This is a genomic window from Aeromicrobium sp. Root344 (assembly GCF_001425755.1).
GTDB lineage: Bacteria > Actinomycetota > Actinomycetes > Propionibacteriales > Nocardioidaceae > Aeromicrobium.
On record NZ_LMDH01000001.1, the window covers coordinates 399,739 to 456,237 of the forward strand.

A 56,499-nucleotide genomic window follows, 5' to 3' on the forward strand; every position below is an offset into this window, starting at 1 on the left:
CCACTTGGTCTTCATGCGACGAATACTCCACCGGGGCACCGACACATCGAGGATGGGTTCCCACTTGGCGATGAGATCAGGAATGACCTGACGGAGCTGGCTGCGATACCAGTGGTCCAGCAGTTCGCGACGGCGCTCAGGCGACACGCCCTCGGGCGCATATAGAAGTAGCTTGTCGCCGTCAACCTCAAGATGGGCGCGGCCTGGTCGTTCGATGACCTTGAGACGAAGACGATTACCCCATACGTAGTGGGATTCCCCCGTGATCATTTCTCGCTCGGACTGACGTTCAGCCGCTTGCATTTGGGCCCGTTGGCGTTTGATCCAAGGCAATCGCTGAATCACAGCGAGACGCACGTTGTCGTCGTCGAGCTGCGTCGGTGCAGCGACACGCACTCGACCCATGGGCGGGTAGACACCGATGTGCAGGTTCTTGATGTCTTTGTAGATGACGTCGATGTCGATGCCACGGATCGTCATGTAGGCACTAGCGGTACTCATGGCGCGCCTTCACGAGTTCAAACAGATCATCGAGCCGGTCGAAGTCATCCGGCAATGTCGATTTGATGGCGTTCTTGACCTTGCGCTCCTTGATCCGGTTCCCGATCCACGAGTCCGGCTTCGTGTGGCGAACGATGGTGTCGACTTCAATAGCGAAGCCATCGTCGGGATGGAAGAAGTCAATGAGGGCCTTCTTCGCACCGTTGTCAGCCCACTCGGGGTATTGGGTGTCGGACTCCTTGGCACCAAGCTTGCGAGCGGCCTCGATCAGTTGCGCGAGGTATGCCTTGTAGTCGAGAGAACCCTTGCGACGCTGCTCGATTAGCGCGTCGAGGAGTTCCGACATCTTGTCGTAGTACTTGGGATTCATCGCACGTTCGTCGATGATCACCTTGCGCATGTTGTTGGTGATCGTCTCGGCGACGGCCTCCGGGTCCTTCTTGATTCCCTCCGGGAGCTTGTCGATCGCCCCGACGCCCATCTGAACGATGAGTTGAATTAGTCCCGTGTCTTCGAAGTCCGACAGCGTCTCCGAAGCGCCTGCCTGGATGTAGGTGTCTAGGAGGAACCGCATCCCAGCCTCGTACTGCTTGAAGTCAACATCCTCGCCAGCACCGAGTTTCACTTCGTCACGAACTGCGACGTAGTGAGCGATCTCCTTCTTGATCGCTGCGGCTTCTGCGTCGGTATATCCGGCGGCGGCCATCTCGTTGGCCAAGTTCGCGAAGGAGCGAGTGACTCCCGAGACGGCCTTGTAGAGCTCCACCCGCTTGGGCTCGTTCGCCTTCAATTGCTCAGCATTGCCCTGTTCCTTAGCGCAGAAGTACTGCTGGTACTGAAGTGTGTTCTTAGGCGGCTCGACAGGCTCACAGATGGCGCGGATGTTCTCCAGCGCATCCTCTAGATCTTCTTGGGCCTTGTCGATTCGGTTAGAGAGAAGACCTTCGATGTCATCCTTCTCGTAGCCGTCGAGAGCGCCGCCGGTGTAGTCGCCGATGGCAACCTCGAGCGAGTTGAAGAGGTCCTGGTAGTCGACGATGTAGCCGTAGTCTTTGTCGTCACCATCAAGGCGGTTGACCCGGCAAATGGCCTGAAACAGTCCGTGATCGCGCATCTTCTTATCGATGTAAAGGTACGTCGCCGAAGGTGCGTCGAAGCCAGTCAGGAGCTTGTCGACGACGATTAGGAGCCGCATCTGTCCAGGGTTCTTGATGAACTGCTCTTTCACCTCCTTTTCGAACTGCTCAACCTTGGTCATCGCGGAGTCTTCGGACTCTCGGAAGTGGTCGGCCAACATCTTTCGGTAGATGTCGTACTGGCGAATCTTCTCGGTCTTTCCTTCGCCGGAGTCTTCCTTGGAGATGTCGCCGGCTTGCGGTTCGTAGCTGGTGACGATGGCGCACTTGCCTTTGAACCCGGCGTTGACGAACAGTTCGTAGAACTTGCATGCCTGATAAATGCTGGCGCCAACGAGCATGGCGTTGCCACGCCCATCCATGAGTCGGGGCTTGATCTCCATGTCGAGCAGGATGTCGTTGACGATCTGCTTTGCTCTCGGCTCAGAGCTAACGACCTTTTGCATCGTGCCCCAGCGCTTCTTCAGCTCGGCCTTCGATAGATCGGTCATGCCCTTGGTCTTGACGTCGAACCACTTGTCGACCTGCTCCGGCGATGACAGATTCTGGTCGATGTTGCGTGCCTCGTAACGTAAGTCGAGCACGACACCATCGGAAACGGCTTCATCGAACTTGTAGGTGTGGATGAACGAGCCGAATGTCTCGATGCTGGTGGTCTTGTCGGCCTTGAGCAGAGGCGTACCGGTGAAGCCGATGAACATGGCTCCAGGAAGGAGCTGCTTCATGGCTGTGTGCATCTTGCCGGACTGCGTGCGGTGCGCCTCGTCGACGAACACGAACAGGTTCCCCTTGGCTGCAAAGTCCTTGGGAATTTTGGCGTTGAGATCTTTGATGAAGTCACTGCCGCCCGCGTCCCTCGACGCATCGTCGTCGACGCCGCGGAACTTGTGAACCAAGGACCCAATGAGCCATTCCTGGCTCTTGTTCAGAGTGTCGAGCAGATCCGAGCCACTGCTGGTGCGGTAAATCTGTTCGTTGACGCCGTTGAAGACTTTCTCGATTTGCTCGTCGAGGTCGGTTCGGTCGGTAATCAGCAGGACCCTCGCATCGTCCTGATGCTCCCGAATCCATTTCGCCAGCCACACCATCGTCAGCGACTTACCCGACCCCTGGGTGTGCCAGATGATGCCGCCCTCACGCTTGGCGATTCGCGCCTGCGCGGCCTTCACACCAAAGAACTGGTTGTGCCGGGCCGTCTTCTTGACACCCGAGTCGAAGACCATAAAGTCGTGAATGATTTCGAGCAGCCGGTCCTTTGAGCACATCTGGCTCAGGCCTCGGTCGAGTGGGTCCTCGATCTCTGACGGCTCGCGCCATTCAAGCCAATACTTCTCGGGGGTGTCGATCACGCCGTAGCGCAAGCCCTCGACATCGTTGCCAGCCATTACCAGTTGAACGGTGGTGAAGAACGGGCGGATGAACTCAGTTTTCTGATTGCCGATCGTCTGCCGAATACCCTCGCTCGCCGCCACCATGGATCGCTTGAGTTCAAGCGTGACAAGGGCAATGCCGTTTACGTACAGGACGATGTCAGGACGCTTGGTGTGATGTCCAAGAACCGTGACCTCTTCGACGATGACGAAGTGATTGGCGTCAGCGTTCGTCCAATCGATGAGCCAAACGGTCTCGGTGTGCTCACCCACTCCGGGCTTCACCTTCACGCCATATCTGAGCATGTCGTAGACGGCACGGTTGGCCGCGTAGAGGTCATGTCCGCCGCCAAGCGCAGCAGCTTTCGCGACCTGATCGCTCGCCTTGTTGATCAGGTTGTCGTCGTAGCCGCGCGCCTTCAGGTTCTGGGCGAGCAGGTCGACTTCGATGTTCGAGTTCCCGGCACGCGTCTCCCAGTTGCCCTGGTAGTCGTACCCGAGGGCATCCTTGAACAACTTGACCACACGGTCCTGAGCCTTGCGCTCGATCTGCCCAACATCGCTCATGAGATTGCCTCCACGACTGAGCCATCGACCCAACGTGCGAGCACGCTCAGCGCGGCCAGATACTCCAAAGCTTCCTGCTCCGAGAGTTCCTGGTCAGCCTCGTGGCTGAGGGGGTTTCGGATGCCTGCAAAGACACCCTCGGCAAATGTCATCGCTCCACGTTGCACCGACTTGTAAGTATCGCTGGAGTCCACTGCCATCCGGCGCAAGCGGGGCTTCCCTGCCGCAGGAGCGTCGAGGCTGAACGCCTGCTTGAAGAGATCGGTCTCGCTCACGTCCCGCCGACTGACCTTGTTCTGCGTTTCGGCGTTCAGCTTCTTGATTGCCCCCTCGACGGCTTCCCGATAGTGACCGGATTGCCAAAGGGACTTCGCGCCACTCCAGATCCAGTTGTGAAGTTCGGTAGCTGAGAGTTCCGGCGCGTTCTCGCCCAGGTTCTCCTTGACCTCTGTCTCGCGAATAAGTTCCTCGCGTGCCCGGATGGCAGCTTCGCGGTGACGGGTCCATCTGTTGTTCTTCGAGTTCGTGATATCCGTGCGCCATTTGGGAATCACTCGATCGAAGATCTTCTCGACCAGCTGTGCCTGCTTAGTGACGTCTGCGTCCGATGCTGCGGTGTAGTTGGTCGCCGTGATCACGACCGCGCCACCATGCGATCCGCTTCCGTTGCGCATGACGGTCTGCTGGATGAACTTGTCCAGCTCCGCGATGGCCCACTCGGTGTTCATGACGCCACCTCGACAGGGAGCCGGGTACGGCCGGTGAGAAGCTGCTGCATCATGCCGGTCTTGATCGAGCGTGTCTTGGTGAGACGGACTCGAAGCACTTCAATCTCGCTCTCCGCGTTGCGAAGCGCTTCGGCGATCGCCCTTTGCTCCGCAACGCTTGCAAGTGGCAACGTCACGCTAGAGATGTTCGACCGCGTGGTTGCGAGCACCTTGGTCCCCGCCGCGAGCCGAAGCAGCTGGTCACGGAAGGCCGGGATGAACTGCAAATAGGCTTTGAACCCATCCGCAAGGACCGTCTTATCGAAACGGGCCGCGATCGTGTGAAGACCAGGCACCGCACCTTCCGGTGGGACGGCGGTGATCTCCACCGACTTTCCCACACCGTCGGGATCTTCCGACGCGTCTGCGAACACCAGGTCGCCTGTCCGAAGCCGCCCTGCGCGTCCGGTCAAGTTGGCCGCCACGCGAGGCATGGGTTCATGAGCGGCATCGAGCGACACGGCGACGCGTGTGTGGATGTCGCCGTAGTGCAGGTATCGAAGCGGCGATGTCGTGTCGAGTTGAGCCCGGGACAGTGCAACTGTCTTCACGTATGTGACGTGATCTCCCAGGCGGACGTCCGTCCACGGCTCGGTGAAGCCGGGGAGGCGGGTCTCACCAGTGAGTAGTGTCTGCATCATGCCTTGCTTGATGGCGACCTTCTTCCCGATAAGGCGTACCAGGCTCGCAATCAGGCTGTCGACGTCAGCCAGTGCGGCCGCAATCCGCTTCTGCTCGGGCACTGGTGGGACGACGGTCGAAAGCGAAGAGACGGTGGTGAGGTTCATGCCGGCCTTCGCCCCGGTGTCGGTCGAGCCTACGAAGCGCCTCTGCGGTTCCCAACTCGAGAGGTAGTACGCAACAAAGCGACTGTCGGCGAGTTTCGGGTCAAGGCGCACTCGTGCAATGTGCTGGTTGATATACGCAGGTGACGGCACGCTTTCATCGACGTAACCGATGATGCCGATATCAGCCGTAATCGAGACGAGGAGGTCACCCGGCGCGAGTCGGGTTCGAGCCGCCTCCGCGTTCAGGGGGTCGATGCGAACGAATCGCGGGCTCGTTAGGTCGATGTGGATGTTGCTGCGATCGAGGTTGGTGATGCGGACGAACAAGCTCCCGTGATCCGAGTAGTACGAAGCCCATCCGCGCGATCCACTGGTAACCCTGCCGCCGAGTTCGGCCAGAGTCTTGATCGGCCACGGGGCCGCGAGACTCGTCATGGCTGCACTCCCATCGCCGCCAGATGGCCTGCGACCTTTGTATCAAGCACATGAAGTTCGGTATCAAGCTCTCCAACTGTCTCGTTGTAGCGGTCGCCAAGCAGTTGGATGCGAGCAACGAGCGCGAGCGTAAGAGCCTCAACCTCACCGGCAACACGACCGACGACTGTGGCCCGCCACTTATCGTCGATTACAAGGCTCTTCACATCGGCCTCGGTCAGATCCCCGTACTTTTCAAGTGTCGCGAGGTCCAAGGCGGCCTGAGCCGCTCTGACAAACTTGTTGGCGGTAGCCTCGGCGTCGTAGAGCCTGACGACTTGAAGTAGTGCGTTGATCTCTTCCTGGTCCGATCCATCCCGCTTCGCGACCCGCAGTCGCGCCGTGGCGAGTGCCCTAGTGATCTTGTCGTCATCCATGGCCTCGGCAAGAAGGCCGTCCTCGACGGCGTGCTCATCGACGTACTCCTCTACGGCGCGGGAGGCATCCTCTGCTGTCGAGACGAGCTCATCTAGCCTGGCTTGCTCCTCGGCGAAGTAGCGCTTAACAATCAGAGTCGGCGGAATGAGGTCCATCTTGTACTTTGTGCCTCCACGGCCTGATCCGATGACCAGGTCAGGCGCCTCTGCGAGCTTCCGATCCTTATCTTCGATGGTCAGTCGAGGCACAGCAGCATCTAGCCAGCCGTCATTCATGACGAGGAATACATCGTCGTGCATGGTGTCGTGCCAGTAATCCATGAGCTGCTCGTACACGTCGTACTCGTCGAGAACGGGCACCTGCGCGAAACGTGCGAGCAGATCGTCGCTGATCGTGGCAACAAGATCGTTCGGGCGAGTGTCCGCGTCGATCGTCGCGAGCAGGTCTCGGTGGGCTGTGCACCAGTCGCTGGTCAATGCGCGCGCCTCGTCGGCGAACTTCTGGAACTCGATCGAGTCGATGATGGCTTGCTGGACTTCACTCACGTCGATAGTGAGGTCGCTGTAGCCGGGGCGATTCGGCTTGAAGATCTGCCCACGCAGGCTTGGAAAGGCATCCCAGTAGTCGCTGAGCGCATCGAGGTCGCTGTTCGGCGTGCCGCCGTGAAGGTGAGCTTGAAGGTCCTGGATGTCCTCAGGCTCGGACGAGTCGACGTAGCGGGCGATATTCAGGTTGTGGTCATTCTTCGGGTCCGCGATCTCGCTCATCGGCACCATGCGCGAGTAGCGGGGTATCTCGATCTGCTTGTTGAACGTGTCGACGATCTTGTGGATGTCTTGGCTGCGGAGGCGGTTCTTATTGCCGTCCTTTAGAAAGCCCCTCGAAGCATCAATCATGAAGACACCAGTCCGGGCGACCGCGTTCTCCTTATCGAGAATGACAACGCATGCCGGGATGCCGGTGCCATAGAACAGGTTGGCGGGCAGGCCAATGACCCCCTTGATGAAGCCTTGCTTAAGAAGGCGGGTGCGGATCATGCCTTCGGCATTGCCCCGAAATAGGACGCCGAGCGGGAGGATGATCGCCGCCTTGCCGGTGCTCTTTAGCGACTTGAGCGCGTGCAGCAGGAATGCGTAGTCGCCGTTCTTCTCCGGTGGGCGGCCGTATTCGAAGCGGTCGTAGTCGTTCTCAAGGCCGTTGGCCCAGGACTTTGTAGAGAACGGCGGGTTCATGACGACGTAGTCGAACGTCTTGAGGAGCGCGCCAGCCGTGAACTGTGGGCTGGTGATCGTATCGCCCTTCTCGATCTCCGCGATCTCGTTGCCGTGCAAGATCATGTTCATCTTTGACAGTGCCCAGGTGGCGTTGTCTTTCTCCTGGCCATAGATCGTCATGCCGCGCGGAGCCTCGTTGGCCGCCTTCAGTAGCAGCGAACCCGAGCCACAGGCTGGGTCGTAGACGGTCTGGTCCTGCCGGGTTGATCCGTTAATGCCTACGACCTTCGCGAGGATCCGCGAGACCTCGGCTGGTGTGTAGAACTGTCCTTTACTTTTGCCTGACTCCGTTGCGAAGTGGCGCATCAAGTATTCGTAGGCATCGCCAAGTAGGTCGTCACCCTCGGCCCGAGAACCACGGAAATCAAGATCGTTGAAAATCGTGACGAGCTTTGAGAGGCGGTCCTGCATCTCCTTGCCCTTGCCGAGCTTCTCCTCATCGTTGAAGTCAGCCAGGTCAATCACGTTGCGCAGGTTGTTGGCTTCGGCGAGCTTGGCGATGATCTTGTTGAGTCGGTCACCGATCTCTTTGTCGCCCTTGGCGGCGAGCATGTCGTCGAAAGACCCGCCTGTTGGCACTTCGATGAGGCTGTTGATGTCGGCCTTCGCCTTGTCGGAGACATACTTAACGAAGAGCAGCGTCAGGATGTAGTCCTTGTATTGGCTAGCGTCCATTCCGCCGCGCAACTCATCGCAGGATTTCCACAGGGACGCGTACAGATCCGACTTCTTCAGAGCCATCGGAGGTCGATTCTGTTGTTGCTGTTCTGCCATATACTTAGGGCCAATTTTACCACGGATTGCAGTCCTTTTCGGCGATGTCGCTAGTCGTCTCGACGTCGATCGTGCGCGCAGGTCGTACCCGCCCCCGACGGTGCCTCATCCTCTCATTGTCTTGCCCTGCCATGGGCCGTTTGCCCTCGCCGCTCCAGATACACATCGCGCAACAACTAGTTGACACTTCAACTATATTGTGAGATAATCATTTCAGTTCCTATCTGAGGGATGCAACGCCCTGCCCGAGTCCAACGACTCTGTCAGCGCGTTTCACCCCTCACTCAAGATAGGAAGGCACCAACATGGACGAGCGCTCAGCGCCACAAGGGTCGAAGCTCGACGAGCACATGATCGCGCTCGGGTTCGATCCGGAACGCGACCGCTTCGAATACATCGGAGCATTCACGCTGCCACAGGCGTGGCGCAGCCTGAGTGAGACGCGTCGAAGCGTCTCAGTCGCTCTCGTGATTCGAAACAGGTTCGATGAGGAGGGCGACCCGATCATCTCTGTTGTCCTGGACAAGGCTCAGGCGCTTCACAAGTACCTGGACGTCGAGTTCAATCATGCTGAACAGAAGAACTTCGAAGTACCCGATTGGTACTTCGAAGGCTGGGTCCTTGCCCCGCGCGCGGCCCGCGACCAGCGGGTTCGCATCCACGTGAGCACCTTGTACGAAGAGTTCAATGAGGACGACATGTTCACCTGGCAGCTCTTCGATGCCGAGTAAGCACAGCCCGCACCAGAAGTAGAGCCCAGCTCCTTCCGGTGACGGGCTCTATTTCGTTCATAACCCGACATACTCGACTGCAGCCAATTTGACGTCTGTTACTCGTCCACTGGCCTAAAGACGACGAACGAGATCTGCGACTGACCGATCGAGTTGCTCGCCACGTAGTACGCATGAGATCTGAAATCGCTGACAAAGCGGTGTGCCATCCGTATCGACACCGGAACCGTGAATTGAATCTTGAGCACCGGCGCCTCGATGTTCCGAGCATCCTCGGGTGGCATGGGGATCCCCATCAGCTCGAGCCCGTATTCGTGCTCGGTCACACCCGACTCGCGATCGACCCTGACGATGTGATCGGACTGATCGATGTAGTCGACGTCGTTCACTTTGATGATCGGCTTGTCGAAGTCTCTGTTAGCCAATGGAACCTCAGCGATAAACGTCATCGCGAGGCCCTGCTCCTTGGTCGGATAACGAAGGAATGTCGTCTGCCTGGCGACTGGTCGGCCAGCGCCCGTGGAGTACAGGAGTTCGGCAGCAATTTCCTCCCACCCTCCCTTATCTGCCCAATCGCGGACAGTACGCTCCGCCGCGTGCATGAGTACCCCGGTGGACTTCAATCGGGCCTCGCACGAAACTTCTTCGATCAACAATGACCAGGCACCTGCTTGCTGACCTCGAGACGAGCTGACGGCTGCTCTTTGCAGCTCGCCTCGGAGTGTTTCGTAGGCGCGCTGAACGTCGCCGCGACCGAGCATTTCAGCAAGAATCGGCTGCTTACTCATCTTCGCTGGCGACAAGACTCCCTTCGTGCCGCGCAGCTTTTTGAGTGCTGCTGCCAGTTGCCTGATGTCACTATCGCCGCTCACTTTCTTAGGCTGCCATGCAACTTCCTCTCCTTTCACGACATCGCGTCGCGTTCCTACATTCGATTCATGATCTCGCCACAACGACGAGAGACATCAGATGGAAGGAATCAGCTCATGAACGAACTCGAGGGCTCCGCTCCCGACTCGATCGCGTACGTCGAGGTCGACACACCTTGGTTCAGCCGTGAGTGGCTTCTCGACCATCCTGATTTCCCGCTGAGCCCGAACGCCTAGGTCCGGCTCAACTCACCCGCTACAAGACCACAACCGGAGGAAGATCATGAACGAACTTCAACGCTGGGCGGCAGGAACGTCCAGCATTGTGCCGAGTAAGGATGAGCGGCAGCACAACCGCGCCGTCGCCAACCTCGTGCGAGAGACCAAGTTCGCCGGCCTCAAGGTAGACGCTGAAGCGGCACTCACCGGCCGCATCATGGAGCGGGCGGTCGACATCGACCAGTACCGCAAGAGCCTGGCCGGGAACGACGAGACGCTGAACATGGTACTGACCCGCATCGAGCTCGGCTTCGTCGAGAAGGCCCAGCGGGTGCAGAAGAACTTCGGCTCGGAGTTCCCGCTGTGACCGGCCTGATCCTCGCGCTCGTTGCTGGCAGCATCCTGGGCCAGGCGGTTACGGCCATCCTGCGCAGATTCCGTCGGGACAAGCTGGTAGCGGTCGTCAACGATCTGTTGGACGAGGATCGCGACCACATCGCGATCAACTTCGCGGCGCACCTCGATCACATGCGCTCGCAGGTCAGCAGTTTCGCTGACGAGCTGGCTGGTGATGACGTCTTGCTCCGCGAGCGGCTGCGCATGTTCGAGGGCGGCGATCGTTCATGACCGCGCTCTTCATTGTGTTGTTCTCGGCCGTTCTGGTCTTGGCCATCGCCGGATGCCTTGCCGCCGAGAGTGAGCAGCGGGGGAAGAATCTGCACTCTCGTCAGCAGAACGCTGCGCAGGCGATCGACGACGAGTATCGGCAGGCGAAGCGCTCCATGAACGACGCGGCGGATCAGTCGTGGCGAAACATCATCGAGTGATCATGTCCGATTCCAGCCGTGGCGTAGGCGAGCGCATCGTGAACTTCTGCATCGGTGCGCTCGTCTGCGCCATCTGCCTCACACTCGCTTCCAACCTCATCAAATCGCTCTGGCCGTGGCTCCTCATCCTGAGTATTGGAGCTGTCACAGTTGCTGTCTATCGATGGCGAATTCGGCGCTGGTAGTCCAGATGATTCGGCCTTCCGCTCCCTGCTGTACTTTTCACAATCTCCATTGACCGTTGCATGAATGCAGCGCATAGTCGTAGCAGACCGTTGCACAAATGCAACATGCGTCGCCAACACCAATTCACCCACTTCGAAAGGAGGTCTATTTCCTATGCCCAAAAACAAGTCACCCCGTCGAGGACGCGAGCGCCGACTGCGCATTCGCTCAGAGCTGCGCTCCCGACCCGACCTCCAGAAGATCGCGCTCACCGTCCAGGCACTCGCCGTCGCTCAAGCCGAAAAGGAAGCACAGGCACAAGCGGAAGCCGCCGAGAAGGAAGGTCAGTCATGAGTGCGTCAACTCCCTTCATCTGGACACGTCTTCTCATACCGTCACCAATTTCGATCGATGCAGCTCGTGCGGCACTGGCAGCACTCGCCGGTCTCAGCGGCCAGCCGCGACTGGTACTCGAAGCAACTGGTCGAGACAAGGTCGTCTCGTGGAAGCTCGGTGCCCAGGTCAGCGATACGCCTCGGGTGTTGCGAGCCTTGTCGTCGCAACTGCCCGACCTGCGTCACGAGCGCATGCCCTTCACGCTCGACGGCCTCCGCGTCGATACCGCCGCCAGGCTACGCGTTCGCGGCGACCGCGACGAACCGCTCAATCACGACGCGATCGAGGCGACGACGCGCGGGGTGCTCGGCGTCCTCGCTAGCACCCGCAAGGCCGAGTTGGTGTTCATGCAACTCATCCTCGGCCCTCGTCATCGCCCGTCGCGTCCGCTGCCCTCAACCCGCAAAGCCACGACTAAGCATCAGGAGCATGGCTTCGCCTGTGAGGTGCGCATCGGCGCATCGACCTCCGATCCGGCTCGCTCTCGAAGCCTGATCGAGGGCGTCGTCGGAGCACTGCGACAGCTCGAAGCACCGAGCCTCCGTCTGCAGGTCAGTCGCGCGTCCATTCATGGATTCTCTGAAGCGCGCAGCCCGCTCATGTGGTCAAACCGACTCAGCCTGAGCGACCTCGTCGCGCTGACCGGCTGGCCGGTTGCAGCGAAGACTGCGGACCAACTGCCCGGAGTTCCATCCCCTCACCCACGTCTGCTCTCACCCAGCAAACAGGTCGCGACGAGCGGCCGGATCATCGGGTTCACCCCAACCTCGCCACGTCGACCAATTGCGATCTCAGTGAACGCCTCCCTCGCGCATTTTCGAGCCCTGGGGCCGACAGGCTCAGGAAAATCTACGCTCGCAATAGGGCTTGCGCTTCAGGACATCGCCGCCAATCGCAGCACCGTGGTGATCGATCCGAAGGGTGACGCAATCGACGCCATCCTGGCGCGCGTCGACAATGCCAGCCTCGATCGGATCGTTGTCATCGACGCCCGTGATCAGATGCCGGTCGGACTCAACCCGCTCGCCAACCCGCACGATCCCGACCTCACTGCCGATGCTCTGCTGGCGATGTTCCGCTCGCTCTACGGCGACAACTGGCTCCCTCGTACCCATGAGCTTCTCCAGGCTTGCCTCATCGCCCTCGCGCGTCGCGGCGACGCCTCGATCGCCATGTTGCCGCTGATGCTTACGAACAACGGTTTCCGGCGTTCAATCGTCGGGCGGGTCAGTAAGGATGATCCGATCGGACTCGGCGCGTACTGGTCGTTCTTCAACGCCATCTCAGAAGCCGAGAGACAACAGACCATCACGCCGCTTCTCCGGCGACTTCGTCCCATCCTGATGCGACCAAGCATCCGTGGCATCTTCGGTCAGCGCCGTCCCAAGTTCGACATCGCCGATGTCTTCACCAAGCGCCGCGTGCTCCTCGTCAATCTCGCCAAAAGTTCGGTAGGGCCAGACGCAGCAGCTCTTCTGGGATCAATCGTCAATTCTGAGTTGTGGACGGCCGCCCAGAGTCGGAGCGAGCAGTCCGAAACCTCCCGCCATCCCGTCATGGTGCACATCGACGAAGTGCAGGATTACCTGCGTCTGCCAGGCGATCTTGGCGACGCTCTGGCCACTGCTCGAGGGAGGGGCATCGGCTACTCGCTCTACCATCAGCATCTCGACCAACTACCGTCTGCGCTGCATCACGCCATCATGGCGAACGCTCGATCACAGGCATTCTTTGCGCTGCCGCACGGTGATGCGCGCCAGATCGCCGCCACCACACGAGGTCAGCTGGTCGCCGAAGACTTCGAATCACTGCCGGCCTTCTCGGCCTACGCCAACATCCTGCACGGCAACCAGCACCCCGGCTGGGTCAGCGTTCGCACCGAGCCTCTGCCGCCTCCCGTCCGCGATCCAGAGTCAGTCCGGGCTCGATCTCGTGCCACCTACGGCCAGTCCCTCGACGACATCGAAGCCGACCTGCTCAACCTGATCGAACCGCCGACGTCCAGCAATGAATCGTTCGGTCGCAGCCGTCGTCGTCCGTCAGATGGAGAGCTGTCATGACGAACTACACACCAGGAACAGGCCTTCCGTTCGCCCTTCCGCTCGGCTCCGACGCTGACCCGGTATCCGCGCAGGTCGGACGCGAATTCCGAGGCCTTAACGGGCCGAATACTCCGGCGACTTCGTCCCCGGAGATGACTCCAAGCAGACGCCGCCGTCGTGTCGATGCCGACGTCTTGGCACGTATCGCCGACGCCATGCCGGAGCGTGATTGGGACGTGCTGCGCCGCATCTCTGAGCACCGCTACTTGACCACGCACCAAGTCCAAGCCTTCGTCTTCACCACCCACAGCAGTGCCGAGTCAGCTGCCCGAACAGCGCGGCACGTGCTTCAGCGATTGGAGCGCAATGCCCTCATACGGATGGTGACCCGGCGCATCGGCGGGGCTCGTTCAGGCAGTGCGGCACGCGTCTGGCAATTGGCTCCCGCCGGTGCCCGCTTGCTTCGTGATGACGGCGCAGCCCAGCGCACCCACGAACCGTCACTTCGCTTCCTCGCCCACTGCCTGGCCGTGGCGGACGTCCACCTCGGCGCGCTGGCACTCAGCGACCTCGACCAGGTTCAACAGGTTCGCGTGCAGACCGAGCCGGACTGTTGGCGACGCTACGTCGGCATCGGCGGCGAACCCAGATGGCTCCAACCAGATCTCGCAGCCGTGGTCGATCTGACTGACTTTTCCGACCGCTGGTTCATAGAGGTGGACTTGGGCAGCGAGTCCATCCCAACTTTGCTAAAAAAGGCAGGCCAGTACGAGGCTTATCGAGCCAGTGGAATTGAGCAGCAAGAGCACGGCGCATTCCCGCTAGTGCTCTGGATGTTCAGCCGACCAGACCGAGCCGACAAACTGCGCGCCGCCATTCTGCGCTCACCCCGCCTGACGCCGGAGCTGTACCGCTACGCCACAGCAGACACGTTCTTCGCCGCCATGAAGGAGCCGCTCTCATGAGTGCCTCCACCATTCCTCGCAACCAGATCCTTACCGGCGATGCACTCGACCGATTGCGCTCCCTGCCAGACAAATCGATCGACAGTGTGGTGACCAGCCCGCCGTACTTCCGACTTCGCAATTACGGCGTCAGCGGTCAGCTCGGCCTTGAGCCGCACATCACCGATTGGGTGGGCGAACTGCGCACGGTTATGAAAGAGATCGCCCGTGTCCTCGTACCAACTGGCAGTGTTTGGCTGAATCTCGGCGACAGCTTCAGCACTCGCGTCAAAGAGGGTGCCCCACGCAAGAGCCTCTTGTTCGGCCCCGAACGTCTGGCGCTGGCACTCATCGATGACGGCTGGACGATCCGCAACAAGATCGTCTGGGCGAAGACCACCAACGTGCCGTCGAGCGTTACCGATCGATTCAGCACCCACTACGAAGTCGTCTACCTGTTAACCCGATCAGTCAGGTACTACTTTGACCTCGACAGCCTGCGCCTTCCTCACACCAGCCGTCCGCCCAAGCCCCGCGACGTCGCCGCCACGAGATCGCGCCCCGCATGGCTCGGCCCCAACAGCGATGGTGACAGCGGTCTGGCGGCGCTGCACGCCCGAGGTATTCAAGGCCACCCCCTCGGCAAGAACCCTGGCGACGTCTGGCGATTGGGCGTCAGTCAGTTCCGAGGCGCGCACTTCGCCACGTTCCCCGAGACGCTAGCCAAACGAATGGTCGAAGCCGGAACACCACGCATGCGTTGCAGTCAGTGCCGCGCCCCGTGGACACGTCGACTCATTCGCGAAGGGGACACCGCTCGTCGCACTCCCCCGCGTCCAACCTGTACGTGCGACGCGAAAGCTGAGCCGGGTCTCGTTCTCGATCCCTTCATTGGATCAGGGACGACGGCCATCACCGCCGCCAGGCTTGGCCGCGACTGGCTCGGCGTCGAGCTCAACCCGGAGTTCGTCGACCTTGCGACCACCCGCATCCACGACGCACTACACCGCTGATGCAGATCAGCAGGCCTTGTCGGGGGCCTGCGACCGTCACCGTGAAGGCATCCAGCTTTCGCCGGTCGCACCACCCCGAGAAGGTGTCCGAGCATCCATTGCTCGGGCCAAACCTCAGGAAGGAGGACAGGCACATGAAAACCCTCGCTATCCGACTCGAGGACGAGCAGCACGCTCGTATCTCGATTCTGGCCAAGCTCGCCAACGTGTCGGTCACGGACGCCATCCGCGACGCCATCAACACGCACATCGAGAAGCTGGCCGCGGATCCCGAAGTCTCTGCCAAGGCGGAATCGCTGACCGCAGAGATCGAACGGGACGCCGCCGAACAGCGCAGCGCCATCGCTGCATTGTTTGGAGGCGACAAGCCGGCCTCCCGGGCCAGGCAGCAGAAGGGCTGACGTACGCACGTCGCCTGCTCCTCGTGGGGAGCCAGATCGAGCCACATGGTGACTCTCTGGCTCCCCACACGAACCTCTAAATAAGGCTGCCCTTCCAGACAATTTCACAACAATTTGGGTGATGCATTCATGCAACAAAGGGCGTAAAATAGGGATAGGAAAACGAACCAAATACTGGAGAACAAAATGGACAAGAAGCAAGCTCAGGCACTCGGGAAACTATTACGGCTATCGAGAGAGAAGGCCGGACTATCAGGCCGAGAACTCGCCGATCGGAGTGGCATGGCTGCCTCAAACGTCCTTCGCCTTGAACAAGGAACGATCGCCAACCCGCGACCTGAAACCTTGAAGTCCTTGGCCGACGTTCTCGACCTCGACTTGTCGGACCTCTACGCAGCAGCGGGTTACATCCAGCCAGAGGGCCTGCCGAGTTTCGCCCCCTATCTGCGGAGTAAGTACAGCGGTCTTCCCGCCAGCGCCCAGCGCGAACTCGAAACCAGCTTCGCCAAGATCGCCGCCAAACACGGATACGACCCGAATGGACCTCAGCCCGGCGAGGACGAAACCGAGTAATGACAACCAACTAATCAGCCACTGCGAAAGGAGGCTCCCATGACAACAACCACATCATCACCACTTACGAGCCTCCGAGCCTTAGTGCCGCACCGCATCGTCGAATTCGGCGAAGCGCTTCAAATCGCTGAACAACAGGCCCGACGACTCATCGACCTAATCGCAGACGTTGACGGCGTCAACGAACTGCACATCGCTCGCATGCCACGCATCAAGATCGTTCGCGAGGACTTGCCCGTCTCCGGCATGAGCTACTGGAACGGACAGCAGTGGGTCATCGCGCTCTCTCGAAACGAGAGTCAGACGCGGCAACGATTCACGCTCCTGCACGAGTTCAAACACATCGTCGATCACGGCTCAACAGCGCGCCTTTATCCAGGCAACAAACGCCAGTCCGGTGAACAACAGGCTGAAGCTGCCGCCGACTACTTCGCAGGCTGCGCGCTCGTTGGCAAACGTGAACTCAAATCCGCATGGGGCAATCGCATCCAGCGGGTTGAAGACCTAGCCCACCACTTCAATGTCAGTTTCGAAGCCATCCGCGTTCGCCTGGCTCAAACAGGCCTCGACGTCGTCGCAGACAAACTCCCAACACCACGATGTGCCCGACCAGTTTCGACCCCTCGCTATCAGGTGCAGCGCTTCCGCACTGCCCGCCCGCGCTACGCACAAAGGAGATACGCATGAACCTCGCCGTCTCGGCAGCCCCGGGCATCAAGCCCATGGCAGTGATCTACCTGCGCGTCAGTACGAAAGACCAAGCAGGGCGCGGCGGCGAGGCTGAGGGATTCTCGATTCCTGCCCAGCGCGAAGCCTGCCTCCGAAAAGCCGAGAGCATGGGCGCAGTTGTCGTCGCCGAATTCGTCGACGCTGGAGCAAGTGCCCGTTCCGCAAATCGTCCCGAACTCCAGAACATGCTGGGCTTCGTTGCCGAGCACAAGGTCGCTCACGTCATCGTGCACAAGGTCGACCGTTTGGCACGCAATCGCGCCGACGATGTGGACATCAACCTCCAGCTCACCGCCGCTGGCGCACAGCTGGTCTCTTGCACAGAGAACATCGACGAGACCCCTAGCGGATTGTTGCTTCACGGCATCATGAGCTCGATCGCTGAGTTCTACTCTCGCAATCTTGCGGCGGAATCGAAGAAGGGCATGCGCCAGAAGGCGAAGGGTGGCGGCACTACGGGCATGGCTCCGTTCGGATACATCAACTCACGTGAACGGATGGCGGATGGTCGAGAGATCAAGACCGTTGCGCTCGATCCAGAGCGCGCTTCCTGGGTGACCTGGCTGTATGAGAAATACGCCACTGGTGAGTGGACATCTGCGATGTTGCGCGACGAACTGAACAAGCAAGGCGTCATGACGCTTCAGCGCCCTAATCGTCCCAGCCGGCCGATCGCCGTGTCCCACGTCGATAGCATCCTCCGCAATCGGTACTACCTCGGACTCGTGAAGTTCGAGGGTGTCGAGTATCCGGGTCAGCACCCCGCACTCGTCTCCGAGAAGTTGTTCCAAGAAGTACAGCGAGTGCGCGCTGCGCGTCATCAGAGTGGTGAAAAGCCGCGCATGCGCAGCCACTACCTCAAGGGGTCGGTGTACTGCGGGCAGTGCGGCGAACCGCTGACTTTCGCGCAGTCACGGAACCGCACCGGAACGACATACGACTACTTTGTCTGCCTCGGACGGAACAGCCTCAAGAACGGTTGCACCTTCCGTGCCGTGCAAGCCCATCAGCTTGAGGAACTCGTCGCTGAGCACTGGGCAACCATCTCGCTTCGACCCGGACAGATCGCCAAGATTCGCGGGCTGGTTCTCGAACACTTGGGCATCGTTATGCCGTCGACTACGGCAGTGCGCGAAGCCCGCAAGAGCGAACTCGACAGTCTCGACCGCGACAGCCAGAAGGTGCTCGACGCGTTCTATGCCGACGCCATCGAGACTCACGAACTCAAGAAGGAACAGGTACGAATCGCGGCGCGGCGCGCGGCTATCCAAACGGAAGTGGCCAAGTTCGATCTCGATGAAGGCCTGATCACCAGTGCACTAGAACGCTGCCTTGATCTTCTGACGAACGCTCAATCTCACTACAACCAAACAGACGACCTCGGCCGTCGAGATCTGAACCAAGCAACATTCAGCCGCATCTACGTGCACGACGACGAGATCGTCGCGAGCGACCTAGAGCCCGCGTTCCGTCGGCTCATGTCGGACAGTCTTGAATCGGATTTGGCGAGCGAACGGAAGACCACCCAAAAACGGCTGGTTAGAACTAATGACCTCTATGTCGTCCCAGAGGTGGGAGATTCTGTCCACAGAGGTCGCGACACGTCGACCGACGACCTGCCCGCGAAATCCCAGAGAACGGCACCACAGGACCGTTTCGGGGCATTCCTGAACGTAGAACGGCCCAGAGGTCACCTGTTATGGGAAAAGAAAGAACCACGGCCCTCAAAGGACCGTGGTTCTAACGAATTACTTTTGGTAGCGGGGACAGGATTTGAACCTGTGACCTCTGGGTTATGAGCCCAGCGAGCTACCGAGCTGCTCCACCCCGCGTCGCCTGCTCCACTTTACGGGTCAGGGACCCGCGGATCAAATCCGGGGTCCCCTCCTCTACTTCTTCTTGGCGCTCTCGTCCTTGACCGCCTGCTGGGCTTGCTCGATCTTGTTGCCCATCTGGTTGATCTTGGACTGGTACGTCGCGAGGTCGCCGGCCTTGAGGGCCTTCTGGGCGTCGTCGTAGAGCTTCGCCGCGTCGTCGAGCAGTGCCGCAGCCGTCGTCGATCCCGGCGTGTTGTCCTCAGGCGTCGGGGTCGTGCCCGGGTCGTCAGGCGTCGAGCCCTCCTCAAGACCCAGCGCGACGCGCAAGGCCTCGTCGAGCGTCTTGCCGAAGCCGACATCGGTGCCGAACGACGCGAGGACGTACTGGAGCACCGGATAGGTGCCCTCGGCAGCCTGGCGCTTGATGTAGACGGGCTGGACGTAGAGCAACCCTCCGCCGACCGGGACGGTCAACAGGTTGCCGTACTGGATGTCGGTGCCGGCCTGCTTGAACGGCAGGAGGGCCTGGGTCACCCCGTTGTCGGTCTGCAGCTTGTTGGCGATCTGGCTGGGGCCGTCGATCTGGCTGCCGCTCGACAGCTGCAGGATCTGCATCTTGCCGTAGTTCTCGGTGTCGGTCGCCTCGGAGTTCACCGACACGAACGACGCCAGGTTCTGCCGGCTGTTGGGCAGGTAGACGCTGGTCACCGAGAACTTCGGGGTGTCCTCGCCGGGCCGCGCGGTCGACAGGTAGTAGGGCGGCTGCAGGGCGCTCGACCCGGTCGGCGCAGTCGGGTCCTCGGGGACCTTCCAGCGCTGGTCGTCGTTGTAGAACGCCTGCGGATCGGTCACGTGGTAGCGCTGCAGCACGTCGCGCTGCACCTTGAACAGGTCGACCGGGTAGCGAAGGTGCTCCAGCAACCCGTTGCTGATCTTGCTCTTGGGCTCCACGACGTCGGGGAAGACCTTCATCCACGTCTTGAGGACGGGGTCCTTGGTGTCCCACTGGTAGAGCTTGACCGAGCCGTCGTACGCGTCGACAACCGCCTTGACCGAGTTGCGCATGTAGTTGACCTGGTCGGTCGGCAGCGCGGTCTGCGAGTTGCTGGTCGTCAACGTGTCGGCGGTGGCCTCGCGCAGCGAACGGTGCTCGGAGTAGGGGTAGGAGTTGCTGGTCGTGTAGCCGTCGACGATCCACACGACGCGACCGTTGACGACGGCCGGGTAGGAGTCGCCGTCGACCGTCAGCCACGGGGCGACCTTCTTGACCCGGTCACGCGGCTCACGGTCGTAGAGGATCTTGGACTCGGAATTGACCCGGTTGGACAAGAAGATGTTGGGCTCGGCGAACTTGAAGGCGTAGAGCAGCTTGTTGAACGTGTTGCCGATCGGCACACCGCCCTTGCCGTCGTACGTGTTCTGGGTCGCGTTGGCCTTGGTCGCCTTGTTGGTCGCGGTCCCGGCGCGCGGGGTGTCGACCTCGATCGGCGTGGCGCCCTTGGGCCGGCCGACGATCGAGTAGCTCGGGGACTGCTCGCCGAAGTAGATGCGCGGCGGGGTCGTGGTCTCGATCTCGCCGGTCTGCGGGATGTCCTTGGCGACGAACACGGGCTCGCCGTTGGGACCGCGCTGGTTGCCGCGGGCCGCGACGATGCCGTAGCCGTGCGTGTAGACCGTGTGGTCGTTGGCCCAGTTGCGCTGGCTCTGCTGCAGACCGGAGAGCTTGAGCTCGCGCGCGGCGATGATGACGTCCTGCGGCTGCTGGTCGGCCCCGATGCGATAGCGATCGACGTCGAGCGTGGTCGGCACGGCGTAGTAGCCGCGCACCTGCTGGAGCTGCTCGAACGCGTCCGAGATCAGGGTCGGGTCGAGGAGACGGGTGCTGACCCGCGACTCCGCCGATGCGGCGAGCTCGGCTGGGGTGAGCGTCGTCTTGGCGGCATAGGTCTCCACCTGGACGTCCGCCACGTCGTACGCCTCGCGGGTCGCGGCGATGTTTCGCGCGATGTAGGGCGCTTCCTTGTCGGGCTCCGACGGCTTGACCTGGAAGCCCTGCATGACGGCCGGCCAGATCGCGCCGATCAGGATCGACGTCAGCGCGAGCAGGCCCAGCCCGATCGCGGGGAGCGCCCACGAACGGATGAAGATCGCCGCGAAGAACAGCAGGGCGCAGACGATCGCCACGGCGATGAGGATGTTCTTGGCCGGGATGCGAGCGTGGTCGTCGGTGTAGGTGACGCCGTCGACGAGTCCGCCCGACGCGATCACCTGGCCGAAGCGGTCGAGGTAGTAGGACACCGCCCGGAGCAGCACGCCGAGGCCGACCAGGACCGAGAGGTGCACCTGCGCCGCACGGGTCAGCTTGGGACCGCGACCGGCGATGCGGATGCCGCCGTAGACGTAGTTGAGGAACAGCACCGCCAGGACCGTGATGACGATCAGCGCGAACGAGTACGACGTGAGGAAGCGCCACCACGGGTACTCGAAGACGTAGAAGCTGGCGTCCTTGTGGAACTGCGCGTCCTTGGAGCCGAACGACGTGCTGTTGCGCCACATCTTGTAGGTGTCCCAGTGCGCCGCGGCGACGGAGCCGGCGAAACCGGTGAGCACGAGGCCGAAGCCGATCGCCAGGGGACGCAGCAGCGGCGTCAGCGCCAGCCGATAGCGATAGGCCGGGTCGTCACGCCGCATCGGCGCGGCATCGGGCCGGGCGCGATAGGCGATGTAGAGGTTGGCGATGACGAACAGGCCGAAGATCAGGCCGAGGATGAGGAACAGCGAGACCCGGGTGAACAGCACGCTGCGGAACACGTCGCTGTAGCCGACCGACTTGAACCACAGGCGATCGGTCCACACGCTCGTGAAGATCGAGCCGAGGAACAGCAGCAACGCCAGGGTGATGAGCGTGGGAACCAGCACCCGCTGGCGACGGTCAGGTCCGCGCCGTGGCTCCCGGCGGGGGCGGGGGGTTCCGAAGATGTCGCTCACGTGGCTCCTGGTGACGGGGTGACAAGACTCTATGCCAGAGTGCGGCGGAGGTGTTCGATCAGTCCCGGCACGAGGTCGGGACCCTCCAGCAGCTCGGCATCGTGGGGTTCTCTGGCGCGTACGGCACTGTGTGCCCCGCCATCACGGACGACGGCGGCGACGAGCCGCACCTCGCGGCGATCGGGGTGGGCCGCGACGACGGCGATCAGCTCGTCGGGGTCGTCCGGCAGGGCGGCCTCGGCCTCCGGCGGCAGCATGATGCGCTCGACGACAGCTGCGCAGCCGATGACGGCGTCGGGCCACACGATCTCGGTCAGCAGGTCCTCGAGCTCGCGGTCGCCCGGCAGCTCCTGCTCGACCGGCGTCACGCTCGCCGGGTCATCGGAGAGCTGGTCGGCGAGGCCCGGCTCCTTGGCGATCAGGTCGGCGGTCGGCACGAGGGCGAAGAGGCGGGGAGGCTGGTCCCAGCCCTCGGCGCCGACGTGTGACTCGACCTCGAGGGCCGCTTGACGCAGCGGCGAGTCGGGCATCAGCTGCATGACGGGACCTTGGCGTCGGGGTTCTTGGCGAGTGCCTCGAGCGAGGAGATCGCGTCCTTGAGGTTCGAGATCCGGACGAGCTTGAGCCCGTCGTCGTCGCCGTCGGCGGCCTCAGCGCAGTTGGCGGCCGGCACCAGGAAGATCGTGGCGTCAGCGTTGGCCGCGCCGGCCATCTTCTGCCGTACGCCGCCGATGGGAGCGACCGTGCCGTCGGGAGCGATCTCACCCGTGCCGGCGATCTTCTTGCCACCCGTGAGCTCGCCGGGGGTCAGCTTGTCGTAGATCGCGAGGGCGAACATCGTGCCGGCGCTCGGCCCGCCCACGTCGGTGCCGACGTTGTTGTTGACCTGGAACGGATAGGTGTACTTCACGCCGATCGAGATGCCGACGCGCGGGACGGTCTTGTCCTTGGCATCGGGACGGGTCACAACCGGCACGTCCACGGACTCGCCCCTGCGTTCGACAGTCAGGCGTACGGTCTCGCCCGGGTGGTGCGTGCCGACGGCCTTGACGACCTGGTCGGGGGTCGTGACCTTGGTGCCGTCGACGTCGAGGAACACGTCGCCCGCCACGAGCTTGCCGAAGGCGGCGCCACCCTTGACGACCTGCACGACTGACGGCCGCTCGCCGACCTTGTAGCCGGCTGCTCGCAGGGCTGCGACGCGCGAGGAGTCCTGCGAGCCCGTCATCTGGGCGGCGGACTCGGCGTCGGACTGCTCGCGCGTCTCGTTGTCGGGGTAGACGAGGTCCTTGGGGACCACCGCCTGGTCCGAGGTGAGGTAGGCGGCCAGGGCCGCGCGGATCGACAGGTGTGCGTCCGGGCCACCGACCCGCACGGTCGTGAAGAAGAGCGACCCGGACGTGGGGTAGGTCTTGGCCTTGGCGCCGAACGTGAACATCGACTCGCCACCCTTGACCGGGCCCAGCGTGTCCTGCACAGGTCCCGGCTGCAGCCTCACGTAGGGAACCGGCACCATGAACGCCACGCTCGTCAACGCGATCAAGGAGATCGTCGCCACGACCATCGTGGTGTAGCGAGCGCTCAGCTTGTTCGGGTCGGACACACGGTGAGCCTAGTCAGTCCCGGCAACCGGCGGGCCCGCGGCCGGGGCGTCCGGAGAGCCGACCCACGCGGCGTCCCCCGAGGCGTACGTCTGATGCTTCCACACCGGCACGTCGGTCTTGAGCTCGTCGATGAGCCTCCGGCACGCCTCGAACGCCTGGGCGCGGTGAGCAGCCGACGCGGCGACGACCACCGCGAGGTCGCCGACGGCCAGGTCACCGACGCGGTGGACGCCCGCCAGGCCGACCACGTCGCACTCCGCGGCGATGCGCTCGGCGACGCCACGCAACCGGTCGAGCGCCGTCGGGTGCGAGGAATAGCCGAGAGCAGACACCTCGTGGCCCTCGTCGTGATCGCGGACCGTGCCGATGAACACGCAGATGCCACCCGCCGCCGGATCGGTCACCGCGGCGTACACCTCGTCAAGGCTCAGCGGTGCGTCGCGGATGTCCAGGAGGCGTACGGCAGTCATGTCGGATTCATCGTAGAGCGAACATCGATCCCGTGGGATCGGCGGATCCGGTCGCTACTGTTGACGCATGGCCGAGAACGAGAACGAAGAGCCCGACAACCCCTTCAAGGGCACCCCCATGGAGCAGCTCTTCGGCGCGTTCTCCGGTGGCCAGATGGACATGAACCAGATCATGGGCCAGATGCAGAAGATGTTCGCCCCGCACGAGGGCAGCGTCAACTTCGACCTGGCCAAGGACGTCGCCCGGCACACCGTGGCCGCGGCCGGACCAGACCCCACGCCCAACTCGGCCCAGCAGGGCGCGGTCGACGACGCCGCCCAGCTCGCCGAGTCGTGGCTCGACACCGTCACCTCGATCCCCGTGGGCGCCACCACCGCGACGGCGTGGAGCCGCGCGGAGTGGATCGAGGCGACGTCCGGCACGTGGCAGCAGCTCGTCGAGCCGATCGCCGCCCACGTCGTCAAGGCCATGGGCGAGGCGCTTCCCGAGGAGGCCAAGGCCATGGCCGGCCCGCTGATGGGCATGCTGTCGCAGGCCGGAGGCGCCATGTTCGGCCAGCAGGTCGGTCAGGCCCTTGGCGGTCTCGCCGGAGAGATCGTGTCGTCGACCGAGATCGGCATCCCGCTCGGTCCCGAGCGCATCGCGGCCGTCCTGCCGTCCGGGGTCGAGGCGTTCGGCGAAGGTCTCGAGCACCCGGCATCTGACGTGCTCCTCTACATCGTCCTGCGCGAGTGCGCGCACCACCGCCTGTTCCACCACTCCCCGTGGCTGCGTCCCGCGCTCGTCGGCGCGATCGAGGAGTTCGGCCGCGGCACCCGCATCGACGTCGGAGCGATCGAGTCGCAGCTGCAGGGCCTCGACCCGTCGCGTCCCGAGGAGATCCAGGAAGCGTTGGCCGGCGGCCTGTTCGAGCCCGAGCGCACCCCGGAGCAGCAGCGGGCGCTCGACCGCCTCGAGACCCTCCTCGCGTTCATCGAGGGCTGGGTCGACGAGATCGTCACCCAGGCAACCAAGGACCGTATGCCCGCAGCTGCCCCGCTCGCCGAGGCGATGCGCCGCCGCCGGGCCGCCGGTGGCCCGGCCGAGCAGACGTTCGCGTCCCTCGTCGGCCTGGAGCTGCGTCCTCGCAAGCTGCGCGAAGCCACGACGCTGTGGGCCGCGCTGCGCGACCGCCAGGGGCCCGAGGCCCGCGACGCGGTGTGGAGTCACCCCGACCTGATGCCGTCGGCGGCAGACCTCGACGACCCGCTCGGTTTCGCGCAGGGCGAGCACCGCACGCAGAGCGACGACGACTTCGACGCCGCCCTCGGAGAGCTGCTCGACAACGACCCCGGCGACGCCGCTGAGGGCGACCCCGACGGCACCCGCGAGTGACGCTGCGCGACGACGCGCACGGCGTTCTGAGCGGCTGGTCCGCCCTCGACGCCGAGCAGGAACGGCTGCGTGCGCTGTACGTCGCGCACACCGAGACGTACGCCGACGCGATGAGCCGCGAGTGCCATCCCGATCACCTCACGGCGAGCGCGATCATCTTCTCGGCCGATCACCGTCGCGTCCTGCTGACCCTGCACCGCATCATCAAGCGGTGGCTGCAGACCGGCGGGCACTGCGAGCCCGACGACGCGACCTTGGCGGAGGCTGCGCTGCGGGAGGGCCGCGAGGAGAGCGGGATCGCCGACCTCGTGATCGACCCCGTACCGGTGCTGCTGTCCCGGCACGAGGTGCCGTGCGGGCCGCTGCGGCCGGCCCATCACCTCGACGTGCAGTACGTCGCCGTCGCTCCAGACGGGGCGCAGCACGTCATCAGTGACGAGTCGGACGACCTGGCCTGGTTCGGGGTCGACGCGCTGCCGGCCGACACCGACGACTCGGTCAGGGCGCTGATCGCTGCTGCCAGGACACGCCTTCGAGGAACGCCTTAGCCCTGGCCGTCTCGGGATAGGCGTCGACGAGCGCCCAGAACTGCTTGCTGTGGTTGGGCTCGATGAGGTGGGCCAGCTCGTGCAGCAGGACGTAGTCGACGACCCACTCGGGCATGCCCTTGAGCCGGCCGGACAACCGGATGCTGCGGTCGGCGCTGGTGCACGAGCCCCACCGACTGTTCTGGTTGGACACCCAGCGCACCGACAACGGGACCGCGCGACCGTCGAGCCACCGGCTGGACAGCTGGGCGGCCCGCGTCCGGAGGTCGTCGTCGCTCGGGCGTACGCGTTGCTCACGGCGGTCGAGCCGCTCGACGAGGCTGCGCACGTGGCGCTCCTCCTCGGCCTTGGAGAGGTGCGCCGGCATCAGGACGATCGTCTTGTCGCCCTCGCGATAGGCGCGCACCGTGCGCTTGCGTCGGGCGCTGCGCCGGATCTCGACCTCGCTCATGATCCGAAACCTATCTGCTGATGCCCACCTTTTGTCCGTCCACAGCTCGGGCCGGACAAACCGGCTGGTCACACAGGCAGATCCGGGGGTGTGAGGGTGGCGGCGCACAGGTTGTGCACTGCGCCGTCCACATGGCTCCTCGGCGTTCCCCACAACTTGTCCCCATTGTTATCCACAGGCGTGGACAACGGTTGCCCGAAACCGGTTGCCGGGAGCCGCTGGCCGCCCTAGCCTGAGGCGCATTCGAGGCTCCCGACGGAGCTCGCAAGGGGAAGGCAAGCTCCGTCGGGAGCCTCCCTCATGTCAGCGGGCCCGCGCTGGACGAGACCTGCGTTTGGAGGCATTCCGACGCGCCGAACGCCTTTACGCTCAGCTGAGCGTGAAACGGCCCTTCCACGCGTACGCTGAACGTGACTAGCACCACATCGGCAAGGAGGCCGCAATGTCGGAAACATGGAGTGGCGAGTTCTACTGCGTCAAGTGCAAGGAAAAGCGCGAGGCGTCCGGAGAGGTCCACGTCAGTGACAAGGGCACTCGTATGGCCAAGGGCGTCTGCCCGGTCTGTGGTACCAAGCTGAACCGGATCCTCGGCAAGGCCTGAACCACCTGCGGGGATCCGGGCCCCGCACTTCCCCGAGTTTCGCGGAGGATCCGACACCGTCGGGTCCTCCGCTTCTCTGTCTGCTGATGCCGCTGTGGACGACTCGCTCGCCGGATCAGCGTCGAACGACGACTCTGACGACATGGCCTTCCGACCTGCGCTTCGCCCCGGTGCACCGCTCCTGCGACGAGACGCCACGCACCTGCAGGTCGGCACCTCCCCCGGCATCGTCATCGCTGATCGACCCGGCCTGCTCGAGCTGCTCCACCTCCTCGACGGCGCGCGCGACGTCGACCGCCTGACGGCGATCGCGCGCGACGCGATCCCCGACCTCGCGGCGCCGGTCGCCGAGATCCTCGCTGAGCTCCGGTCGGCGGGCGTCGTGTTCGACGCAACCCGCTGGAGCACCGCTGAGGTCCGCGGCCTCGATGCCGAGGCACGGCATGCCGACTTCGGCGGTGACGATCCGGCCCGGCTCCGCCACCGACAGGCGTACGGAGTCGCCCTCCACGCGGACGCCGGCAGCCACCGGCTGTCCGAGATCCTCCGATCGACCCTCGCCGATGCCGGCATCACCCGGTTCGCCCCCGACCATCCGGACCTCCTGGTCATCGCGTCGTGCGGGGAGCCCGCCCGCACCGTGTTCGAGCAGCCGGCGCGGCTCGGGATCGACCACCTGCCGGTCGTGATCGACGAGGATCGCGTTCGGATCGGGCCGCTCGTACGCCCCGGGCACACGCCCTGCGTGTCATGTCACGACCTGCACCGGGCGGACTGGGACCGGGCCTGGTCGGCGCTGGTGCACCAGCTCGGTCGCCACACCGCGAGCATGACTCCCCCGGCCATCGACGCCGTCACGACCCATGCCGCCGCACTCGAGGTCGCCGTCGAGGTGCTGGCCCACGCCGACGGCGGTCGCGGTCGCAGCCTCGGTCGATGCCTCGTCGTCGGACCTGCGCACGACGACCGTGACAGCTGGCCGCTGGCGTTCCACCACGCCTGCACGTGCGACCTGCTTCGGGCCGCCTGACCGCGGGCCCCGGACTATCCTGACGAGGTGCCCCAGACTCCCGACCGGCCCGACGGACCGGACCAGGCCGGCTCGCCCGGCAAGGGCGAGCCCAAGGGCCGACCGCTGACCGGCAGCGCGTTCCTGCGCACGGCCCGCCTCGCCTCGCTTCCGGTCGGCTTCGCCGGGCGTACGACGTTGGGCTTCGGCAAGCGCATGGTCGGAGCACCTGCGAACGTCGTGCTCAACGAGGTGCAACGCCGTACGGCCGACCAGATCTTCTCCGTGCTCGGCCAGCTCAAGGGCGGCGCGATGAAGTTCGGCCAGGCCATGAGCATCTTCGAGGCCGCGCTGCCCGAGGAGTTCATCGGGCCCTATCGCGAGACGCTCGTCAAGCTGCAGGACTCGGCCCCGCCCATGCCGCCGGACACGGTGCACCGGGTCTTGGCCGAAGAGTTCGGCGCCGACTGGCGGCAGCAGTTCACCTCGTTCGACGACAAGCCCGCCGCCTCGGCCTCGATCGGCCAGGTGCACCGCGCGGTGTGGGCCGACGGCCGCGACGTCGCGGTCAAGCTGCAGTATCCCGGCGCCGCCAAGGCGCTGACCGCCGACTTCAAGCAGATCGCCCGGCTGGCGCGACTGTTCGGGACGCTGGCGCCGGGACTCGACGTCAAGCCGTTGGTCCAAGAGCTGCAGGACCGGGTCGCCGAGGAGCTCGACTACAACCTGGAGGCCGGGGCACAGAGCATGTTCGCCGCGGAGTTCGAGGGTGATCCGGAGATCGTCGTCCCGGACGTCCTGGCCTACACCGAGCACGCCCTCGTCTCGACCTGGCTCGACAGCGACCACTCGTTGGCGCAGGTCATCACCGAGGGCACGCAGGAGGAGCGGGACCGATACGGCGAGGCGTACGTGAGGTTCCTGTTCGCCGGCCCGATGCGCACCGGGATGCTGCACGCCGACCCGCACCCCGGCAACTTCCGCGTCATGCCCGACGGCCGACTCGGCGTCGTCGACTACGGCGCCGTCGCGCGCCTCCCGGACGGGCTTCCGGAGCCGGTGGGCCGGCTGCTCCGCCATGCGGTCGCCGGTGACTACGACCTGGTGCTCGAAGGGCTGCGCGACGAAGGGTTCGTCAAGCAGACCACCGACCTGGATGCCGACACGATCGCCCGCTACATCGGCCCGTTCGTCGAGCCGGCGAGCGTCGAGCGGTTCACGTTCAGCCGCGAGTGGATGCGCGCGCAGACCTTGCGGGTCAGCGCTTTGACGTCGGAGGGCATGGGCACCGCGATGAAGATCAATCTGCCGCCGCAATATCTGCTGATCCACCGCGTGTGGATCGGCGGCATCGGCGTGCTCAGCCAGCTCGGCGCCACGGCCCCCTTCCGCGCGATCCTCGAAGAATCACTACCCGGATTCGCTGACGCCTAGCGATCCCGGATCAGCTCGAGGACGGAGTCGGCGTACTTCTCGAGCTTGGCCGGACCGATGCCGGGCACCTTGGCCAGCGCGTCGGGATCGGCGGGCTTGACCTCCGCGATCGACTGCAGCGTCGCGTCGGTGAAGATCACGTAGGCCGGCTTGCCCTGCTCGGTGGCCTGCTCGGTGCGCCAGGAGCGCAGCTGCTCGTAGAGCTCCTCGTCGTAGGTGGCCGGGCAGTCCTCACAGCGCCCCCGCTTGCGGTCGGCGACGGCCAGGACGGTATTGCAGACCCGGCACTTGGCGACCTTGCGCTCACGGGGCTGGCGGGCGGTCTGCCGGGCCTCGTGGTCGGCGGGCAACAGCGGGTCGAGGAAGCGGGTCGGTCGACGGTTGCCGCGACCGCCGCGGTTGCGGGTCACGGCCCAGGAGATCATCAGGTCGTGGCGAGCGCGAGTGAGCCCGACGTAGAACAGTCGGCGCTCCTCCTCGACCGCCGCCGGGGTGTCGGCGTGGACGCTCGGCATCATGCCCTCGTGCATGCCGACGCAGAACACCGCGTCCCACTCCAGACCCTTGGCAGAGTGCAGCGTGGCCAGCGTGACGCCGTCTGCCGCGGGCGCGTGCGCCTGGTCGGCGCGCCGGTCGAGGTCGGCGACGAGTGCTGTGAGGTCGGCGGCGGGGTCGGACTCCACCAGCTCGGCGGCCATCGAGACGATCGCGTGGAGCGACTCCCAGCGATCGCGGACGGCACCGGCGCCGTTGGGTGGCTCATCGGTGTGGCCCATCGCCGCGAAGATCGCCCGCACCTCCTGGACGAGCTCGCCGCCACCCTCGCCGCCGCGGGCCGCACCGCGCAGGAGCGTGACGGCCTGGCGCACCTCGGCGCGGCGGAAGAACCCCTCGACGCCGCGCAGGACGTAGGGAATGCCGTGCTCGCCGAGCGCCTCCTCGAATGCCTCGGACTGGGCATTGATCCGGAACAGGATGGCCATCTCCTTGTAGGAGACGCCTCGCCGGTGAAGCAGCGCGATCTCGCTCGCGACCGCAGCGGCCTCGGCCTGCTCGTCGGGGAAGCCGATGTAGGTCACCGGGTCGCCCGGCTCCTGCTGGGACTGCAGGCGTACGCCATCGGTGGCGTGGGTGCGGCTGAAGACCGCGTTGGCCGCAGCCACGATCTGGGGCGTCGAGCGGTAGTTGCGGACGAGCTCGATGCGTTGGGCGCCCTCGTGGCGGCGACCGAACGAGCTGAGGATCTCGGGCGAGGCGCCGGCGAACGAGTAGATCGTCTGGCGTGGGTCGCCGACGACGCAGATGTCGTTGCGGCCGCCGAGCCACAGCTCGAGGAGGGTCGACTGGAGCGGGTTGACGTCCTGGAACTCATCGACGACGAACCAACGATATTGCTGACGGACCTGGGCGGCGATGCGCTCGTCGTCGGCGAGGATCGCCGCGGTGATCAGGAGGATGTCCTCCATGTCGATGCGCCCGCGATCGCGCTTGACGTCTTCGTAGGCCGTCATGATGTTGCCGACCGTGGGGTGGTCGAGATCGGCGACCTGGCGGCGAGCGGGACCCGCCGCGGCGGAGTAGGCCGACGGGCGGATGTTGGAGACCTTGGCCCACTCGATCTCCGACGACAGGTCGCGCAGCAGCGGGGTGTCGGTGCGGATGTTGAGGCGACGCGCGGCCTCGGCGACGAGGGCGAACTTGGAGGCCGTGACCTCGGGGAACTCGCCGCCGTAGACCTGGGGCCAGAAGTAGCGGGCCTGTCGCAGCGCCGCGGAATGGAACGTGCGCGCCTGCACTCCGTCGGCGCCGAGCTGGCGCAGTCGGGTGCGCATCTCGCCGGCGGCGCGGGTCGTGAACGTCACCGCCAGCACCTCGGTGGGCTTGTAGACGCCGGTCGCGACGCCGTAGGCCATGCGGTGCGTGATCGCGCGGGTCTTGCCGGTGCCGGCGCCCGCGACGACGCTGACCGGCCCCCTCAACGCCTGGGCGACCTCACGCTGCTCAGGATCGAGTCCCGTCAACAGGTCGTCGGCACTGGGCACGCAGGCTCCTCATGGAATGGTTGAAGTGGCAATGATGTTGAGACAATCAAGACTAGTCGTCGAAGGAGACACTCCATGTCGGGCACGTTCACGATGTACTCCACCCCCTGGTGCGGGTACTGCCACCGGCTCAAGGGCCAGCTCAAGCGCGAGGGCATCACCTTCGACGAGGTCGACATCGAGCAGGTGCCCGAGGCCGCGTTCATCGTCGAGCAGGCCAACAACGGCAACCAGACCGTCCCCACGCTGGTCTTCGCCGACGGCACGGCGCTGACCAACCCGTCCGTCGCCCAGGTCAAGGCGCAGCTGGCCGCAGCAAGCTAGGCCCAACGGCCGCTGATGGTTCCTCCGTGCCACTTCTGGAGGAGCCACCGTGAGATCGAGACGTTGGGCGGCAGCAGCATCTCGCTGGCCGCCGTCATCTGCGTGACGTCGTCACGGGTGAACCAGCGCGCCTCGGCGATCTCGTTCTGGTCGATCGTGATGTCCGACGTCAGCGCCTGGCCGAAGAACCCGAGCATGAGGCTCGACGGGAACGGCCACGGCTGGCTGCCGGCGTAGGTGACCTCGCCGACCTGGATGCCGACCTCCTCGAGCACCTCACGGCGTACGGCATCGTCGAGGGACTCCCCCGGCTCGACGAACCCGGCCAGGGTCGAGAACCGGCCCTCGGGCCACTGCTGGCCGCGGCCCAGCAGTGCTCGGTCGTCACCGTCGGTGATGAGCATGATGACCGCGGGATCCGTGCGCGGGAAGTGGTGCGTGCCGCACGCGGGGCAGATGCGGACGTGACCGGCCTCCGCCGGGTCCGTCGGCTGGCCGCAGTTGGCGCAGAACCGGTGGTGCTCGTGCCACCGGGCGATGCCGACCGCGTGCACCCCGAGGGATGCCTCGTCGGGTGCCATCGTCGGTCCGAGCATGCGCAGGCTCACCGGCGCGAGCTCGTCGGGCACCCGGTCGACCATCACCGCGGCGTAGCGGACGCTGTCCTTGATGCCGAGGAAGATCCACTCGCCTTCGGGTGCCTCGTCAAGGCTGAGCCAGCGGACGCCTGCGCCGCCGTCGGTCGCCACGTGCTCGCCGCCGATGACCATCACGCGTACGTCGCGGGTGCGCCACGCGTCGTCCTTGCGCAGATGGCCGGCGCGGTCGTGCTGGGTACGGTCGAAGGCGAAGTCCACGCCTCTACGCTAGTCCGGGCCTCCGCCACCCCGGAGCAGTGCCTCGAGAGCGGGGCGGTCGAGCAGCTGGTCGGCGCCGTAGCGCAGGGTCCTGCCGAGACGGACGTAGTAGAAGGCTCCGGTGACATCCTCGGGCGCGACCCCGTTGAGCTCTGCCCAGGCCAGCCGGTAGATCGACAGCTGCAACGGATCGGCCGTGGGCTTCTTGTTGGTCTTCCAGTCGACCACCTCGAAACGGGTGCGTCCGTCCTCGGCCGTGGTCGCGAAGACGGCGTCGATGCGTCCGATGACCTGCTGACCGGCCAGGACGATCGAGAACGGGGCCTCGATGGCGAAGGGATCCCGTTGGCCGTACTCGCCCTCGCTGAACAGGGTGATGACCTCGTCGAGCTCGGCGTCGGAGTTGAGGTCGACATCGCCCTGCCCGGGGAGCTCGGCCGGGTCGAGCAGCACCTGCTGGCCGTAGTGCGCCTCGACCCACGCGTGGAAGCGGGTGCCGAACCGGGCCGCGGGTGACGGGCGGCGCGGCATGGGGCGGGCCAGCTCGCGCGCGAAGGACGCCTCGTCGTCGGCCAGGCCGAGCATCGAGGTGGTCGAGACGGACCCGGGCAAGGTCACGACACGTTGCTGTGCGGCCATGGCGTCAGCCTCGGCGAGCAACAGGTCGACGTCGGCGCACAGCTCGTCGAGGCGGTCGGCCGGCAGGAGGGCCACGTCGAACGCCGGCCGTTCGGACCGGTCGAGGGTGTCGCGGACGGCCGACGCCAAGGCCTGACGGCGCGCCAGGACGGGCGGTGCCGCCGGCCAGTCGGAGCGCTGCACCGTGTCGAGGTGCGGATTGGTGGCCCCGGGAGCGGGTTGAGGCGCCCACGTCGCGGCGTCCTCACCGTTCTCGATCAGCCACTGACGGGTCGCAATGAGGAACTCGGACGGGCCACGCGGCTTGATCTGGGTGCGCCCCCACCAGTGCCCCGACAGCACCAGGCGTTCCTCGGCGCGGGTGTAGGCGACGTAGGCCAACCGGCGCTCCTCCATGTGTCCCAGCTCCTTGTTGCGAGCGTCGTGGACATTGCGGGAGTCGTCGGTCCAGTCGTCCGGGCGGTCGGCCATCTGCGGCAGGCTGGACCGGTCGCCGCGCAGGGCGGTCGGCACGGCCGACGCGGTGGTGATCCAGTTGGCGCGTCCCTGGCCCGTGGGGAACACCGTGGCGGACATGAACGGCACGAACACGGTGTTCCACTCCAGCCCCTTCGCGCGGTGGATCGTCAGGAGCTTGACCGACTCGGCCTCGGAGGGGGTGAACACCTCCATGCCCTGGTTGTAGATCTCCTCGGCGTTGAAGTAGGACAGCAGTCCGGCGAGCGAGGCGTAGCGATCGCTCTCGGAGTAGGTCGCCACCGCGTCGAGGAAGAGGGCGAGGTTGTCGCCGGCGCCCTCGACGTCGCCGGCCTCCAGCTCGATGTCGAGGTCGAGCATCCGGACGGCACGTCGGGCCAGGTCGATCAGCGGCTCGCTGCTGTGCCGGCGCACCGAGGTGATGATGCCGGACAGCTCGGCGAACCGAGCCCGAGCAGCCTCGGAGTAGGGCAGATCGCCGAGATCCTCCAACGCGTCGGCCAGAGCGACGATCTCGGTCGGATCCGTGCCCTCAACCGCGTGCGCCAGGTCGGCCGCCAGGGAGGGTTCGGCCTCGTCGTCGCGGCTGACCGACCGGCTCAGCTGCGAGGCCCGGCGGCCCAGCAGTGCGAGATCGCGCGGGCCGACGTTCCAGCGCGGTCCGGTCAGCAGTCGCAGGGTCGCCGGATTGGCGGTCACGTCGTCGACGACCTCGAGCAGCGACACGACGTCCTGCACCTCCGGCTGCGCGAGCAGACCCTGCAGGCCGACGATCTCGAAGGGAATGTGCGAGTCACGCAGCGCCTTGACGATCTCGCCGTTCTCGGCTGCGACGCGTACGAGGATCGCGACGCTGCGCAACGGGACGACGCCCTCGTCGCGGATCTGCTCGATCTGTCGCACCATGGCGCTGATCTCCTGGGACACCGTCGAGTGCAACGCCACGTCGACGCGTCCACCCGGGTCCTTGCCAGACACCAAGGGCTCGACGCTCCTGGTGATCCTGGCGTCGTCGTAGAACGCCGAGATGATGTGGTTGGCGGCGCCGATGATCTCGGGCCGGCACCGATAGGTCTGCCGCAACGTCAGGCGGCGACCCGGCACGTCCTCGATCGCGAAGTCGTCGAGGAAGTCCTCGAGGTTGCCGGTGGCCGCGCCTCGCCAGCCGTAGATGCCTTGAGCGGGATCGCCGACCGCGGTGACCGGGAGCCCCGCGAACAGTCCCACCAGCAGGTCACGCTGGGCCACGGAGGTGTCTTGATATTCGTCGAGGAGGACGACGTCGTACTTCTCGAGCATGGACTTGCGTACGGCCTCGAGGGTGGCGAGCTCGGCACCCCAGGCCATCTGGTCGGAGAAGTCCATGACCCCGTCGGCCAGCTTCGCCGCCCGGTAGGCGTCGACCAGCCGGCTGAGCTCGGTCCGCTTGCGCGCGGTGGCCGCCGCCTGGGCCACGACCTTGTGGGCCGACCGACCTGAGTCGTCGCAGGCCATGATGGCCTCGTCGTACGCCCTCAGGTCCGCCGGCGTGACGAGGTGCTCGGAGAGCTCCGAGTCGAGCTTCATCGCGTCGGGCACGAGCCGTGGGATGTAGGTGGTGACCAGGTCGAGGGATCCCTCGTAGGACTCGATGGCACGGGCGAAGCGCTGGAAGCGGGACGCGTCGGTGACGACGCGCAGATCGGGCTCGACGCCCAGCCGCAGCCCGTGCTCGGCGATGAGGGTGCCCGCGAACGCGTGATAGGTCGACGCCGTGACCTCGCCCCAGCCGGCCTCGGCGTGGTCGACACCCAACAACTCGAGGCTGGCTCGAATCCGCTGGCCGAGCTCGGCTGCTGCCTTGTTGGTGAACGTCAGTCCGAGAATGCGTTCGGGAGGGATGCCCAGATGACCGACGAGCCACACCACCCGGGCAGCCATCACGGTCGTCTTGCCGGAGCCGGCCCCGGCGATGATCGAGCTCGGCGCATCCAGCCCGAGCGTGATCGCGTCGAGCTGGGCACGCGAGAACTGGCGGTCGAGGATCTCGCCGAGGTGCTGCTCGTCGCGCACGAGGGGCGCGGTCATGACTTCTCCTCGATGAGGATCGACGCGCCCTCGTCGTGTGCCGGGCAGATGCGTTTGAACGCGCAGTAGCCGCATGCCCCGCCGACCGTCGCTGCGAACTCCTCGGCATCGATCAGTCGGACCGCCTCAGTGACCTGCTCGCGGGCGGTCGTCGTGCCTTCGGGCGCGCCGGGCTGGGTGCGGGTTGCGGCTGACTTGGTGCTGGTGCGCAGGTAGACGAGCTCGGCGCCGGCCGGGCCGTCTCCCGGCGCCAGCTCGTCGAGGGCGCCGGCCTCGACGGCCAGCTGATAGACACCCAGCTGCGCGTTGACGGCCGCGTCCTTGGCCGTCATGGGGGTCTTGGACGTCTTGAAGTCGACGACGTGGATGCCGTCGTCGTCACGTTCGACGCGGTCCATCGAACCGGTGAACCTGGCCTCACGGCCGTCGACGTCGATCGTGACGTCGAACGGGTGCTCGACGGCGAGCACCTCGCGCGGATTGGTCCTGTGCCACTGGGCGAACTTCTCGAGCGCCTCGACGGCCTCGCGGCGTTCGCGAAGGCTGATCCACGGCGCGAGCCCCAGCGCATCCCACACCGCATCGAGGTGCGCCGACAGCTCGGCCACGTCAGGCTCGACCCCGCTGCGAACCGCTTCGGCCGCCAAGGCATGGACGATGGACCCGAAACCCTGTGCCGCCGAGGTGCCCCGGTCGCCCTTGGCCTCGTGCCCGGCGAACCACTGCAAGGCGCACTTGGTCAGCGTGTTCATCTGGCTGCCTGACAGCCGCAGCGCCTCGGCCCGGTCGCGCACCGGCTCGTCGTTGGTCGTGCGCTCAGCCAGCCCCCACCAGCGGTCGGGGTGCGCCGAGCGACCGGACGGGTGCTCGGCGAGCCGGGCCAGCTGAGCGGCGACCCGGGCGCGGACGGCTTCGTCATCGGTGGACTCACCGATGCGGCGCAGCTCGGCGATCGCTCCGCGCAGCGACAGGGAACGGCGGGGTCGCGGCTCGGCCTCCGGGAGCGTACGGACGGCAGCGCCCAGGAGATGCGCGTGGAGCTCACCGACGAATCGCGAGGGCTGGTCGCCCTCGTCGGAGCCGCTGGCGACCGCCGTGACGACGAGCCGGGACCTCGCACGGCTGCACGCCACGTAGAACAATCGGCGCTCCTCTGCCGCCGCGGTCCAGGGAGACGGCGGGGGCTGGACGCCGTCGGGAGAGAGCCGGTCGCCCTGCAGCAGGCTGCCGCGGGCTCGCAGGTCCGGCCACTCCCCGTCCTGCACACCCGCCACCACCACCAGCGGCCACTCGAGCCCCTTGGACCGGTGCGCCGTCATGAGCTGCACCGCGTCGCCGGAGTCGCCGCTCTGCGCGATCGAGCTCGCCGGGATCTGTTGCGCCTCGAGGGCGCGGGCCACCTCCGCGACCGAGCGATGCGCCTCGCGCTCCTCGGCGCGGGCAGCCTCGGCGAACAGCGCGCACACGGCGTCGAGGTCGTGATTGGCTCGAGCGCTGCCGTCGCCGTCGCCCTCGGCCTCCGCCTGCAGCCGGGTGGGCCACCTGGTGCCGTCCCACACGGTCCACAGCACCTGCTCGGCCGGGTCGCCGTCCTTGATCTGGTCGGCCGCCGTGAGGAGCAGCTCGCTGAGCCTGGTCGCAGCCTCGACCGCGCGGGCAGGTGGGCCCTGCACCTCCAACGTGGCGAGGTGCGCCGGATCGCCCAGCGCCTCGGCGATGAGGATCCGAGACGCCCGCGGAGACTGGCCGTCGACGGCGTCGGCCTTGCGGAGCGTGCGGCCGAGACGGCGCACACCCGCCGCGTCCAGATGGCCCAACGGACCGGTGAGCAGGGCATGGGCGACGTCGGGCGACAACGTCTCGCCGCGGCTCAACGAGTCGGCGGCGTGCAGGGCCGAGAGCAACGTGCGTACGGCCGGCTCGACCGCCAACGGGAGCTCGTCCCCGGCCACCTCGACCGGCACGCTCGAGGCAACCATGGCGCGCTGCAGCCGCGTCAGGTGGGCGCCGGAGCGGACGAGGACGGCCATGTCACGCCATGCGACGTGGTCGTGCAGGTGCGCTTCGCGGAGCATCAACGCGATGTGCTCGGCCTCGGCGGTGGGCGTGGAGAAGGTCCGCACGTCGACGGTGCCCGGGTCGTCGACCTTGCTGATGGGGTTGCGCAGGGCGGCGTAGGCCGAGCCGTCGACCGCGCCGAGGGCACCCTTGTTGTCGACGATCGACCTCACGGCCGCGGCGATGTCGTCGCCGTAGCGATTGGTGTAGGCGAGCGTCAGGCGTGGCGCCGGTCCGGCAGCGGTCGCGAAGGCGTCGGGGAACTCGACGATGCCGCGGACGTCGGCACCGCGGAACCCATAGATCGACTGGTAGGGGTCGCCGACGACGACGAGGTCGCGACCGTCACCGGCCAGCGCCTGCAGGAGCTCGACCTGGAGCGGGTCGGTGTCCTGGTACTCGTCGACCACGACCAGCGCCAGCTTGGCCCGCCAGCGGTCGCGCACCTCAGGATCCTTGAGGGCGTTGACCACGGCGAAGATGAGGTCGGTGTGGTCGATCGTGTTGGCCAGCGCCGCCACGGCGGTGACCTCGTCGAAGAACCGCGCGGCCGACCTCCAGTCGTCGCGATCGGTCCGGGCCGCCACCTGCGCGAGGTCGGCATCGTCCATGCCGAGCGCGCGGGCCGAGGCGATGAGCGAACGCAGCTCCGAGGCCAGCCCGCGGGTGCGCAGGGCCGGCCGCAGCACCGCGGGCCACTGCTCCGCATCGACACCCGCGAGCACCTCGGAGATCATGGCGTCGTTCTCGGGGGCGCTGAGCAGCCTGATCGGGTTGGCGAAATCGGTCGGCGACTGCTCGGCCCGCAGCAGGGCATAGCAGAACGCATGGAACGTCATCGCCGGCGTGGTGCTGGTGGTGCGGGCCAGGCGCCGGGCAATGCGCGAGCGGATCTCCTGCGCGGCCTTGCGGCTGAACGTGAGGACGAGTATCTGGTCGGGGCTCAGGCCGCCGTTCTCGACCCGGTCGACGACGAGCTCGACGAGCGCCGTGGTCTTGCCCGCCCCGGGACCGGCCAGGACCTGCAGCGGGCCGCCGCCCGCGGAGAAGTGGTCGAGCACGGCCTGCTGGCTCTCGTCGAGCACCGGAGGGGTGCTCGAAGCGGCGCTCGGCCGCTGCAGGACGTACTCAGGCATGTGTCCATCTCACCAGACGGGGCAGACACTCAGGCGAAGTCCCACGCGGCGTTCTTCATGTCGACCCGGCCGTTGCGCACCGGGGTGCTCTCCTCGAGCCAGTGCAGCTGCGCCTCGGGCATCAGCGGCGGCGCCATCGCCCCGTCGGCGCGGACGACCCGCCACCACGGCACGACCTGCCCCTCCATCGCCATGACCCGACCGACGTAGCGCGGGCCGTATCCGGCGGCGAGGTGCTCGGCGATCGCGCCGTACGACACGGCCCGGCCGAGCGGTATCCGCTCCACGAGGTCGAGCACCCGCTCCACGAACTCACGATCCATAGGACCAACTCACTCGTTGGGAGTGACACTTTCGAGGCGACACGCCGTGCGCCACATCAAAAGCGTCACTCCCAGCGAGGACGGAGGTCAGTACGAGGGTTGGCTCGGGTCGATCTGGTTGACCCAGGCCACGACGCCGCCACCGACGTGCACGGAGTCCTTGTAGCCCGCACCCTTGAGCACCGCGAGCGCCTCGGCAGAACGTACGCCGGACTTGCAGTGCAGGACGATCTGCTTGTCGTCGGGCAGCTGCTCCAGCGCGTTGCCGTTGAGGAACTCACCCTTGGGGATCAGGATCGACCCCGGGATCTTGTTGATCTCGTACTCACCGGGTTCGCGCACGTCGACCAGCACGAAGTCGCGCCCGCCGTCGTTGCGCTCCTTGAGCCAGCCGTCGAGCGTCGTCACCGAGATCGTCGAGTCGGCGGCCGCGTCGGCAGCCTCCTCGCTGATCGCACCGCAGAACGCCTCGTAGTCGTCCATCAGACCCGTGATCGGCTGGCCGGTGGGGTCGCGCCGGATGTTGAGCGTCGAGTAGCGCATCTCGAGCGCGTCGTAGACCATCAGCCGGCCGATCAGGGGGTCGCCGATACCGGTGATCAGCTTGATCGCCTCGGTGACCATGATCGAGCCGATCGAGGCGCACAGCACGCCCAGCACGCCACCCTCGGCGCACGACGGGACCATGCCCGGCGGCGGCGGCTCGGGGTAGAGGTCGCGGTACTGCGGCCCCTCCTGCGCCCAGAACACCGACACCTGGCCCTCGAACCGGTAGATCGAGCCCCAGACGTACGGCTTGTTGAGCAGCACGGCGGCGTCGTTGACGAGGTAGCGCGTCGCGAAGTTGTCGGTGCCGTCGAGGATCAGGTCGTAGTCGGCGAAGATCTCCAGCACGTTGTCGGTGTCGAGGCGCACGTGATGCAGGATCGTCTTCACGTACGGATTGATCTCAGCGACGGAGGCAGCTGCGGATTCGACCTTGGGCCTGTCGATGTCGGACTGCCCGTGGATGACCTGGCGCTGCAGGTTGGACTCGTCGACGACGTCGTCATCGATGATGCCGAGCGTGCCGACGCCCGCGGCGGCGAGGTAGAGCAGGGCGGGGCTGCCGAGACCGCCGGCGCCGATCACGAGCACCTTGGCGTTCTTGAGACGCTTCTGGCCCGTCATCCCGACGTCGGGGATGATCAGGTGCCGGCTGTAGCGGCGTACCTCGTCGATGGTCAGTTCGTCGGCGGGTTCCACGAGTGGGGCGACCACGGGTTCTCCTCTGTGCAAGCTGAGCTGCAAACGGTTCTGGCGGCATAACACCGCACGCACGTTCCATTGTTCCCCGTATGGCCAACGCCCCCGGCGGGCGTCCGGATGCCGGGCACGACCGACTACTCTGGGGCCCGTGACCGAAACCACCCCGCTGCGTCCGCGCACGAGCCGCCTGCCGCGCACCGCGCGACGCGCTCAGCTGCTGGAGGTCGCGCTCGAGGTGTTCGTCGAGCAGGGCTACCACTCCGCGTCGATGGACGAGATCGCCGAGCGTGCGGGCGTCTCCAAGCCCGTGCTCTACCAGCACTTCCCCGGCAAGCTCGACCTCTACCTCGCGCTGCTCGAGACCTCGTGCGACACCGTGATCGACGGCGTCAAGACCGCTCTCGCGTCGACGACCGACAACCGCAAGCGTGTCCGGGCGACGATGGAGCTCTGGTACGACTACGTCGCCGACCAGGGTGCCGCGTTCCGGCTGGTGTTCGAGTCCGACCTGACGAGCGACCCCTCCGTACGCGAGCAGATCGATCGCGTCATCGAGGAGTCCGCCTCCGCGATCGCCGAGGTCATCCGCGAGGACACCGGCCTGCCCGTCGCCTCGTCGCACCTGCTGGCCGTCAGCCTCGTCGGCATGGGTCATGTCGGCGCGCGCAACTGGTTGTCGCAGGACTCGACGCTCACCCGCAGCGAAGCCGTCCAGCTCGTCGCCGGCCTCGCCTGGCGCGGCATCGGCGCATTCCCCCGCAACGAAGATGACATCAAAGGAGATGAGTGACCGTGGAGGTCAAGATCGGCGTGCAGCACGCCGCCCGTGAGCTGTCCGTGGCAACCGAGTCGACCCCGGATGCCGTGCTCAAGGCACTGGAGACGGCACTGAAGGACGACGCCGTGTTCACCCTGACCGACACCAAGGGTCGTACGGTCGCGGTTCCGGCCAGCAAGGTCGCCTACCTCGACTTCACCTCGGACCTCGGCCGCAAGGTCGGCTTCGGCCTCGCGGCGAGCGAAGCCGTCACGGCCGCCTCCAAGTAGGTCGCGCGATGGCCGACCCCGTCGACACCCGTGAGATCGCCGTCAGCGGCGATCCCACGCGGGCCCGGGCCTCGGTCGTGCAGGCGCTGGAGAGCCGAGGGTTCTCCGTCACCTGGCACGACGAGTGGTCCGGGACCGCCGAGAAGGGCAGCAAGGGCAAGCAGCTCCTGCTGGGTGGCTTCGCGCCACACCTGCAGGTCGGCCTCGCGCTGCACGCGATCGACGCGGGCACCGTCGTCCGGTTGACGCGTCCGTCGGCGGGCATGTCCGGCGGCCTGATGGGCCGGGCCAAGGCCGTCAAGCAGTTCAACGGCGTCGTCGACGAGCTCGTGGCGGCGTTCCGCCAGGCCGGCGTCCTGCTCGAGGGCTAGGCGTGTCTGACGGGTCGACCGAGTACCTGCTGCCCCCGTCGCGGGTCGACGGCACGATCGACCTGTCCCCCTACGACCCGCAGTGGCCAGAGACGTTCGAAGCCCTGGCGACCGGCATCCGTACGGCGTTGGGACCGGTCGCCACGGTGGTCGAGCACGTCGGCTCGACCTCGGTCCCGGGACTGCCGGCCAAGCCGATCATCGACGTCAACCTGCTCGTCGTGGACAGCGCCGACGAGCCCGCGTACGTGCCGGCGCTCGAGCGCCTCGGCTACGTCCTGCACCTCCGCGAGCGCGGCTGGCACGAGCACCGCTTGCTCCGGCTCGACGAGCCGCGGGTCAACCTGCACGTGTTCACGGCGGGCTCCCCCGAGCACGACCGCATGATCACGTTCCGCGACCGGCTGCGCACCGATCCTGCGTCGTTCGAGCGCTATCTCGCGACCAAGCAGCGCCTCGCCGCGCAGCACTGGGAGCACGTGCAGGACTACGCCGACGAGAAATCCTCGGTCGTCGAGCAGATCCTGTCGGATTCGTAGGGGTCCCGTTCGTCGTGCTGATGTACGACGATGAATCCGACGAAGGAGCAGGCATGAAGTACATGATGTTGGTCGTCAGCGATCCCGAGGCCGCGGACCGGCCGGCCGACCCGGCCGTCGACGAGGTCGAGGACTGGGTCTCCAGGAACGATGCGTCCGGCAAACGGGTGATCGGTGAACGGCTCCGCCCGCCGGAGTCCGCCACGACCGTCCGCCGCCGCGGCGGTGAGCTGCTCGTCACCGACGGGCCGTTCACCGAGAGCCGCGAGTGGATTGCCGGCTTCGACATCCTGGAGTGCGAGGACCTCGACGAGGCCATCGCGATCGCGGCGACCCACCCGATGGTTGCTGCCGGGACGATCGAGCTGCGGCCGTTCTGGCCCTTCGACGAGGCCTGAGCACATGACGGCTGGCGGGGGCGCGACCGGCGAGGACGTCGGTCGCGCTCTCGCCGATGCCCTGGCGGAGCAGCGGCTGCGCATCGTCGCCTCCCTCATCCGTACGACGGGCGACTGGGATCTCGCCGAGGACGTGGTGTCCGACGCCGCCGAACGCGCCCTGCTCACGTGGCCGCGCGACGGCATACCCGCCAATCCGGCCGCGTGGCTCACCGCCACGGCTCGGCGGCGGGCGATCGACGTGCTGCGACGCGGTCAGGTCGAGCGGGACAAGCTGGCTGAGGTCGCGGCGATCGAGGAACTGACCGACGACCACACGGATCCGTCGCCGATGGGTGACGACCGGCTCCGGCTGGTGTTCACGTGCTGCCACCCCGCGCTGGCTCTCGAGGCTCGGGTGGCGTTGACGCTCAAGGTCGTGTCGGGACTGTCGACCGAGGCGATCGGCCGGGCGTTCCTCACCTCGGAGGCCACGATGGGGCAGCGACTCCTGCGGGCCAAGAACAAGATCACCCACGCCGGGATCCCCTACCGCGTGCCCACCGAGGACCTGGCCGAGCGTGTCGGCGGCGTCCTGGCGGTCGTGTACCTCGTGTTCACCGAGGGCTACGCGACGAGCGCCCGCTCACTCGCCGACGAGGCGATCCGGCTCGGCCGGCTGCTCGTCACGCTGCTGCCCGACTCCGACGAGACGCGGGCGTTGCTGGCGCTGATGCTGCTGCAGCACGCGCGACGCGATGCCCGCGTGGTCGACGGCGAGCGGGTGACGCTCGAGCACCAGGACCGATCCCGCTGGCGCCGGGACGAGATCGACGAGGGCTCCGCGCTGCTCCGGCGGCGCTGGACCGTGCGTGGGCCGTACGCCGTGCAGGCCGACATCGCCGCCGTCCACGCCTCGGCGCCGTCGGCGGAGCAGACCGACTGGCCTGCGATCGTCGCGCTCTACGACGAGCTGCTCGACATCGCTCCGTCGCCCGTGATCGCGCTCAACCGGGCGATCGCGGTCGGGATGAGCGACGGCGCGTTGGCCGGCCTCGCCGCGCTGGAGTCCGCCGCCGAGGACTCCCGGCTCGCCGGGCACTACCTCGTCGCGGCCGCTCGCGGCGACCTGCTCAGCCGCGCGGGGCTGCACGAGGAGGCGCTGATCGCCCTCGAGCAGGCGATCGAGCTCGCGCCGACCGACCAGGAACGCCGCCAGCTCGAGCAACGCGTCGCCGAGCTGCGAGGCTCCTGAGCCGTGAGCCAGTCGCCATTCCCGTGCCGGGGCGGTGACGTGGTCGCCCATTGCACGGGCTGACAGGCGACCAGGTCACCGCTCAACGGCTCGACAGGCGACCAGGTCACCGCTCGAGAGTCAGGCGGCCAGGCCGAGCTTGTCCATGCGCGCCGCGTGGGCCTCGGTGAGGCGGGTGAACATGCGCCCGATACCGGCCAGGTCCATCCCGGGATGGTCGACGCCGCCGACCAGCACGGTGCTGAGCGCATCGCGCTCGGCGACGACGGTCTGTGCCTGGCTGAGTGCCTCGCCCATGAGTCGCCGCCCCCATAGGGCCAGGCGCCCGCCGACCCGCGGGTCCTTCTCGATCGCCCCGCGCACGGCGTCGACGACGAAGTCCGAGTGCCCCGTGCCGCTCAGCGTGTCGAGGACCAGCGAACGCGTCTCGGGGTCGAGATAGGCCGCGATCTCGCGGTAGAAGTCGGCGGCGAGACCGTCGCCGACGTACGCCTTGACGAGTCCCTCGAGCCAGTCCGACGGCGCGGTCTGCCGGTGGAACCGCTCGAAGATCGTGGCGAACTCCTGCATCGTCTCGTACGGGTCCTCGCCGAGCTGGACCAGCCGGTCGCGCAGCTTCTCGAAGTGCCCGAACTCGGCGGTCGCCATCGCCGCGATCTCGACCTTGGTCTTGAGGTCCGGCGCCATCTTGGCGTCCTCGGCAAGGCGCTCGCACGCGCTGATCTCGCCGTACGCGAGGATGCCGAGCAACTCGATCACGCCGGTGCGATAGACCGGATCGTCCAACGTCGAGGGCGGCGGAACGTTCTTGGAAGCCATGCCCCGCAGCGTAGCGGGAAGGCCGGCGCCGCCAGACGATAGACTGGGCCCAGAAATCCCACGAGTCTCAAGAATTCGAGAAGACCCTGACTACGTTCAAAGATCTGGGCGTCATGCCCGAGATCGCCGACGCACTGAGTGACGTCGGCATCCAAGAAGCTTTCCCGATCCAGGAGATGACGCTCGGCGTCGCCCTCATGGGCACCGATCTGATCGGCCAGGCGCGCACCGGCACCGGCAAGACGCTGGCGTTCGGCATCCCGGTCATCCAGCGCACGGTCGCGCCCCACGACGCCGACTATGACCAGGTCGTCGCGGGCAAGCCGCAGGCCCTGATCGTGGCGCCCACCCGTGAGCTCGCGATCCAGGTCGCCAGCGACATCGAGATCGCGTCCAAGAAGCGCGGCACCCGCAACCTGACGATCTACGGCGGTGTCCCCTACGAGTCGCAGCTCGACGCGCTCAAGGCCGGCGTCGACATCGTCGTCGGTACGCCCGGCCGACTGCTCGACCTCGCCAACCGCGGCGCCCTCGACCTGTCGCACGTCAAGTCGCTCGTCCTCGACGAGGCCGACGAGATGCTCGACCTGGGCTTCCTGCCCGACGTCGAGTCACTGCTGGCCAAGACGCCCGAGACCCGCCAGACGATGCTGTTCTCGGCCACGATGCCGGGCGCGATCGTCGGGCTGGCCCGCAAGCACATGCGCCACCCCATGAACATCCGTGCCGAGTCCGGCGAGGACAACCAGATGGTGCCGGCGACGGCGCAGTTCGTCTGGCAGGCGCACGAGATGGACAAGGCCGAGATCGTCGGCCGCATCCTCCAGGCCGACGACGTCGGCAAGGTGCTGGTCTTCACTCGCACCAAGCGCACCGCACAACGGGTCGCCGACGAGCTGATCGACCGCGGCTTCCCCGCCTCGCCGCTGCACGGCGACATGGCGCAGCCGGCCCGTGAGAAGGCGCTGACCCGCTTCCGCGAGGGCAAGATCAACATCCTCGTCGCGACCGACGTGGCCGCCCGCGGCATCGACGTCGCCGGCATCACGCACGTCATCAACTACAACTGCCCCGAGGACCACAAGACGTACGTCCACCGCATCGGCCGCACAGGCCGCGCCGGCGCCTCGGGCATCGCCGTGACGTTCGTTGACTGGGCTGACCTGGTGCGCTGGAAGCTCATCAACACCGAGCTGGGCCTGCCGTTCGACGAGCCGCAGGAGACCTACTCGACGTCGGACCACCTGTTCCACGACCTCGGCATCGACCGCAACGTCAAGGGCCGCATCAAGGACCCGTCGCCACGCGAGCCCAAGAAGGACGACGGGCGCAGTGGCGGCGGTCGCGGTCGCAGCGGCGGAGACCGTGGTGGACGCGGCGGCGAGCGCAGCGGCGGAGACCGTGGTGGACGCGGCGGCGAGCAGAAGGCTCAGCAGTCCTCCGGCGGCGAGAAGAGCGACGGCGCACAGCGTCCCCGGCGCAACCGCAACCGCACGCGCTCGCGCGGCGGAGCCCCCGTCGCCAAGACGGACTAGCTCTTCCCGAGCGACCACTCGGTCCTTGAGCTTGTCGAAAGGACGTCCTTTCGACAAGCTCAAGGACCTTCGCGTTTCAGGCGGTGACGATGACCTTGGTGCCGACGGGGGCGAAGTCCCACAGGGCGATCGCGTCGGGCAGCCACTGGCGTACGCAGCCGGCCGACAGCGGCGTGCCCAGCTGTGCCTTGGTCTGCTCTAGCTTGCCGGAGTTGTCCTTGGGCACCGAGTGGAAGCCGATCGGCTCGCTGTAGCCGGTCGCGAAGCGTACGAAGTACTCCATCGAGCCGCTGCCGTCGAACGCGCCGGCGTGCCGAGACTTCGACTGCACCGTGTAGGACCCCGGCTGCAGGTTGTCGAAGCGGCTGCCCGACACGAGATAGGTGCGGGCGACCTTGCTGCCGTCGTCGACCAGCCAGACCCGCTGGTCGCTCTGGTCGAACACGATGCGCCGCCCCGAACCGGAGCCCGCCGGGAGCTCGGCGACCGGGGCCACCTTGGTGACGCTCGCGGCGGCGGCGCGCCGCTTGGGTGCGGGCGTCGGGATGGCGACGGTGTCGACCCGTGCCGTCTCGATCGACGCCGGCGCGGCCGCTGTCGTGTCGGCTGCCGCCCGGTCGGGCTTGAGCTGCGGCAGGATGCCGACGGCGGCTCCGCCGACGGCCATCGTGACGACGATCGCGAGCCCCAGCACGCCGACGCGTCCGCGACGGCGGACCATCCGATGGGAAGCGCGGTGCTTGGACACGCTCCCATCCTAAACGGCGTGGTCGCATCGCTCCGGAGACTTGCCAAACGCGAATTACTCTAGTTAGAGTATTCGAGTACGAGCAACGATCGGAGGAGTGCCATGAAGCGACCAGCCAACGCCCTGTCCCTGGCGGTGCTGACACTGCTCTTCGAGAAGCCCATGCATCCCTACGAGATGTCCTCGACGCTGCGCCAACGCAGCAAGGAGGAGAGCATCCGGCTCAACTACGGGTCGCTCTACGCCGTCGTCGAGTCGCTGCGCAAGAAGGGCCTGATCGCCGCGCGCGAGACGCTTCGTGAGGGCAACCGCCCCGAGCGGACCGTGTACGAGCTCACCGACGAGGGCGCCACGGCGATGCGGGACTGGCTCAGCGAGATGCTGCGCGACCCCACGCCGCAGTTCACCGACTTCGAGGCCGCGCTCTCGCTGATGGGCGCCCTGCCGCCCGAGGAGGCCCTCGAGCTGCTCAAGCTGCGACTCCGGGCGCAACGCCTGGCCAGCAACCAGTACGACGGCGTACGCGCCCATGTGCCCGAGGGATTTCCCGCCTTCTTCCTGGTCGAGGGCGACTACTCCGAGGCGTTGCGCCTGGCCGAGATCACGTTCGTCGAGAAGCTCGTCGACGACATCTCGCACGACCGGCTCGGCGGCCTGGAGATGTGGCGCCGCATCCACGAGCTGCGCGCTGCCGGGCACTCCGGCGAGGAGGCCACCGCCAAGCTCATGGACGAGTTCGGGCACCTGCTCGGCATCGACCCCTAGAGATTTCAGTGATCCCCGGCCGACTGGCATCGACCGGGGATCGGAAACCGAGTCGCAAGCGACCCCGGCCCCAAGCACAGGGTAGCGAGCGTCTCTCACCCACAAGGAGACACTGTGAACACCCCTGCCCCATCCACCAAGCGCGCCATCGCGACGAGCGTCCTGATGTTCGCCGCGTTCATGGACCTGCTCGACGTCACGATCGTCAACGTGGCGCTTCCGGCGATCCGCTCCGACCTCGACGCCAGCCCGGCCCACCTCGAGTGGATCCTCGGCGGCTACACCCTGGCGTTCGCGGTGCTGCTGATCACCGGCGGCCGGCTCGGCGACATCTTCGGCCGCCAACGCGTCTTCGTCCTCGGCGTCGCCGGCTTCACGCTTGCGTCCCTGGCAGCCTGCCTGTCGGGCAATGGCGACACCCTCGTCGCCGCCCGGGTCGTGCAGGGTGCCTTCGCCGCCATGATGGTGCCGCAGCTGCTGTCGACCGTGCAGGTCATGTATGCCCCCAAGGAGCGCGCCAACGTGTTCGGCATCGTGGGCGCCGTCTCGGGCACCGCGGCCGTGGTCGGTCCCCTCCTCGGCGGCTGGCTCATCACGCACGACGCCTTCGGGGTCGGCTGGCGCAGCATCTTCCTGATCAACATCCCGGTCGGCATCGTGCTGATCGTGCTGGCGCTCAGGTACGTCCCCAACACCGTGTCGGAGCGGGCGACCCGCCTCGACGTCCCCGGCTTCGCCCTGGCCACGGCAGGCGTGTTCCTGCTGGTCTTCCCCCTGATCGAGGGTCGTGAGCAGGGCTGGCCGGCCTGGATCTGGGCGATGTTCGCCGGTGCTGGTGTCGTCCTGGCGGCGTTCGTCGCCAACCAGCGGCGGACCGAACGGCTCACGCAGTCGTCGCTCCTGCCCATGCACCTGTTCGGCAACCGTGGGTTCGCGGCGGGCCTCGTGACCCAGGCGGCCTGCTCGGCAGCCATGGCCGGCTTCGCCCTGACCCTGGTGATCTACGTCCAGAGCGGTCTCGGGTTCAGCGCCGTCCATGCCGGCCTGGTGCTGCTGCCGTTCAGCCTCGGCGCGTTCATCGGCGTCGGCATCTCGGCGCCGTTGGGTCTCAAGCTGGGCAAGGTCGTGCTGTTCGCCGGTGCTGTCCTCCAGGCGGCCGGCATCTGGTGGCTGGCCCGGATCGTGTCCGATCAAGGTGCCGGATTCGGTGCGTGGGACGGCACCCCGCCGCTGCTGGTGGCCGGGATCGGCCTGGGCATGCTGGTCGTGCCGCTCATCGACATCGCGCTCTCGACGGTGTCGACCGACGACGCCGGCGCCGCGTCCGGGACCTACAGCACGTTCCAGCAGCTCGGCTCCGCGCTCGGCATCGCGATCGTCGGGGCCGTGTTCTTCCACGTCGTCGGCGACTCGTTCACCGAAGCCGGGCTGCGGGACGGGTTCGTCGCCGCGTCATGGTGGGCCGCCGGAGGCTACCTGCTGTCGGCCGCCGCGACCGTGTTCCTGCCCGACCGCAACGCCGTGCAGCGGCACGCCCGTGAGCAGGCGGAGCTGCTCGAGGCGGTCTGACGCCCGCAGGCGTCGGGGCCTACTTCTTCTTGTTGCCAGCCAGCATGCCGGCGGCGACCTGGCGGTAGGCCTCGGCGCCCTTGTGCGTACGGGCCGTGGCGAGCACCGAGCGGCCGATCGCCGGCGCCTCGGCGAACCGGATCGTCTTGGGGATCGGTGGCGTCACGACCGGCAGCTCGTAGGTCTCACGGATCGCGGCGAGCACGTTCTGCGCGTGCTTGGTGCGACCGTCGTACATCGTCGGCAAGACACCCATGATCTCCAGCGACGGGTTGATGAACTGGCGCACGTCGTGGATCGTGTCGAGCAGCTGGCCGACGCCGCGGTGCGACAGCGTCTCGGCCTGCAGCGGGATCAGCACCTGCTGCGAGGCGGACAGCGCGCCGACCGTCAGGATGCCGAGTGTCGGCGGGCAGTCGATCAGGATCCAGTCGTAGTCGTCGGCGACCTTGTCGAGCGCGACCCGGAGCCGCTGCTCGCGTCCGGTGCGGCCGACGAGGCTCTCCTCGGCCTGGGTCAGCGTGATGTTGGCGGGCAGCAGGTGCATGCCGTCGTCCGTGATGACGATCGCGTCCTCGGCCTGCCGGGTGCCGAGCAGCACCTCCGCGACCGTGACCTCGAGGTCCTCCGGATCGATGCCGAGCGAGAACGTCAGGCTGCCCTGGGGATCGACGTCGACCAGCAGGACTCGTTGCTTGAGCTCGGTGAGCGCGGCGCCGAGCGACACGACGGTCGTCGTCTTGGCGACGCCACCCTTCTGGTTCGCCACTGCGATAGTCGTCGTCACGGTCGCCATTGTGTCATCACGTCGCCTGACCTCGCCGTCCACGCGCTGAGGCGTTTGGCATGCTTGCTCCATGACACGTCGCGCGCTGGTGACCGGGGCAACCTCAGGGATCGGCAACGCGTTCGCCAAGGAGCTGGCCCGGCGCGGCTACGACCTCGTGATCGTGGCCCGTACGACCGACCGCCTGGAGACCCTGGCGACGCAGATGCGCAGCAAGCACCGCGTCGAGGTCGACGTCGTGACGGCCGACCTGTCGACCACCGAAGGCGTACGCGCGACCGTCAACAAGCTGACCGACACGACCCGCCCGGTCGACCTGCTCGTCAACAACGCCGGCGCCTCGCTGGCCGGCTGGTTCGGCACGACCGACATCAACGACGAGGACCGCCAGCTCGACCTCCTCGTCCGTGCGCCGATGCACCTCATGGATGCGGCGATCAAGACCATGGCCGGCCGGGGCGGTGGCCAGATCATCAACGTGTCGAGCGTCGCGGCCTTCACGCCACGCGGCGTCTACTCGGCCCACAAGGCCTGGCTGCTCAACCTGTCGCAGTGGGCCGACATCCACTACGCCGACGTCAACATCTCGGTGCAGGCACTGTGTCCCGGGTTCGTCCGCACGGAGTTCCACCAGCGCGGCGAGATGGACGTCTCGGGCGTGCCGAAGTGGATGTGGCTCAAGTCCGACAAGGTCGTCAAGACCTCGCTCAAGGACCTCGACAAGGGCAAGTCGGTGTCGATCCCGTCGTTCCGCTACAAGGTGCTGGCCGGGCTCGCACGCTACCTGCCGAAGGGTCTCGTCACGCGCATCGCGAAGCGCGGCCGATGAGCGAGCGCCAGCTGGGGGTCCCCCCACGAGCTCTGCGAGTAGGGGGAACGAGTCATGAGGCAGCAATCATGCCGCTGCCGTCGTACCGTGCCCTTTTGAGGACGGCTGCGGCATGAGCACGCCGAAGTCGCTGGTGCTGCCTCCCGGGGTGGAGGCGGTCACGATCGAGACGCCGCGCGGCGGGTTCGCGGCGCACGGCGTACGCACGGACGGTGCCGTGGGGCACGTGCTGCTGGTCCCGGGCTGGACGGGCTCCAAGGAGGACTTCACGCCTCTGCTGCCGTTGCTGGCCGCCGCCGGCTTCGACGCCACGACGTACGACCAGCGCGGCCAGTACGAGACACCCGGCGCTCCCGACGACGACTACACGCTGGACGGCTTCGCTGCCGATGCACTCGCGGTCAGGGACGTCGCCTCCGACTCGGCCCGCTCGCACCTCCTGGGGCACTCGTTCGGGGGACTCGTCGCGCAGCAGGCCGCCATCGCCGACCCGTCGGCGTGGCACAGCCTGAGCCTGCTCTGCACCGGACCCGGCGCCCTCGGCGACACCCCCGGCCGTCCCCTCACGGCGCTCGTGCAGGCCATCGGGGCCATGCCGATGGAGCAGCTCCACGCGATGCGCCCCGAGGACCCCACCCTCGCCCCGGAGATCTCGGCATTCCTGCTCAAGCGCTTCACCGCCAACTCCGAGGCGTCGCTCAAGGCGATCACGCAGCTCCTGATCGATGCCCCTGACGTCGTCGACGAGGTCGTGGCCACCCGGCTCCCCTGCTGGGTCGGCCGTGGCGCCGACGACGACGCGTGGCCGCACGACGTACAGGCGGCGATGGCCACGCGGCTCGGCACCGACGTCCACGTCATCGAGGGTGCCGCCCACTCCCCCGCCGTCGAGAACCCCCAAGCCCTGCTCGACGCCTGGTTGCCGTTCCTGAAGGAGAACACCTGATGGCCAACTTCACCCGAGGATTCACCGGCGGCGCCCGGCGCGGCGGGGACACCCGGCTGCCACCCGGTCAGTACGACACCGGCGCGACCTGGCCGGTCCTCACCGCCGAGCTGACCCCGACGATCGACCTCGACACCTGGACCATGACGGTCGACGGGCTCGTCGAGAAGCCGACGACCTGGGACTGGCGCGGCATCCACGCGCTGCCGGGCTCGTCCTACTTCGGCGACATCCACTGCGTCACGACGTGGACCAAGTTCGACACGACGTTCGCCGGCGTCAGCGTGGACGCGCTGCTCGAGATCGCCAGGCCCAAGCCCGAGGCGACGCACGTCATGGCGACCTCGACGACGGGCTACAACACCAACCTGCCGCTCGACGACATCACCGGCGGCAAGGCGTGGATCGTCTGGGAGTTCGACGGCAAGCCGCTCGCGCCCGAGCACGGCGGTCCGGTGCGCCTGCTCGTGCCGCACCTGTACTTCTGGAAGTCGGCCAAGTGGATCACCCGCATCGAGCTGATGGACCACGACGAGCAGGGGTTCTGGGAACGCAACGGCTACCACGACCGCGGCGACCCGTGGCTGGAGCAGCGCTACCAGGGTGATGCATGACGGAGGCGATTGCCAGCAGCTGGACGACCGGCATCGTGCGCGAGGTCGAGCGGTTCGGCGAGACGTACGTCCGGCTGCGGCTCGAGGTCGCCGACCGGCACGACCACGTGCCCGGCCAGCACTACGTCGTACGCCTGCGGGCCCCTGACGGCTACACCGCCCAACGGTCCTACTCACTGGCGTCCGACCCGGCCGATCCCTTGATCGAGCTCATGGTCGAGTGCCTGCCGCGCGGCGAGGTCTCGGGATTCCTCCACGACGTCGTCGAGGTCGGCGACGAGCTCGAGCTGCGCGGCCCGATCGGGCGCTGGTTCGTGTGGGGCGGAGAGGTTCCGTCGCTGTGCGTCGCCGGCGGATCCGGCGTCGTGCCGTTCATCTCGATGCTCCGCTACGCCCGGCGCATGGGCACCGCCTCCCAGCTCACGATCGTCGCCTCGGCGCAGACCCGGGAGCGGCTGCCGTACGTCGAGGAGCTCGAGGAGTTCGGCGCCTTCATCGCCCTGACCCGCGAGAACCACGGCGACCGCGTGGCCGCCCACATCTACCCCGACGAGCTGGCCGAGCTCTCCAAGGGCATCGAGCGGGCGTACGTCTGCGGCTCCGCGGGGTTCGTCAGCTTTGTCGGCCGCAGCCTCGGCGAGGCCGGCGTACCGAGCGACATCGTGCGCGTCGAGCAGTTCGGCGCGACGGGTTGACGGCGAGGCTTGACCTCAACGGTCCTTGAGGTTCTATTGTCGAGCGATCAAGACGATCTGACACGAAGGACACCTGAATGACCATCGAGCTCTTCGCCACCCGCCCCGGCGACCCGGACTACGACGCCGCCAGGACCACGATCTCCGGCATCGCCGAGCCCGCGCTCGTGCTGCGCCCGACCACCCCCGAGGAGGTGGCCGCGTCGATCGCGCACGCCCGCGCCGAGCAGCTACCGCTGGCCATCCGCGGCGGCGGCCACAACGCCTTGGGATACGGCAACATCGACGACGGCGTCGTCATCGACCTCTCCCGCCTCGACCATGTCGAGGTGCTCGGCGAGGGCCGCGTGCGCATCGGTGCCGGCGCGACCTGGGGAGCCGCCGCCGCAGCACTCGCGGACCACGGTCTGGCGATCACCGCCGGCGACACGCTCTCGGTGGGCGTCGGCGGGCTGACCCAGTCCGGTGGCATCGGCTGGATGGTGCGCAAGCATGGCATGACGATCGACAGCCTGCTCGCCGCGGACGTCGTCACCGCTGCCGGTCAGATCGTGCGCGCATCCGCCACCGAGAACCCGGACCTGTTCTGGGCGCTGCGCGGCGGCGCCGGCAACTTCGGTGTCGTCACGTCCCTCGAGTTCCAGGCGCAGCAGGTCTCGACGGTCCAGTTCGGGACGATCAGCTTCGCGCTCGACGACGTGCCCGCGTTGGTGGCCGGATGGGCCGCAGCGATGCGCACCGCGCCGGACGAGCTGAGCACGACGCTCGCGCTGATGCCTGCCCTCGGGGACTTCCCGCCGGGCGCGACGCTGTTCGTCTGCCTCGCCTCTGACGACACCTCGGTCCTCGAGCCGTTCCGGTCCCTCGGCACGGTGGTCGCTGAGGACGTCACCGAGCGGGCGTACGCGTCGGTGCTCGAGGAGGCGCCACACCCGCCCCCGGGCATCCGTCCGGTGATCGGCAACACGCTCGTGACGGCGGTCGACGAGCCACTCGTGGAGGCCATCGCCCGGGCGTACGCGCTGGGCGGCCGCGTGGTGTTCCTGCGCGGTCTCGGTGGGGCGTTCGGCCGCGTGGACCCTGCGGCCACCGCCTTCCCACACCGGGCAGCGGAGGCACTGGTCGTCTCGGCGGCGTTCCTGCCTGCTGACGCGGAGGACCAGCGCGACGAGGCGCGATCGGTCTGGCGCACGATCGGCGAGCAGGGCATCGGGTCCTACTCGGGGTTCCTGGGCTCCGACACCGCGGACGACGTCGCCGCCCTCTGGCCGGCGGCGACTCTCGAGCGGCTGCGTGAGGCCAAGCGGGCCTGGGATCCCGACAACGTCTTCCGGCGCAACTTCAACGTCGCGCCCTGACGCGTCAGAGGCCGAGGAGGCGCCGGTACTGCTCGGGCTCTGTCGTGTTGCCGCCGAGCGGGAAGTCGATCTTGCCGGTGCCGTGATAGTCGCTGGAGCCCGTACGCACGAGGCCGAGGTCGCGGGCGATCTGCCGCAGCGCTGCGCGGTCCTCGGCGCCGTGGTCGTTGTGGTCGACCTCGAGCCCGTCGAGTCCCTGCTCCTTGAGCGTGCCGATCCGGTCGCGGGTCAGCACGCGGTGGCTGCCGCGTGACCACGGATGCGCCAGCACGGCCTTGCCGCCGGCGGCCTTGACCAGGCCGATCGCGGTGGTCAGGTCGGCGGCGTAGCGATCGACGTACGCCGGCCGGCCGGGCTTGAGGTAGCGGTCGAACGCCTCGGTGCGGTCCTTGACGACGCCGAGGTCGATCAGGGCGTCCGCCACGTGCGGGCGTCCCGTCGCGGCGGCGTTGGTCGACCTCACGCGTACGTCGTGCGCGGTGATGTCGATGCCGAGGCCCCGCAGCCGCTCGAGCGTCGCCGGGAGCCGGGAGTTGCGCCCGTCGATGACCTTGCGGAGCTCGTGCAGGAGTGGCTTGTCCTTGGGGTCGAACTCGTAGCCCAGGAGGTGCACGCTCTTGCCCTCGAGCTTGGTCGAGATCTCGATGCCGTGCACCAGCGTGATGCCGACCCGCTTGGCGGCCTTGTCGGCCTCCTTCCAGCCCTCGGTCGAGTCGTGATCCGTGATCGCGATGACTTCTAGCCCGGCCGCCTTGGCGTTCTCGATCAGCTCGGTGGGAGTGTCGGTGCCGTCGGACCGGTCGCTGTGGGTGTGCAGGTCGATCTTCACGTGGTCAGGCTATCGAGGCCCCGACCCGTCAGCCGAGCCGCTCGATGTAGTCCGTCGCGAGCCGACGCGCGAGGCGCTCAGCGGCGCCGGGCCCCCGCGCCTCCGCGTCCACCGCGGCATACGCGGTGAGGACGACGCGATGGTCGCCACCATCAGGAACGACACGTCGTACGTGGTGTCGTTGACCTCGACGGCCTTGCTCCTGTTGTCCCTCCACCCGGAGAACTTCTGCGTCCTCGACGCGACGAACCCGTGCCAGCGGCTCATCGCGACGTCGGCCACGGTTCCGGTGCCCTTCTCGCCGGGCTGGTAGGAGCTCGAGCCGATGGGCTTGAGCTTGATGTCGAAAGCGCCGTCGTACTTCTCCGTCGATCGACGGGCGTTGGCGACGAACGCCTTCGCCGCCGCGTCATCCTTCACGAGCTTCGCGGTCACGGATGACTGATCCACGAGGAACGCCACCTTGGCCCGGCGCTCGGCCTCCTCAGGCTTCCCGGCCGGGCGGAGCTCGTACTCCACGGAGACCTCGCCCTTGCGGCACCACGTCTCCCCGGGGCAGGTGCTCTTCTTCCTCGCTGCCGACGGCACCTGTCCCTTGGCCGGCAACGCGGCCTCGAGGTCAGCCAGGCTGTGCGCCTGCGGTGACGGAGTCGCCTTCTCGGGTGCGGACCCGGCAGATCCGCTTGAGCCGCACGCGGACAGCAGCACGGCGCTCAGGACGAGCAGGGCGAGACGACGCATGGTGGTACCAATCCCCCGACGGCAGTGAGGTCCAGCATGTCAGACCGTCAAGGCAGGCAGTTCCACTGTCGTACGACCTGGGTGCCGCGGTCGACGCCGAGCACGGAGATCGTCGCGGTGTCGAGCGCGAACAGACGCCCCTCCGAGACGTCGAGCCCCAGCCAGCGGGCAGCCAGAACTCGCAAGGAGTGGCCGTGGGCGAAGACGAGGGTCTTGCCGTCCGCCGCCCGCGCGCGGGCCACGACCCGGTCAAGCCGCTCAGCCACCTG

The 56,499-nt window shown here is 66.5% G+C and carries 55 protein-coding genes and 1 tRNA gene (2 of these 56 cut by a window edge); 32 read left to right on the forward strand and 24 right to left on the reverse strand.

The annotated features are described in order from the left end of the window. The 5 genes in view from ASC61_RS01955 to ASC61_RS01975 are tightly spaced (at most 7 nt apart) and all read right to left on the reverse strand, a layout consistent with a single transcriptional unit that may run on beyond the window. Positions 1–480, reverse strand: partial view of a M48 family metallopeptidase gene (locus ASC61_RS01955; protein ID WP_235503453.1) — the 5' portion only. It extends 237 nt beyond the left edge of the window; only the first 480 of its 717 coding nucleotides appear in the window; it begins with the start codon at positions 478–480; its stop codon lies off the left edge, out of view. A 7-nt stretch (positions 481–487) separates the two neighbouring features. Further along, positions 488–3,574 carry a type I restriction endonuclease subunit R gene (locus ASC61_RS01960; protein WP_056208588.1) on the reverse strand — a complete coding sequence of 1,029 codons (3,087 nt, stop codon included), beginning with the start codon at positions 3,572–3,574 and terminating at the stop codon, positions 488–490. After that, positions 3,571–4,302, reverse strand: coding sequence for a TIGR02391 family protein (locus ASC61_RS01965; RefSeq protein WP_056208592.1), 732 nt, complete (start codon positions 4,300–4,302; stop codon positions 3,571–3,573). Before ASC61_RS01965 ends, ASC61_RS01960 begins: the two co-directional genes overlap by 4 nt. Beyond that, positions 4,299–5,564, reverse strand: a complete 1,266-nt coding sequence (locus ASC61_RS01970) for a restriction endonuclease subunit S (RefSeq protein WP_082530396.1) — start codon at positions 5,562–5,564, stop codon at positions 4,299–4,301. Before ASC61_RS01970 ends, ASC61_RS01965 begins: the two co-directional genes overlap by 4 nt. Next, complete coding sequence (locus ASC61_RS01975) at positions 5,561–7,996, reverse strand: type I restriction-modification system subunit M (protein ID WP_082530397.1); 2,436 nt, start codon at positions 7,994–7,996, stop codon at positions 5,561–5,563. Before ASC61_RS01975 ends, ASC61_RS01970 begins: the two co-directional genes overlap by 4 nt. A gap of 338 nt (positions 7,997–8,334) precedes the next feature. Between ASC61_RS01975 and ASC61_RS01980 the strand changes: the two genes are divergently transcribed. Next, positions 8,335–8,760, forward strand: coding sequence for a hypothetical protein (locus ASC61_RS01980; protein WP_056208594.1), 426 nt, complete (start codon positions 8,335–8,337; stop codon positions 8,758–8,760). Between the two features lie 98 nt (positions 8,761–8,858). Here ASC61_RS01980 and ASC61_RS19560 read toward each other — a convergent pair whose 3' ends face one another. Further along, positions 8,859–9,668: a hypothetical protein gene (locus tag ASC61_RS19560; protein WP_157439343.1), complete on the reverse strand. Its 810-nt coding sequence runs from the start codon at positions 9,666–9,668 to the stop codon at positions 8,859–8,861. 286 nt (positions 9,669–9,954) lie between these two features. Between ASC61_RS19560 and ASC61_RS01990 the strand changes: the two genes are divergently transcribed. From ASC61_RS01990 to ASC61_RS20440, 11 genes are all read left to right on the forward strand, one after another. Next, positions 9,955–10,215 carry a hypothetical protein gene (locus ASC61_RS01990; RefSeq protein WP_056208601.1) on the forward strand — a complete coding sequence of 87 codons (261 nt, stop codon included), beginning with the start codon at positions 9,955–9,957 and terminating at the stop codon, positions 10,213–10,215. Next, positions 10,212–10,475, forward strand: a complete 264-nt coding sequence (locus tag ASC61_RS01995; protein ID WP_056208602.1) for a hypothetical protein — start codon at positions 10,212–10,214, stop codon at positions 10,473–10,475. The genes ASC61_RS01990 and ASC61_RS01995 overlap by 4 nt, the downstream gene beginning before the upstream one ends. Then, positions 10,472–10,675 (forward strand): hypothetical protein, encoded by a 204-nt coding sequence (locus ASC61_RS02000; RefSeq protein WP_056208605.1) that lies wholly within the window; start codon positions 10,472–10,474, stop codon positions 10,673–10,675. Before ASC61_RS01995 ends, ASC61_RS02000 begins: the two co-directional genes overlap by 4 nt. 339 nt (positions 10,676–11,014) lie before the next feature. Then, positions 11,015–11,194, forward strand: a complete 180-nt coding sequence (locus ASC61_RS19565) for a hypothetical protein (RefSeq protein WP_157439344.1) — start codon at positions 11,015–11,017, stop codon at positions 11,192–11,194. Further along, the gene (locus ASC61_RS19570) at positions 11,191–13,296 is read left to right on the forward strand and encodes a type IV secretory system conjugative DNA transfer family protein (RefSeq protein WP_157439345.1); all 2,106 of its coding nucleotides are present in this window, start codon (positions 11,191–11,193) and stop codon (positions 13,294–13,296) included. The genes ASC61_RS19565 and ASC61_RS19570 overlap by 4 nt, the downstream gene beginning before the upstream one ends. After that, positions 13,293–14,243: a replication-relaxation family protein gene (locus tag ASC61_RS02010; RefSeq protein WP_082530398.1), complete on the forward strand. Its 951-nt coding sequence runs from the start codon at positions 13,293–13,295 to the stop codon at positions 14,241–14,243. Before ASC61_RS19570 ends, ASC61_RS02010 begins: the two co-directional genes overlap by 4 nt. Next, positions 14,240–15,235, forward strand: coding sequence for a DNA-methyltransferase (locus tag ASC61_RS02015; protein WP_056208613.1), 996 nt, complete (start codon positions 14,240–14,242; stop codon positions 15,233–15,235). The genes ASC61_RS02010 and ASC61_RS02015 overlap by 4 nt, the downstream gene beginning before the upstream one ends. 134 nt (positions 15,236–15,369) lie before the next feature. After that, positions 15,370–15,636 carry a ribbon-helix-helix protein, CopG family gene (locus ASC61_RS02020; protein WP_056215180.1) on the forward strand — a complete coding sequence of 89 codons (267 nt, stop codon included), beginning with the start codon at positions 15,370–15,372 and terminating at the stop codon, positions 15,634–15,636. A 186-nt stretch (positions 15,637–15,822) separates the two neighbouring features. Continuing rightward, positions 15,823–16,209: a helix-turn-helix domain-containing protein gene (locus ASC61_RS19245; protein WP_082530399.1), complete on the forward strand. Its 387-nt coding sequence runs from the start codon at positions 15,823–15,825 to the stop codon at positions 16,207–16,209. A gap of 39 nt (positions 16,210–16,248) precedes the next feature. Next, positions 16,249–16,896 (forward strand): ImmA/IrrE family metallo-endopeptidase, encoded by a 648-nt coding sequence (locus ASC61_RS19250; RefSeq protein WP_082530400.1) that lies wholly within the window; start codon positions 16,249–16,251, stop codon positions 16,894–16,896. Between the two features lie 35 nt (positions 16,897–16,931). Then, positions 16,932–18,737, forward strand: coding sequence for a recombinase family protein (locus ASC61_RS20440; RefSeq protein ID WP_442854216.1), 1,806 nt, complete (start codon positions 16,932–16,934; stop codon positions 18,735–18,737). On the opposite strand, the gene ASC61_RS02040 is transcribed toward ASC61_RS20440, so the two are convergent. The 5 genes from ASC61_RS02040 to ASC61_RS02060 all read right to left on the reverse strand — a co-directional run bounded on the left by ASC61_RS02040 (position 18,694) and on the right by ASC61_RS02060 (position 23,817). Further along, a tRNA-Met gene (locus ASC61_RS02040) sits at positions 18,694–18,770 on the reverse strand. The genes ASC61_RS20440 and ASC61_RS02040 overlap by 44 nt on opposite strands. Positions 18,771–18,827: 57 nt before the next feature. Next, positions 18,828–21,743 carry a UPF0182 family membrane protein gene (locus ASC61_RS02045; RefSeq protein ID WP_056208625.1) on the reverse strand — a complete coding sequence of 972 codons (2,916 nt, stop codon included), beginning with the start codon at positions 21,741–21,743 and terminating at the stop codon, positions 18,828–18,830. A gap of 29 nt (positions 21,744–21,772) precedes the next feature. After that, a complete protein-coding gene (locus ASC61_RS02050) occupies positions 21,773–22,282 on the reverse strand; it encodes a PPA1309 family protein (RefSeq protein ID WP_200935377.1) in 510 nt (169 codons plus the stop codon). Further along, complete coding sequence (locus ASC61_RS02055; RefSeq protein WP_235503455.1) at positions 22,273–23,346, reverse strand: YlbL family protein; 1,074 nt, start codon at positions 23,344–23,346, stop codon at positions 22,273–22,275. The genes ASC61_RS02050 and ASC61_RS02055 overlap by 10 nt, the downstream gene beginning before the upstream one ends. A 9-nt stretch (positions 23,347–23,355) precedes the next feature. Continuing rightward, the gene (locus ASC61_RS02060) at positions 23,356–23,817 is read right to left on the reverse strand and encodes a molybdenum cofactor biosynthesis protein MoaE (RefSeq protein ID WP_056208628.1); all 462 of its coding nucleotides are present in this window, start codon (positions 23,815–23,817) and stop codon (positions 23,356–23,358) included. Positions 23,818–23,884: 67 nt separating this feature from the next. On the opposite strand from ASC61_RS02060, the gene ASC61_RS02065 reads away from it, so the two are divergent. After that, the gene (locus ASC61_RS02065) at positions 23,885–25,192 is read left to right on the forward strand and encodes a zinc-dependent metalloprotease (RefSeq protein ID WP_056208630.1); all 1,308 of its coding nucleotides are present in this window, start codon (positions 23,885–23,887) and stop codon (positions 25,190–25,192) included. Then, on the forward strand, positions 25,189–25,740 hold the full coding sequence (locus ASC61_RS02070; RefSeq protein ID WP_056208633.1) for an NUDIX hydrolase: 552 nt from the start codon (positions 25,189–25,191) through the stop codon (positions 25,738–25,740). The genes ASC61_RS02065 and ASC61_RS02070 overlap by 4 nt, the downstream gene beginning before the upstream one ends. On the opposite strand, the gene ASC61_RS02075 is transcribed toward ASC61_RS02070, so the two are convergent. After that, positions 25,691–26,191: a M48 metallopeptidase family protein gene (locus tag ASC61_RS02075; RefSeq protein WP_056208636.1), complete on the reverse strand. Its 501-nt coding sequence runs from the start codon at positions 26,189–26,191 to the stop codon at positions 25,691–25,693. The genes ASC61_RS02070 and ASC61_RS02075 overlap by 50 nt on opposite strands. 442 nt (positions 26,192–26,633) lie before the next feature. Here ASC61_RS02075 and ASC61_RS20005 point away from each other — a divergent pair, with 442 nt between their 5' ends. The 3 genes from ASC61_RS20005 (at position 26,634) to ASC61_RS02085 (ending at position 29,235) form a co-directional block, all read left to right on the forward strand. Beyond that, entirely contained in the window at positions 26,634–26,792 is a 159-nt protein-coding gene (locus ASC61_RS20005) for a DUF5679 domain-containing protein (RefSeq protein WP_200935378.1), read from the forward strand. A gap of 142 nt (positions 26,793–26,934) precedes the next feature. Next, positions 26,935–27,822 carry a hypothetical protein gene (locus ASC61_RS02080; protein WP_157439346.1) on the forward strand — a complete coding sequence of 296 codons (888 nt, stop codon included), beginning with the start codon at positions 26,935–26,937 and terminating at the stop codon, positions 27,820–27,822. 27 nt (positions 27,823–27,849) lie between these two features. Next, the gene (locus tag ASC61_RS02085) at positions 27,850–29,235 is read left to right on the forward strand and encodes an ABC1 kinase family protein (RefSeq protein WP_327019486.1); all 1,386 of its coding nucleotides are present in this window, start codon (positions 27,850–27,852) and stop codon (positions 29,233–29,235) included. On the opposite strand, the gene ASC61_RS02090 is transcribed toward ASC61_RS02085, so the two are convergent. Beyond that, a complete protein-coding gene (locus ASC61_RS02090; protein WP_056208642.1) occupies positions 29,232–31,277 on the reverse strand; it encodes an ATP-dependent DNA helicase UvrD2 in 2,046 nt (681 codons plus the stop codon). The genes ASC61_RS02085 and ASC61_RS02090 overlap by 4 nt on opposite strands. Before the next feature lie 75 nt (positions 31,278–31,352). Between ASC61_RS02090 and ASC61_RS02095 the strand changes: the two genes are divergently transcribed. After that, the gene (locus tag ASC61_RS02095) at positions 31,353–31,601 is read left to right on the forward strand and encodes a mycoredoxin (protein ID WP_056208645.1); all 249 of its coding nucleotides are present in this window, start codon (positions 31,353–31,355) and stop codon (positions 31,599–31,601) included. Here ASC61_RS02095 and nudC read toward each other — a convergent pair. From nudC to moeZ, 5 genes are all read right to left on the reverse strand, one after another. Continuing rightward, positions 31,598–32,458: an NAD(+) diphosphatase gene (gene nudC / locus ASC61_RS02100; protein WP_056208646.1), complete on the reverse strand. Its 861-nt coding sequence runs from the start codon at positions 32,456–32,458 to the stop codon at positions 31,598–31,600. The genes ASC61_RS02095 and nudC overlap by 4 nt on opposite strands. Positions 32,459–32,467: 9 nt before the next feature. Further along, positions 32,468–35,641: an ATP-dependent DNA helicase gene (locus ASC61_RS02105; protein ID WP_056208649.1), complete on the reverse strand. Its 3,174-nt coding sequence runs from the start codon at positions 35,639–35,641 to the stop codon at positions 32,468–32,470. Beyond that, positions 35,638–38,835: an ATP-dependent helicase gene (locus ASC61_RS02110; protein ID WP_056208652.1), complete on the reverse strand. Its 3,198-nt coding sequence runs from the start codon at positions 38,833–38,835 to the stop codon at positions 35,638–35,640. The genes ASC61_RS02105 and ASC61_RS02110 overlap by 4 nt, the downstream gene beginning before the upstream one ends. A 29-nt stretch (positions 38,836–38,864) precedes the next feature. After that, a complete protein-coding gene (locus tag ASC61_RS02115) occupies positions 38,865–39,158 on the reverse strand; it encodes an MGMT family protein (RefSeq protein ID WP_056208655.1) in 294 nt (97 codons plus the stop codon). Positions 39,159–39,245: 87 nt separating this feature from the next. After that, a complete protein-coding gene (moeZ, locus tag ASC61_RS02120; protein WP_056208658.1) occupies positions 39,246–40,418 on the reverse strand; it encodes an adenylyltransferase/sulfurtransferase MoeZ in 1,173 nt (390 codons plus the stop codon). Positions 40,419–40,545: 127 nt separating this feature from the next. Here moeZ and ASC61_RS02125 point away from each other — a divergent pair, with 127 nt between their 5' ends. From ASC61_RS02125 to ASC61_RS02150, 6 genes are read left to right on the forward strand one after another with little or no spacing between them, the layout of a single operon-like run. After that, positions 40,546–41,196 carry a TetR/AcrR family transcriptional regulator gene (locus tag ASC61_RS02125; RefSeq protein ID WP_056215190.1) on the forward strand — a complete coding sequence of 217 codons (651 nt, stop codon included), beginning with the start codon at positions 40,546–40,548 and terminating at the stop codon, positions 41,194–41,196. Continuing rightward, positions 41,193–41,453, forward strand: a complete 261-nt coding sequence (locus tag ASC61_RS02130) for a DUF3107 domain-containing protein (RefSeq protein WP_327019487.1) — start codon at positions 41,193–41,195, stop codon at positions 41,451–41,453. Before ASC61_RS02125 ends, ASC61_RS02130 begins: the two co-directional genes overlap by 4 nt. 8 nt (positions 41,454–41,461) lie before the next feature. Continuing rightward, positions 41,462–41,824, forward strand: a complete 363-nt coding sequence (locus ASC61_RS02135; RefSeq protein WP_056208664.1) for a hypothetical protein — start codon at positions 41,462–41,464, stop codon at positions 41,822–41,824. Between the two features lie 2 nt (positions 41,825–41,826). After that, complete coding sequence (locus tag ASC61_RS02140; protein ID WP_056208667.1) at positions 41,827–42,363, forward strand: GrpB family protein; 537 nt, start codon at positions 41,827–41,829, stop codon at positions 42,361–42,363. Positions 42,364–42,416: 53 nt separating this feature from the next. Continuing rightward, positions 42,417–42,761, forward strand: a complete 345-nt coding sequence (locus ASC61_RS02145; protein WP_056208668.1) for a YciI family protein — start codon at positions 42,417–42,419, stop codon at positions 42,759–42,761. A gap of 4 nt (positions 42,762–42,765) precedes the next feature. Next, positions 42,766–43,995: an RNA polymerase sigma factor gene (locus tag ASC61_RS02150; RefSeq protein WP_056208672.1), complete on the forward strand. Its 1,230-nt coding sequence runs from the start codon at positions 42,766–42,768 to the stop codon at positions 43,993–43,995. 120 nt (positions 43,996–44,115) lie between these two features. Here ASC61_RS02150 and ASC61_RS02155 read toward each other — a convergent pair whose 3' ends face one another. Further along, a complete protein-coding gene (locus ASC61_RS02155; RefSeq protein WP_056208675.1) occupies positions 44,116–44,814 on the reverse strand; it encodes a ferritin-like fold-containing protein in 699 nt (232 codons plus the stop codon). Between the two features lie 113 nt (positions 44,815–44,927). Here ASC61_RS02155 and ASC61_RS02160 point away from each other — a divergent pair, with 113 nt between their 5' ends. Further along, entirely contained in the window at positions 44,928–46,349 is a 1,422-nt protein-coding gene (locus ASC61_RS02160; RefSeq protein WP_056208677.1) for a DEAD/DEAH box helicase, read from the forward strand. A 76-nt stretch (positions 46,350–46,425) separates the two neighbouring features. Here the strand turns inward: ASC61_RS02160 and ASC61_RS02165 are convergent, their stop codons facing one another. Then, positions 46,426–47,097, reverse strand: a complete 672-nt coding sequence (locus ASC61_RS02165; RefSeq protein ID WP_157439347.1) for a L,D-transpeptidase — start codon at positions 47,095–47,097, stop codon at positions 46,426–46,428. A 102-nt stretch (positions 47,098–47,199) separates the two neighbouring features. Here ASC61_RS02165 and ASC61_RS02170 point away from each other — a divergent pair, with 102 nt between their 5' ends. Then, positions 47,200–47,862, forward strand: coding sequence for a PadR family transcriptional regulator (locus ASC61_RS02170; protein WP_056208685.1), 663 nt, complete (start codon positions 47,200–47,202; stop codon positions 47,860–47,862). Between the two features lie 114 nt (positions 47,863–47,976). Further along, positions 47,977–49,431 (forward strand): MFS transporter, encoded by a 1,455-nt coding sequence (locus tag ASC61_RS02175; RefSeq protein WP_056208688.1) that lies wholly within the window; start codon positions 47,977–47,979, stop codon positions 49,429–49,431. A 19-nt stretch (positions 49,432–49,450) separates the two neighbouring features. Here the strand turns inward: ASC61_RS02175 and ASC61_RS02180 are convergent, their stop codons facing one another. Continuing rightward, on the reverse strand, positions 49,451–50,227 hold the full coding sequence (locus tag ASC61_RS02180) for a ParA family protein (RefSeq protein WP_056208691.1): 777 nt from the start codon (positions 50,225–50,227) through the stop codon (positions 49,451–49,453). A gap of 61 nt (positions 50,228–50,288) precedes the next feature. On the opposite strand from ASC61_RS02180, the gene ASC61_RS02185 reads away from it, so the two are divergent. From ASC61_RS02185 to ASC61_RS02205, 5 genes are all read left to right on the forward strand, one after another. After that, entirely contained in the window at positions 50,289–51,047 is a 759-nt protein-coding gene (locus tag ASC61_RS02185; RefSeq protein ID WP_056208694.1) for an SDR family NAD(P)-dependent oxidoreductase, read from the forward strand. A 112-nt stretch (positions 51,048–51,159) separates the two neighbouring features. After that, positions 51,160–51,993, forward strand: coding sequence for an alpha/beta fold hydrolase (locus tag ASC61_RS02190; RefSeq protein WP_056208697.1), 834 nt, complete (start codon positions 51,160–51,162; stop codon positions 51,991–51,993). Beyond that, the gene (locus tag ASC61_RS02195; protein WP_056208699.1) at positions 51,993–52,607 is read left to right on the forward strand and encodes a sulfite oxidase-like oxidoreductase; all 615 of its coding nucleotides are present in this window, start codon (positions 51,993–51,995) and stop codon (positions 52,605–52,607) included. The genes ASC61_RS02190 and ASC61_RS02195 overlap by 1 nt, the downstream gene beginning before the upstream one ends. Continuing rightward, the gene (locus ASC61_RS02200) at positions 52,604–53,302 is read left to right on the forward strand and encodes an FAD-binding oxidoreductase (RefSeq protein ID WP_082530403.1); all 699 of its coding nucleotides are present in this window, start codon (positions 52,604–52,606) and stop codon (positions 53,300–53,302) included. Before ASC61_RS02195 ends, ASC61_RS02200 begins: the two co-directional genes overlap by 4 nt. A gap of 77 nt (positions 53,303–53,379) precedes the next feature. Then, the gene (locus ASC61_RS02205) at positions 53,380–54,660 is read left to right on the forward strand and encodes an FAD-binding oxidoreductase (RefSeq protein WP_056208702.1); all 1,281 of its coding nucleotides are present in this window, start codon (positions 53,380–53,382) and stop codon (positions 54,658–54,660) included. Positions 54,661–54,664: 4 nt separating this feature from the next. Here the strand turns inward: ASC61_RS02205 and ASC61_RS02210 are convergent, their stop codons facing one another. The 3 genes in view from ASC61_RS02210 to ASC61_RS02220 are tightly spaced (at most 47 nt apart) and all read right to left on the reverse strand, a layout consistent with a single transcriptional unit that may run on beyond the window. After that, positions 54,665–55,489, reverse strand: a complete 825-nt coding sequence (locus ASC61_RS02210) for a PHP domain-containing protein (protein WP_056208704.1) — start codon at positions 55,487–55,489, stop codon at positions 54,665–54,667. A 9-nt stretch (positions 55,490–55,498) separates the two neighbouring features. Continuing rightward, positions 55,499–56,230 (reverse strand): hypothetical protein, encoded by a 732-nt coding sequence (locus ASC61_RS02215; protein ID WP_056208707.1) that lies wholly within the window; start codon positions 56,228–56,230, stop codon positions 55,499–55,501. A 47-nt stretch (positions 56,231–56,277) separates the two neighbouring features. Continuing rightward, positions 56,278–56,499, reverse strand: partial view of a histidine phosphatase family protein gene (locus ASC61_RS02220; protein ID WP_235503457.1) — the final stretch only. 363 nt of this gene lie beyond the right edge of the window; the window shows 222 of its 585 coding nt (coding positions 364–585); the start codon falls outside the window, past its right edge; its stop codon occupies positions 56,278–56,280.

Bases quoted from the DNA above. Each gene is read 5' to 3' on its own strand.
- ASC61_RS01960 (WP_056208588.1), bottom strand. From the start codon at position 3,574: ATGAGCGATGTTGGGCAGATCGAGCGCAAGGCTCAGGACCGTGTGGTC.
- ASC61_RS01965 (WP_056208592.1), bottom strand. From the start codon at position 4,302: ATGAACACCGAGTGGGCCATCGCGGAGCTGGACAAGTTCATCCAGCAG.
- ASC61_RS01970 (WP_082530396.1), bottom strand. From the start codon at position 5,564: ATGACGAGTCTCGCGGCCCCGTGGCCGATCAAGACTCTGGCCGAACTC.
- ASC61_RS01975 (WP_082530397.1), bottom strand. From the start codon at position 7,996: ATGGCTCTGAAGAAGTCGGATCTGTACGCGTCCCTGTGGAAATCCTGC.
- ASC61_RS01980 (WP_056208594.1), top strand. From the start codon at position 8,335: ATGGACGAGCGCTCAGCGCCACAAGGGTCGAAGCTCGACGAGCACATG.
- ASC61_RS02000 (WP_056208605.1), top strand. From the start codon at position 10,472: ATGACCGCGCTCTTCATTGTGTTGTTCTCGGCCGTTCTGGTCTTGGCC.
- ASC61_RS19565 (WP_157439344.1), top strand. From the start codon at position 11,015: ATGCCCAAAAACAAGTCACCCCGTCGAGGACGCGAGCGCCGACTGCGC.
- ASC61_RS19570 (WP_157439345.1), top strand. From the start codon at position 11,191: ATGAGTGCGTCAACTCCCTTCATCTGGACACGTCTTCTCATACCGTCA.
- ASC61_RS02010 (WP_082530398.1), top strand. From the start codon at position 13,293: ATGACGAACTACACACCAGGAACAGGCCTTCCGTTCGCCCTTCCGCTC.
- ASC61_RS02015 (WP_056208613.1), top strand. From the start codon at position 14,240: ATGAGTGCCTCCACCATTCCTCGCAACCAGATCCTTACCGGCGATGCA.
- ASC61_RS02020 (WP_056215180.1), top strand. From the start codon at position 15,370: ATGAAAACCCTCGCTATCCGACTCGAGGACGAGCAGCACGCTCGTATC.
- ASC61_RS19245 (WP_082530399.1), top strand. From the start codon at position 15,823: ATGGACAAGAAGCAAGCTCAGGCACTCGGGAAACTATTACGGCTATCG.
- ASC61_RS19250 (WP_082530400.1), top strand. From the start codon at position 16,249: ATGACAACAACCACATCATCACCACTTACGAGCCTCCGAGCCTTAGTG.
- ASC61_RS20440 (WP_442854216.1), top strand. From the start codon at position 16,932: ATGGCAGTGATCTACCTGCGCGTCAGTACGAAAGACCAAGCAGGGCGC.
- ASC61_RS02050 (WP_200935377.1), bottom strand. From the start codon at position 22,282: ATGCAGCTGATGCCCGACTCGCCGCTGCGTCAAGCGGCCCTCGAGGTC.
- ASC61_RS02060 (WP_056208628.1), bottom strand. From the start codon at position 23,817: ATGACTGCCGTACGCCTCCTGGACATCCGCGACGCACCGCTGAGCCTT.
- ASC61_RS02065 (WP_056208630.1), top strand. From the start codon at position 23,885: ATGGCCGAGAACGAGAACGAAGAGCCCGACAACCCCTTCAAGGGCACC.
- ASC61_RS02075 (WP_056208636.1), bottom strand. From the start codon at position 26,191: ATGAGCGAGGTCGAGATCCGGCGCAGCGCCCGACGCAAGCGCACGGTG.
- ASC61_RS20005 (WP_200935378.1), top strand. From the start codon at position 26,634: ATGTCGGAAACATGGAGTGGCGAGTTCTACTGCGTCAAGTGCAAGGAA.
- ASC61_RS02080 (WP_157439346.1), top strand. From the start codon at position 26,935: ATGGCCTTCCGACCTGCGCTTCGCCCCGGTGCACCGCTCCTGCGACGA.
- ASC61_RS02095 (WP_056208645.1), top strand. From the start codon at position 31,353: ATGTCGGGCACGTTCACGATGTACTCCACCCCCTGGTGCGGGTACTGC.
- ASC61_RS02105 (WP_056208649.1), bottom strand. From the start codon at position 35,641: ATGACCGCGCCCCTCGTGCGCGACGAGCAGCACCTCGGCGAGATCCTC.
- ASC61_RS02110 (WP_056208652.1), bottom strand. From the start codon at position 38,835: ATGCCTGAGTACGTCCTGCAGCGGCCGAGCGCCGCTTCGAGCACCCCT.
- ASC61_RS02115 (WP_056208655.1), bottom strand. From the start codon at position 39,158: ATGGATCGTGAGTTCGTGGAGCGGGTGCTCGACCTCGTGGAGCGGATA.
- ASC61_RS02135 (WP_056208664.1), top strand. From the start codon at position 41,462: ATGGCCGACCCCGTCGACACCCGTGAGATCGCCGTCAGCGGCGATCCC.
- ASC61_RS02145 (WP_056208668.1), top strand. From the start codon at position 42,417: ATGAAGTACATGATGTTGGTCGTCAGCGATCCCGAGGCCGCGGACCGG.
- ASC61_RS02150 (WP_056208672.1), top strand. From the start codon at position 42,766: ATGACGGCTGGCGGGGGCGCGACCGGCGAGGACGTCGGTCGCGCTCTC.
- ASC61_RS02155 (WP_056208675.1), bottom strand. From the start codon at position 44,814: ATGGCTTCCAAGAACGTTCCGCCGCCCTCGACGTTGGACGATCCGGTC.
- ASC61_RS02160 (WP_056208677.1), top strand. From the start codon at position 44,928: ATGCCCGAGATCGCCGACGCACTGAGTGACGTCGGCATCCAAGAAGCT.
- ASC61_RS02170 (WP_056208685.1), top strand. From the start codon at position 47,200: ATGAAGCGACCAGCCAACGCCCTGTCCCTGGCGGTGCTGACACTGCTC.
- ASC61_RS02180 (WP_056208691.1), bottom strand. From the start codon at position 50,227: ATGGCGACCGTGACGACGACTATCGCAGTGGCGAACCAGAAGGGTGGC.
- ASC61_RS02185 (WP_056208694.1), top strand. From the start codon at position 50,289: ATGACACGTCGCGCGCTGGTGACCGGGGCAACCTCAGGGATCGGCAAC.
- ASC61_RS02190 (WP_056208697.1), top strand. From the start codon at position 51,160: ATGAGCACGCCGAAGTCGCTGGTGCTGCCTCCCGGGGTGGAGGCGGTC.
- ASC61_RS02195 (WP_056208699.1), top strand. From the start codon at position 51,993: ATGGCCAACTTCACCCGAGGATTCACCGGCGGCGCCCGGCGCGGCGGG.
- ASC61_RS02200 (WP_082530403.1), top strand. From the start codon at position 52,604: ATGACGGAGGCGATTGCCAGCAGCTGGACGACCGGCATCGTGCGCGAG.
- ASC61_RS02205 (WP_056208702.1), top strand. From the start codon at position 53,380: ATGACCATCGAGCTCTTCGCCACCCGCCCCGGCGACCCGGACTACGAC.
- ASC61_RS02215 (WP_056208707.1), bottom strand. From the start codon at position 56,230: ATGCGTCGTCTCGCCCTGCTCGTCCTGAGCGCCGTGCTGCTGTCCGCG.